Annotated in this window: 43 protein-coding genes, 1 tRNA gene, 1 pseudogene and 1 other annotated feature; of the genes and pseudogenes, 29 read left to right on the forward strand and 16 right to left on the reverse strand. The window is 58.7% G+C overall.

Going from position 1 to position 45,201, the window contains the following annotated elements; genetic code table 11:
* Positions 1 to 34 precede the first annotated feature (34 nt).
* A complete protein-coding gene (locus tag VL003_RS07010) occupies positions 35 to 934 on the reverse strand; it encodes an NAD kinase (protein ID WP_325440955.1) in 900 nt (299 codons plus the stop codon).
* Positions 935 to 1,056: 122 nt separating this feature from the next.
* Here VL003_RS07010 and hrcA point away from each other — a divergent pair, with 122 nt between their 5' ends.
* The 5 genes from hrcA (at position 1,057) to dnaJ (ending at position 7,175) form a co-directional block, all read left to right on the forward strand.
* Complete coding sequence (gene hrcA / locus VL003_RS07015; RefSeq protein ID WP_325440957.1) at positions 1,057 to 2,067, forward strand: heat-inducible transcriptional repressor HrcA; 1,011 nt, start codon at positions 1,057 to 1,059, stop codon at positions 2,065 to 2,067.
* A gap of 75 nt (positions 2,068 to 2,142) precedes the next feature.
* Entirely contained in the window at positions 2,143 to 3,204 is a 1,062-nt protein-coding gene (gene hemH, locus VL003_RS07020; protein WP_325440959.1) for a ferrochelatase, read from the forward strand.
* A 160-nt stretch (positions 3,205 to 3,364) separates the two neighbouring features.
* Positions 3,365 to 3,928 (forward strand): nucleotide exchange factor GrpE, encoded by a 564-nt coding sequence (grpE, locus tag VL003_RS07025; RefSeq protein WP_325440961.1) that lies wholly within the window; start codon positions 3,365 to 3,367, stop codon positions 3,926 to 3,928.
* 111 nt (positions 3,929 to 4,039) lie between these two features.
* Entirely contained in the window at positions 4,040 to 5,962 is a 1,923-nt protein-coding gene (gene dnaK / locus VL003_RS07030; RefSeq protein ID WP_325440963.1) for a molecular chaperone DnaK, read from the forward strand.
* A gap of 100 nt (positions 5,963 to 6,062) precedes the next feature.
* Complete coding sequence (gene dnaJ / locus VL003_RS07035) at positions 6,063 to 7,175, forward strand: molecular chaperone DnaJ (protein WP_325440964.1); 1,113 nt, start codon at positions 6,063 to 6,065, stop codon at positions 7,173 to 7,175.
* Here dnaJ and VL003_RS07040 read toward each other — a convergent pair.
* From VL003_RS07040 to VL003_RS07065, 6 genes are all read right to left on the reverse strand, one after another.
* Positions 7,168 to 7,965: an ABC transporter ATP-binding protein gene (locus tag VL003_RS07040; protein ID WP_325440965.1), complete on the reverse strand. Its 798-nt coding sequence runs from the start codon at positions 7,963 to 7,965 to the stop codon at positions 7,168 to 7,170. The two genes, dnaJ and VL003_RS07040, sit on opposite strands and share 8 nt — an antisense overlap.
* Before the next feature lie 4 nt (positions 7,966 to 7,969).
* Positions 7,970 to 8,989 carry a FecCD family ABC transporter permease gene (locus tag VL003_RS07045; RefSeq protein WP_325440966.1) on the reverse strand — a complete coding sequence of 340 codons (1,020 nt, stop codon included), beginning with the start codon at positions 8,987 to 8,989 and terminating at the stop codon, positions 7,970 to 7,972.
* A gap of 28 nt (positions 8,990 to 9,017) precedes the next feature.
* Complete coding sequence (locus VL003_RS07050) at positions 9,018 to 9,581, reverse strand: DUF2478 domain-containing protein (protein WP_325440967.1); 564 nt, start codon at positions 9,579 to 9,581, stop codon at positions 9,018 to 9,020.
* A gap of 13 nt (positions 9,582 to 9,594) precedes the next feature.
* Positions 9,595 to 12,342, reverse strand: a complete 2,748-nt coding sequence (locus tag VL003_RS07055; protein WP_325440969.1) for a M16 family metallopeptidase — start codon at positions 12,340 to 12,342, stop codon at positions 9,595 to 9,597.
* 111 nt (positions 12,343 to 12,453) lie between these two features.
* Positions 12,454 to 13,626 carry a vWA domain-containing protein gene (locus VL003_RS07060; RefSeq protein WP_325440971.1) on the reverse strand — a complete coding sequence of 391 codons (1,173 nt, stop codon included), beginning with the start codon at positions 13,624 to 13,626 and terminating at the stop codon, positions 12,454 to 12,456.
* A 45-nt stretch (positions 13,627 to 13,671) separates the two neighbouring features.
* Entirely contained in the window at positions 13,672 to 14,532 is an 861-nt protein-coding gene (locus tag VL003_RS07065) for an AAA family ATPase (RefSeq protein WP_325440973.1), read from the reverse strand.
* A 157-nt stretch (positions 14,533 to 14,689) separates the two neighbouring features.
* Here VL003_RS07065 and VL003_RS07070 point away from each other — a divergent pair, with 157 nt between their 5' ends.
* Positions 14,690 to 15,040 carry a c-type cytochrome gene (locus VL003_RS07070; protein WP_325440975.1) on the forward strand — a complete coding sequence of 117 codons (351 nt, stop codon included), beginning with the start codon at positions 14,690 to 14,692 and terminating at the stop codon, positions 15,038 to 15,040.
* 13 nt (positions 15,041 to 15,053) lie between these two features.
* Positions 15,054 to 15,416: a c-type cytochrome gene (locus tag VL003_RS07075; protein WP_325440977.1), complete on the forward strand. Its 363-nt coding sequence runs from the start codon at positions 15,054 to 15,056 to the stop codon at positions 15,414 to 15,416.
* Positions 15,417 to 15,540: 124 nt separating this feature from the next.
* Here VL003_RS07075 and VL003_RS07080 read toward each other — a convergent pair whose 3' ends face one another.
* A complete protein-coding gene (locus VL003_RS07080; RefSeq protein ID WP_325440979.1) occupies positions 15,541 to 15,969 on the reverse strand; it encodes a DUF1841 family protein in 429 nt (142 codons plus the stop codon).
* A gap of 265 nt (positions 15,970 to 16,234) precedes the next feature.
* On the opposite strand from VL003_RS07080, the gene icd reads away from it, so the two are divergent.
* Complete coding sequence (icd, locus tag VL003_RS07085; protein ID WP_325440981.1) at positions 16,235 to 17,491, forward strand: NADP-dependent isocitrate dehydrogenase; 1,257 nt, start codon at positions 16,235 to 16,237, stop codon at positions 17,489 to 17,491.
* Positions 17,492 to 17,569: 78 nt separating this feature from the next.
* Here the strand turns inward: icd and VL003_RS07090 are convergent, their stop codons facing one another.
* Positions 17,570 to 18,553 (reverse strand): MerR family transcriptional regulator, encoded by a 984-nt coding sequence (locus VL003_RS07090; protein WP_414708259.1) that lies wholly within the window; start codon positions 18,551 to 18,553, stop codon positions 17,570 to 17,572.
* A gap of 115 nt (positions 18,554 to 18,668) precedes the next feature.
* On the opposite strand from VL003_RS07090, the gene VL003_RS07095 reads away from it, so the two are divergent.
* The 11 genes from VL003_RS07095 (at position 18,669) to VL003_RS07145 (ending at position 29,050) form a co-directional block, all read left to right on the forward strand.
* The gene (locus VL003_RS07095) at positions 18,669 to 19,973 is read left to right on the forward strand and encodes an NAD(P)/FAD-dependent oxidoreductase (protein WP_325440983.1); all 1,305 of its coding nucleotides are present in this window, start codon (positions 18,669 to 18,671) and stop codon (positions 19,971 to 19,973) included.
* Positions 19,970 to 20,794 (forward strand): DUF1365 domain-containing protein, encoded by an 825-nt coding sequence (locus tag VL003_RS07100; protein ID WP_325440985.1) that lies wholly within the window; start codon positions 19,970 to 19,972, stop codon positions 20,792 to 20,794. Before VL003_RS07095 ends, VL003_RS07100 begins: the two co-directional genes overlap by 4 nt.
* Positions 20,795 to 20,796: 2 nt before the next feature.
* The gene (locus tag VL003_RS07105; RefSeq protein WP_325440987.1) at positions 20,797 to 22,020 is read left to right on the forward strand and encodes a cyclopropane-fatty-acyl-phospholipid synthase family protein; all 1,224 of its coding nucleotides are present in this window, start codon (positions 20,797 to 20,799) and stop codon (positions 22,018 to 22,020) included.
* A gap of 27 nt (positions 22,021 to 22,047) precedes the next feature.
* The gene (locus tag VL003_RS07110; RefSeq protein ID WP_325440989.1) at positions 22,048 to 22,638 is read left to right on the forward strand and encodes a chalcone isomerase family protein; all 591 of its coding nucleotides are present in this window, start codon (positions 22,048 to 22,050) and stop codon (positions 22,636 to 22,638) included.
* 2 nt (positions 22,639 to 22,640) lie between these two features.
* Positions 22,641 to 23,951 (forward strand): MFS transporter, encoded by a 1,311-nt coding sequence (locus tag VL003_RS07115; RefSeq protein WP_325441035.1) that lies wholly within the window; start codon positions 22,641 to 22,643, stop codon positions 23,949 to 23,951.
* The gene (locus VL003_RS07120; protein WP_325440991.1) at positions 23,948 to 24,484 is read left to right on the forward strand and encodes a DUF3833 domain-containing protein; all 537 of its coding nucleotides are present in this window, start codon (positions 23,948 to 23,950) and stop codon (positions 24,482 to 24,484) included. Before VL003_RS07115 ends, VL003_RS07120 begins: the two co-directional genes overlap by 4 nt.
* Positions 24,485 to 24,488: 4 nt before the next feature.
* Positions 24,489 to 25,271, forward strand: coding sequence for an SDR family NAD(P)-dependent oxidoreductase (locus VL003_RS07125; protein WP_325440993.1), 783 nt, complete (start codon positions 24,489 to 24,491; stop codon positions 25,269 to 25,271).
* A 2-nt stretch (positions 25,272 to 25,273) separates the two neighbouring features.
* A complete protein-coding gene (locus tag VL003_RS07130; RefSeq protein WP_325440995.1) occupies positions 25,274 to 25,771 on the forward strand; it encodes a nuclear transport factor 2 family protein in 498 nt (165 codons plus the stop codon).
* The gene (locus VL003_RS07135) at positions 25,749 to 27,236 is read left to right on the forward strand and encodes a cryptochrome/photolyase family protein (RefSeq protein WP_325440997.1); all 1,488 of its coding nucleotides are present in this window, start codon (positions 25,749 to 25,751) and stop codon (positions 27,234 to 27,236) included. The genes VL003_RS07130 and VL003_RS07135 overlap by 23 nt, the downstream gene beginning before the upstream one ends.
* Positions 27,237 to 27,339: 103 nt before the next feature.
* Positions 27,340 to 28,794, forward strand: a complete 1,455-nt coding sequence (locus tag VL003_RS07140; RefSeq protein ID WP_325440999.1) for a GGDEF domain-containing protein — start codon at positions 27,340 to 27,342, stop codon at positions 28,792 to 28,794.
* Between the two features lie 55 nt (positions 28,795 to 28,849).
* Complete coding sequence (locus VL003_RS07145; protein WP_325441001.1) at positions 28,850 to 29,050, forward strand: putative motility protein; 201 nt, start codon at positions 28,850 to 28,852, stop codon at positions 29,048 to 29,050.
* 90 nt (positions 29,051 to 29,140) lie between these two features.
* Here the strand turns inward: VL003_RS07145 and VL003_RS07150 are convergent, their stop codons facing one another.
* From VL003_RS07150 to VL003_RS07165, 4 genes are all read right to left on the reverse strand, one after another.
* Positions 29,141 to 29,485: an SMR family transporter gene (locus VL003_RS07150; RefSeq protein WP_325441003.1), complete on the reverse strand. Its 345-nt coding sequence runs from the start codon at positions 29,483 to 29,485 to the stop codon at positions 29,141 to 29,143.
* Positions 29,482 to 30,072, reverse strand: a complete 591-nt coding sequence (locus tag VL003_RS07155) for a DUF502 domain-containing protein (RefSeq protein ID WP_325441005.1) — start codon at positions 30,070 to 30,072, stop codon at positions 29,482 to 29,484. Before VL003_RS07155 ends, VL003_RS07150 begins: the two co-directional genes overlap by 4 nt.
* Complete coding sequence (locus VL003_RS07160) at positions 30,072 to 30,593, reverse strand: cytochrome b (protein ID WP_325441007.1); 522 nt, start codon at positions 30,591 to 30,593, stop codon at positions 30,072 to 30,074. Before VL003_RS07160 ends, VL003_RS07155 begins: the two co-directional genes overlap by 1 nt.
* Positions 30,594 to 30,808: 215 nt before the next feature.
* The gene (locus tag VL003_RS07165; protein WP_325441009.1) at positions 30,809 to 31,639 is read right to left on the reverse strand and encodes a DODA-type extradiol aromatic ring-opening family dioxygenase; all 831 of its coding nucleotides are present in this window, start codon (positions 31,637 to 31,639) and stop codon (positions 30,809 to 30,811) included.
* Between the two features lie 368 nt (positions 31,640 to 32,007).
* Here VL003_RS07165 and VL003_RS07170 point away from each other — a divergent pair, with 368 nt between their 5' ends.
* Positions 32,008 to 32,304, forward strand: coding sequence for an acylphosphatase (locus VL003_RS07170; protein ID WP_325441011.1), 297 nt, complete (start codon positions 32,008 to 32,010; stop codon positions 32,302 to 32,304).
* On the opposite strand, the gene VL003_RS07175 is transcribed toward VL003_RS07170, so the two are convergent.
* From VL003_RS07175 to trxB, 3 genes are all read right to left on the reverse strand, one after another.
* Positions 32,299 to 33,267, reverse strand: coding sequence for an alpha/beta hydrolase (locus tag VL003_RS07175; protein ID WP_325441014.1), 969 nt, complete (start codon positions 33,265 to 33,267; stop codon positions 32,299 to 32,301). The genes VL003_RS07170 and VL003_RS07175 overlap by 6 nt on opposite strands.
* Positions 33,268 to 33,623: 356 nt before the next feature.
* Complete coding sequence (locus VL003_RS07180; protein ID WP_325441016.1) at positions 33,624 to 34,418, reverse strand: Smr/MutS family protein; 795 nt, start codon at positions 34,416 to 34,418, stop codon at positions 33,624 to 33,626.
* Positions 34,405 to 35,364, reverse strand: coding sequence for a thioredoxin-disulfide reductase (gene trxB, locus VL003_RS07185; RefSeq protein WP_325441017.1), 960 nt, complete (start codon positions 35,362 to 35,364; stop codon positions 34,405 to 34,407). The genes VL003_RS07180 and trxB overlap by 14 nt, the downstream gene beginning before the upstream one ends.
* Positions 35,365 to 35,408: 44 nt before the next feature.
* On the opposite strand from trxB, the gene VL003_RS07190 reads away from it, so the two are divergent.
* The 9 genes and pseudogenes from VL003_RS07190 to VL003_RS07230 form a co-directional block, all read left to right on the forward strand.
* Complete coding sequence (locus tag VL003_RS07190) at positions 35,409 to 37,769, forward strand: DNA translocase FtsK (RefSeq protein WP_325441019.1); 2,361 nt, start codon at positions 35,409 to 35,411, stop codon at positions 37,767 to 37,769.
* Positions 37,759 to 38,379 (forward strand): outer membrane lipoprotein chaperone LolA, encoded by a 621-nt coding sequence (lolA, locus tag VL003_RS07195; protein WP_325441021.1) that lies wholly within the window; start codon positions 37,759 to 37,761, stop codon positions 38,377 to 38,379. The genes VL003_RS07190 and lolA overlap by 11 nt, the downstream gene beginning before the upstream one ends.
* A gap of 5 nt (positions 38,380 to 38,384) precedes the next feature.
* Positions 38,385 to 39,689: a replication-associated recombination protein A gene (locus VL003_RS07200; protein ID WP_325441023.1), complete on the forward strand. Its 1,305-nt coding sequence runs from the start codon at positions 38,385 to 38,387 to the stop codon at positions 39,687 to 39,689.
* A gap of 56 nt (positions 39,690 to 39,745) precedes the next feature.
* Positions 39,746 to 41,095, forward strand: a complete 1,350-nt coding sequence (gene serS / locus VL003_RS07205; protein WP_325441025.1) for a serine--tRNA ligase — start codon at positions 39,746 to 39,748, stop codon at positions 41,093 to 41,095.
* Positions 41,096 to 41,174: 79 nt separating this feature from the next.
* Positions 41,175 to 41,265: transfer RNA gene (locus tag VL003_RS07210), tRNA-Ser, on the forward strand.
* Positions 41,266 to 41,602: 337 nt separating this feature from the next.
* Positions 41,603 to 42,805 (forward strand): annotated as a pseudogene (locus tag VL003_RS07215) (IS3 family transposase).
* Positions 41,836 to 41,952: a sequence feature (AL1L pseudoknot), on the forward strand. Its footprint overlaps the pseudogene before it by 117 nt.
* Positions 42,806 to 43,486: 681 nt before the next feature.
* The gene (locus VL003_RS07220) at positions 43,487 to 43,849 is read left to right on the forward strand and encodes a DUF805 domain-containing protein (RefSeq protein ID WP_325441027.1); all 363 of its coding nucleotides are present in this window, start codon (positions 43,487 to 43,489) and stop codon (positions 43,847 to 43,849) included.
* Positions 43,850 to 43,931: 82 nt separating this feature from the next.
* Positions 43,932 to 44,714: a 3-hydroxybutyrate dehydrogenase gene (locus VL003_RS07225; RefSeq protein WP_325441029.1), complete on the forward strand. Its 783-nt coding sequence runs from the start codon at positions 43,932 to 43,934 to the stop codon at positions 44,712 to 44,714.
* Between the two features lie 150 nt (positions 44,715 to 44,864).
* A partial coding sequence (locus tag VL003_RS07230; protein ID WP_325441031.1) for a YaaA family protein occupies positions 44,865 to 45,201 on the forward strand: 337 nt, incomplete at its 3' end.

A 45,201-nucleotide genomic window follows, 5' to 3' on the forward strand; every position in this document is an offset into this window, starting at 1 on the left:
AAGTCATGGATGTGTAGGCTGCGCAGCATGGGGTTTACTCGATTTCGTCGGTAAGCTGAGGCATGAGGTTCCAGTGCAGTTTGCGCCGGAGCGTTGAAAATATGCTGTAGCCGGCCGGATGCACGAACTGTAACGTGTGACGGGCGAGGCGCACGTCGATGCGGTCGCCGGGCTGGCAGTCGGACCAGCTTTGCATGTCGAAATGAACGCTTGCGCCCGATTCGACCCGGCCCAGTGCGGTGATGGTCATGCTGAGCAGGCCGCTGTCGGGCAGCACGATGGGGCGGTTGGACAGCGTTTGCGGTGCCACCGGCACCAGCACCATGGCATTGAGTTGCGGATGCAGTATGGGCCCATTGGCCGAGAGCGCATAAGCCGTAGAGCCCGTGGGTGTGGAAATGATGAGACCGTCGGCGCGCTGGTTGTACATGAAGGTGCCATCGAGCTCGATGCGCAGTTCGATCATACCGCCCCGGCCGGCACGGTTGATGACCACGTCGTTCAGCGCCAGGCCCGAGAACATGACTTCGTCGCCCCGCACCACCCGGCCTTCGAGCAGAATGCGTTCTTCGATTTCAAAGTTGCCCTGCACGACGCTGGCCAAGACACTGGTGGCGTCTTGCAGCGGAATGTCGGTGATAAAGCCCAGGCGGCCATGGTTGATGCCGATTAGCGGCACTTTGTAGGGGGCCAGCAGGCGCCCGGCGCCCAGCATGGTGCCGTCGCCGCCCATGACGACGGCCAGATCGGCGGTTTCGCCGATTTGCTGATAGGTGGCCACAGGCTGGTCGGTAATGCCGGTGTTATGGGCGGTTTCGGCTTCGATCAGTACAGCGCAGCCCGCCGCCCGCAAGGTATCGGAAAGTTCGCGCAAGGGCCCGTCGAGCCCTGTATCTTGGTATCTTCCGATCAGCGCAACGGTTTTAAAATGCATGGGCGCAGCCTTGTGGTCTGGTTTTGTTGTGGTTATACATTAAGATACTTGGATTATAAGTTCCTGATGCGGTCGTGGCGCTGCGGAAAGCACGTATCAGCTGCAGCACGTAATATAAGCCTATGGATGATCGAGCCAAAGCCCTGTTGAAAGCCCTGATTGAGCGTTATATTGCCGACGGTCAACCGGTGGGTTCGCGAACCTTGTCCAAGATGTTCGATTTGTCTCCGGCCACCATACGCAATGTTATGGCCGACCTCGAAGAGCTTGGCCTTATACATAGCCCCCATACGTCGGCCGGGCGGGTGCCCACCCCCCGGGGGTACCGCATGTTTGTCGACCGCCTGCTGGCGGTACAGCGCTTCGAGGTATTGCAGCCCAGCGAAATCCGCGAAATGCTGCCTGCGGCCGAACCCACTCGCGCAGTTAACGCAGCGGCGGCGCTGTTGTCCAATCTAAGCCAGTTCGCGGGTGTCGTCCTGGCACCCAAGCGCGCCCAGGTGTTTCGTCAAATAGAATTCATTCGGCTTTCCGAGCGGCGGGTGCTGCTTATTATTGTCACTCCCGACGGCGACGTGCAAAACCGCATTCTGTTCGTGCAGCGCGACTACCTCGAGCAAGAGCTGATCGAAGCCAGCAACTTCTTTAATCATCATTTTGCAGGCATGTCGTTCGACGAAGTGCGCCTGGCCATCGCCGACGAACTCTCCTCTTTGCAGGCCGACATCTCGCGCCTGATGCAGGCAGCTGTCGAGGCCGGCACCACCAACAACGACAATGACGATTCCGTCGTTATTTCGGGTGAGCGTAAATTGCTCGAAGTCTCCGAACTGGCCTCCGACATGGACCGCCTGCGCCGCATGTTTTCTTTGTTCGAGAAAAAGACCGACCTGCTGCAATTGCTCGATGTGTCCAGCCGGGCGCAGGGGGTACAGATTTATATCGGCGGCGATTCCCAACTGGTGCCCATGGAAGATGTCTCGGTCATTACCGCGCCATACGGTGTCGATGGCAAGGTCGTGGGCACATTGGGGGTCATCGGGCCCACCCGCATGGCCTACGAGCGCGTCATTCCCATTGTCGACATTACCGCTCGCCTGTTGTCCAACGCGCTCAGTCATAATCATTCCTGAAGTCCTGGCTGTAAAAAGGCTATTCTTGCGACACTGACCGCTCCTGAGTCGTCGTTCCCTCCTTCATGGCCGTCTATGTCTGTTTTTTCTCCGCCCGTTTATTTGCCCGAGCCTGCCGACGAGCAGGCGTTTTCCGATCACCCCAGCCCTCGCGAGCCCGGGCCGGTAGGTGTCCTGATGATCAACCTAGGAACGCCGGATGCCCCCGAAGCGGGGGCCATACGCCGTTATCTGTCAGAGTTCTTGTCTGACCCGCGTGTCATCGAACTGCCCTCGTTGTTGTGGCAGCCCATACTGAAGGGCGCCATTTTGCCGCTGCGACCGCGCAAGCTTGCGCCGCGGTATGCTGCCGTCTGGCACGAGCAGGGCTCGCCGCTGCTGGTCTGGAGCCAGGCCCAGGCCGAAGCCGTGGGACGCGCCTTGCAGGCGTTGCAGGTGCCGGCCCGTGTTGAGCTGGCCATGCGGTACGGTCGGCCGGCGCTGGGCGACGCCATTCAGAAGCTGCGTGCCCAGGGTTGCGAGCGTTTGCTGGTACTGCCCATGTACCCGCAATATTCTGCATCCACCACGGCCACAGCGGTCGATGCGGTCAGTAAATACATATCGACCCTGCGCGACCAGCCCGAACTGCGCTTTATCAAACGCTTTTATGCCGAGCCCGAATATATCGATGCGTTGGCCGCACAGGTCGAGCGTCATTGGCAGCAGCATGGTGTGCCCCAGAAGCTGCTGCTGAGCTTTCACGGCCTGCCGCGCGCCATGGTCGAAAAGGGCGACCCCTATCGGCGCGACTGCATGGAAACAGCCGACTTGCTGACGCGGCGTCTGGGGGAGCATGGCGGACTGGTGCACGTGGCCTTTCAAAGCCGCTTCGGCGCGCAACAGTGGCTTGAGCCCTATACCGAACCCACCTTGCGGGCCTGGGCGCGCCAGGGAGTCACCCAGGTCGATGTCATGTGCCCGGGCTTTCTGGCCGATTGCATCGAAACCCTTGAAGAGATACAGGTCGAGTGCCGCGATGCCTTCATTTCCGAGGGCGGAAAGCGTTTCGGCTTTATTCCATGCCTGAACGACGATCCGCAATGGGGACAGGGTCTGGCCGCTATTGTTCAGCGCCGGCTCCAGGGCTGGTGCTAGGCGCTGAATCTGCTCCGCGCCGGGGTCTGCATGGCCCTGAATGGCCCCATTGGCGGGGCTTGCGGTTATTTCAACTATTTTCAGGTGGTGCAGGCCTTGAAATAGGGCAGGGCGCCCCCATTTTGTTGGAATCGCATAATTAGCAACTGGAGAGTCGTTTATGTCGGCAACGAATCAGCCCCTTGATCCCAACGAAGAAAATCAACCCGTTGATGCTTCGGGGCAAGATAACGTCGGCCAGCAGCAACCTGCTTCCGAAGACGATCTGGCGGTACTGCTTGAGCAGGCCCAAGGCCAGGTCGCTCAGTACTACGATGAGCTTTTAAGGGCCAAGGCCGAGGTCGAGAACGTACGGCGCCGGGCCCAGGAAGACGTGGCCAAAGCTCGAAAATTCGGTACCGAATCGTTTGCCGAAAGCCTGGTTCCGGTGCGTGACAGCCTTGAAGCAGCGCTGGCAGCCGTCGACCAGACCACCGATTCCTGGCGAGAGGGCGTCGAGGTGACGCTGCGCCAGCTTACCGCCGCCTTCGAGCGCAATCTGCTGAAAGAGGTTGCGCCCGAGCCGGGCGAAAAGTTCGACCCCAACCTGCACCAGGCCATATCCACCGTGCCCTCCGAGTTTGCCGAGGGTTGTGTCGTAATGCGCTTGCAAAAGGGCTACACCATTGCAGAGCGGGTGCTGCGTCCTGCACTGGTTACGGTCTCGTCGGGCCAGACCGCCTAGATCAACGGGTTCCGGGGCTTGAAAAGGGGGCGATTGCCCCAATATTGAAAGCATCCAAGTTTCAACGCCCCAGATTCAATTCTCAGGGTTCTATATTTTCAGGGTTAGATTATGAGCAAAATTATTGGTATCGACCTTGGTACGACCAACAGTTGTGTGGCCGTACTCGACGGCGGCAAGGTTCGCATTATTGAAAACGCCGAGGGCACCCGTACCACGCCTTCTATCGTCGCTTACCTGCAAGACGGCGAAATCCTTGTGGGCGCTGCGGCAAAGCGCCAGGCCGTCACCAACCCGACCAACACCCTGTACGCCGTCAAGCGTCTGATTGGTCGCAAGTTCGACGAAAAGGCCGTACAAAAAGACATCGACCTGATGCCGTACAAAATTATCAAGGCCGAGAACGGCGACGCCTGGGTCGAGGCGCAAGGCAAGCAACTGGCACCACCGCAGGTGTCGGCCGACGTGCTGCGCAAAATGAAAAAAACCGCCGAAGACTATCTCGGCGAAGAAGTGACCGAGGCCGTTATTACCGTGCCCGCGTACTTCAACGACAGCCAGCGTCAGGCCACCAAAGACGCAGGCCGCATTGCCGGTCTTGACGTCAAGCGCATTATCAACGAGCCCACCGCTGCGGCCTTGGCCTTTGGCATGGACAAAACCGAAAAGGGCGACCGCAAAATCGCCGTCTATGACCTGGGCGGTGGTACGTTCGACGTTTCCATTATTGAAATTGCCGACGTCGACGGCGAGAAGCAATTCGAGGTACTGTCCACCAACGGCGATACCTTCCTGGGCGGCGAAGACTTCGACCAGCGCATTATCGAATACATCATCACCGAGTTCCAGAAAGAAAGCGGTGTCGATCTGTCCAAAGACGTACTGGCCCTGCAGCGCCTGAAAGAATCCGCTGAAAAGGCCAAGATCGAGCTCTCGTCTGCGCAACAGACCGAGATCAACCTGCCTTACATCACGGCCGATGCATCGGGCCCCAAGCACCTTAATCTCAAGATTACGCGCGCCAAGCTCGAAGCTTTGGTCGAAGAACTGATCGAGCGCACCATCGAGCCTTGCCGCATTGCGATCAAGGACGCCGGCATCAAAACCAGCGAGATCGACGATGTGATCCTGGTCGGCGGCATGACCCGCATGCCCAAGGTGCAAGAAAAGGTCAAAGAGTTCTTCGGTCGCGAACCGCGCAAGGACGTCAACCCTGACGAAGCCGTTGCCGCCGGTGCCGCCATTCAAGGTTCCGTGCTGTCGGGCGACCGCAAAGACGTCCTGCTGCTCGACGTCACGCCGCTGTCGCTGGGTATTGAAACCCTGGGCGGGGTCATGACCAAAATGATCCAAAAGAACACCACCATTCCTACGCGTTTCTCGCAAGTGTTCTCTACCGCCGACGACAACCAGCCCGCCGTTACCATCAAGGTGTTCCAGGGCGAGCGCGAAATTGCCGCAGGCAACAAGGCGCTGGGCGAGTTCAACCTCGAGGGCATCCCGCCCGCAGCACGCGGCTTGCCGCAAATCGAGGTTACCTTCGACATCGACGCCAACGGTATCTTGCACGTTTCGGCCAAAGATAAGGGCACGGGCAAAGAAAACAAGATCACCATCAAGGCCAACTCCGGCCTGACCGATGAAGAGATCGAGCGCATGGTCAAAGACGCCGAGGCCAACGCCGAGGACGACCACCGAGTGGCCGAGCTGGCAATGGCCCGCAACCAGGCCGACGCCTTGCTGCACTCCACGCGCAAGTCGCTGGAAGAGTACGGCGACAAGCTCGAGGCGGCCGAAAAGGAAGCCATTGAAAACTCCCTGAAAGAGCTCGAAGAGACTCTTAAAGAGGGCGACAAGGCGGCCATCGATGCCAAGGTCGAGGCAGTGGCCACCGCTTCGCAAAAGTTGGGCGAAAAGATGTACGCCGACATGCAGGCCCAGGCGCAGCCGGGTGCTGAAGACGGGGCCCAGGCCAAGCCTGCAGACGACGACGTGGTTGATGCTGACTTCAAAGAAGTCAAGCGCGATCAGTAATCGCCGGCTTTAGTGGTTCAAAGCCCGGTCGTCTGGCCTTCAGCCAGAGGCCGGGCATTGTTGTTATTTGATAAGAGGCGCCCAAAGCGCAACGGTCCTTATGTCTAAACGCGATTATTACGAAGTGCTGGGCGTTGGAAAAAACGCGTCCGACGACGAACTTAAAAAAGCTTACCGCAAGCTCGCGATGAAATATCATCCCGACCGAAATCCTGGCAACAAAGAGGCGGAAGAGCGTTTCAAAGAAGTCAAGGAAGCCTACGAAATTCTTAGCGAGCAGGAAAAACGCGCGGCCTACGACCGTTTCGGTCACGCGGGTGTCGACCCCAATGCGGCCGGCGGCATGGGCGGGGCGGGCTTTGCCGATGCATTCGGCGACATCTTTGGCGAGATCTTCGGCGGCGGCCGTCGTGGCGGCGGCCCGCAAGTGTATCGTGGCGCCGACCTTAAATACTCTCTGGATATCAGCCTTGAACAGGCGGCCAGCGGTTTTGATACCGAAATTCGCGTGCCAAGCTGGGAAAACTGCGAAACCTGCCATGGGTCCGGCGCCAAGCCAGGCACCCAGCCGCAAACCTGTCGCACCTGCGGCGGCAACGGGGCGGTACGCATGCAGCAGGGCTTTTTCAGCGTGCAGCAAACCTGCCCCACCTGCCATGGTTCAGGCAAAGAAATTACCGAGCCCTGCGTGTCGTGCGACGGCGTGGGGCGCATTCGCAAGAATAAGACCTTGCAGGTAAAAATACCTGCGGGCATCGACGACGGCATGCGCATACGTTCGTCAGGCAATGGCGAGCCGGGCGTAAACGGCGGCCCTCCGGGTGATCTATACGTTGAAATTCACCTCAAGCAGCACGCAATCTTTCAGCGCGACGGCGAAGACCTGCACTGCGAATTGACCATTCCGTTCACAAAAGCGGCGCTGGGCGGTGAAATCGAGGTTCCGACCCTGAACGGAAAGGGCGAGATCACCATTCCCGAAGGCACTCAAACCGGCAAGACATTCCGTCTGCGCGGCAAGGGTGTCAAAGGTGTGCGTTCCAGCTACCCCGGCGATCTTTACTGCCACATTGCGGTCGAGACGCCCGTGCGGCTTACCGACGAACAAAAGAAACTGCTGCAGCAATTCGAGGCCTCGCTGACCCAGGGCGGCGAAAAGCACTCGCCCAAAAGCGAGTCGTGGACCGATCGGGTAAAAAACTTCTTTAGTTAAGGCCTGGATCGGGCAGTTTCGGTATCTGGCCTGGCTGCAGGTCGTACAGCCAGGCCAGGCGCTCGGGCAGCATGGTCTGGCGGGGGGGGCCGCAGTGTTGAATGGCGCCGTCTCGAAACAGCGCGACGCGGTCGGCCGCTTGCATGGCGTGTTCGGGCTGATGCGTGCTTAGCAAAACAGCCATGCCTGCACGCTTGAGTTGTCGAATATGCTCTAGCACCCGAATCTGGTTGCCGAAGTCGAGGCTGGCCGTGGGCTCATCCATGATCAGCACCTGCGGCTCTTGAGCCAGGGCGCGCGCGATAAGCGTCAGTTGCCTTTCGCCGCCGCTGATTTCGTTATAGGGCTTGTCTTGCAACGGCGTAATGTTAAGGCGCTGCAGGCATTGTTCGGCCACTTCGTGGTCGACCCGGCCGGGTACAGAATAGCGTCCAATGTGCATGCTGCGGCCCATTAGCACCACTTCTTTTACCGTGAACGGAAACACGCCGTCGTGCGCCTGCGGTACATAACCCACGTGCTGCGCAAACGCGCGCCTTGACCATTTTTCCACCGGCTTGTTATTGATGCGCAGCCGGCCGGCGAGCGCAGGAATCAAGCCCATCAAGGTCTTGAACAGCGTTGTCTTGCCGCTGCCGTTGGGCCCCAGCAGGCATAGTATTGTGTCGGCTTCAAGCTGCAGATCAAGCGGCCCGCCAATGGCTTTGCCGGCGTAGCCAATAACCAGCCCCTCGGCTTCAATGGCGTAACGTTGGCCGGGCGCGGCAGTTGGTTCATTAAGGCTTTGCATGGCGTTACCGGCTGCCGCGTACCAAGAGCATCAGGAAAAAAGGCGCACCCACCAAAGCCGTAAGTATGCCCAACGGCAGCTCGATGCCGATCAGGCTGCGCGCCAGCGTGTCGGTAAATATCAGGAACACAGCCCCCAGCAAGACCGACGCCGGCAGTAGTCGTGAAAAATCGGGGCCCACCAAAATGCGGGCAATGTGCGGAATAACCAGGCCCACCCAGCCGATAATGCCGGTAAAAGCCACGGCGCCCGAAGTCATAAGCGTGGCCGCCACGATAAACACAACGCGCGTTCGGCCCGTGTTTACGCCCAAAGATTGTGCTTCTTCGTCGCTAAGACTTAACAGGTTTACCCGCCAGCGCATCATTACCATGGGTATCAGCCCGATAACCAGGCACGGCACAATAAATGGAATATCGGCTCGCGTTACCGTGTTTAGCCCGCCCAACAGCCAGAAGGTTATCGAGGGCAGCTGCGTGTATGGGTCGGCCAGAATCTTGAGCAAGGAAATGCCCGCGCCCAATAGCGTTCCGACGGCCACGCCGGCCAGTATCAACACCAGTACGGCATCATGTCGACGCACGGCCAAGGAAATGACGTACACGATCGCTACGGCCGCCAGCCCGCCTGCAAACGCCAAAAGCTGAACCATGACCATGGACGCACCCATGAAGATTCCCGCGGCAGCCCCCAGCCCCGCCCCGGCTGAAACGCCAAGAATATCGGGCGACACCAGCGGGTTGCGAAACATGCCCTGATACGCCGCGCCGGCGGCCGCCAACGAGGCACCGACCAGGGCGCCCACCACGATGCGCGGTACTCGCAAGTTCCAGATGACGGCGTCCAGCGTCGCGGTGTTCTCGCCATGTTGTTCAGTCAGGCCCAGCCCGCGCAGGAATGTTTTGGCAATGTCGGGCAGCGACATGGGATACTGGCCCGCCACAAGGCCGGTTGCGGCGGCGGCAAGCAGCAGTATCAGCAAGGGCGTCCATATGATCCGAAGACGCAACGATTGCAGCATCATGGTTTATTCGAGTCGCTTGAGTGTCCGATCACGGGTGTGGCATGCCATCTGCGCAGAGGGCGCCTGATCTTGAAGCGAGCACCCGCTCGAACCAGTCGTTGATGGCTTCCGGTTCGGGCGGTAACTCGGCTGCCAGCCCACCGGTGAATGTGCGCCATGCTTCCAGATGCGGCTCGGACACGACGGTCAGTAACGGGAACCCTTTGCTCATCAGTTCGAGCATTTCGGCACTGAAGCCATCTCCTTCGGCCTCGAGTACGCCAAATCGATTCACAACGATTAGGTCGGCCTTGGCTTGAGCGGCTCGACGCAGCACGACTCCCGCTTCGAGTAGCGCCCCGGCATCCAGACTGCAGGCAGCCGATTGCTTGCCCAGAGCCTGACTGATGGGGTAGACGGTACCGTGCTCGAGGTCGAGCACGGTACGTGTGGTGGAGCCGTTAACCTTGCCTGGCAAGCCCGGCACCAGCCCACGTAGGGTGTAACCCCGCGTTTGAGCCTGATTCACGAACTCAAGCAGCGGCCCGTCGGCAACACCTTTTCCGGGGTGTACGATGGCCGCGACGGCGATGGTCTCTTCAGTGGCGTGCATCGATGGTCTCCTGCTATTTTTTCTTGAAGTCTCCGGCCGTTGCCGTGCTGAAGTTTTCTGGTTTAAGCACCGAACGCATGGCTTCGTTCACCTGGTCTGCGGTGAGCGCGGCCAGGGCTTCGTCCATTTTCGCCGACCACTCAAAACTGCGATCCAGCTGCAGGTAATTGATCCAGGCGGAAGCCAGCACCCCATCGCGGGTGCGTGCCAGGCGTCGAAGCTTCAAAACGGCTTCGATGCCTTCTTTGACTTCTTGCTCGGTAAAGCCTTCGGCCAGCACCTTGGTAAAAACTTCGTCCATGGCCGCCAGCAGGCGGTCTTTGCTTTCGGGGGCGAAAATGGCATAGGCACCCCAGCTGCCCGAAGGCTCATACGACGATGCATCGAACTGGCTGCGTACGGTGTACGACAGACCGTCTTGTACCCGTACCCGGTTCCACAGGCGCGAGGTTTCTGATGCGCCCAACAAATAATTGGCCAAGTACAGCGCGGGGTAGCGTGGGTCGGTGTCTTGCAGTTTCAGGGGCAGGGACGCCAGATAAAACGCGTTGGCCTTGTCGGGTGTTTCGATGGTGAAATGCTCGGCCGGAATCGGGTGGTAGGGGTCGTTGACACGGGCGTAGGCCGGTGCGGTTTGCCAGCCGCTTAGCCCCTTGGTAATTGCCTCGCGCACCGCAGCAGGCTCGAAAGCCCCCACGGCGGCAAAGCGGATGGTGCCTGCGCCGTAGAACTCTTTGTGAAAACGCACCAGATCGGGCCGGCTAATGGCCGTAATGTTTTCAAGGCGTTCTTCGAAGGTGGGAACGTAACGCACGTCGTCGCGCGGCCAGGGGTTGCCGTGGCGGGCCAGCGCCAGCGAAGCCAGCGAGGAAGGGTCGTCCATGCTGCTTTGTATTGAGGCCGAAGCCTGCCGCTGATACTCGGCTAATTGGTCTGCCGGAAAGTTGGCGTGGCGAATGACATCGAGCACGGCCTGCACGACGGCGGGCAGATTCTTGCCGATAGTGGTTATGTGAACCGCCAGGTTGCCGGCACCGCCGCCGAAACTCACGTCGGCCTGCAAGGCGTTGAAGCGATCTTCGATTTCAAGGCGCGAAAGCTCGTCCGTACCGCGGTCGAGCATGTCGGCCGTAATTTGTGCAATGGCGCGATTGCCCTTAAGCATGTCGGCATCGCCGAACTGGATCAGCAGTGTGGCCTGTACCTGGTCACCGCGGGTTGCCTTGGGCAGCAGCGCCATCTGAACCTTGCCGTTGGGCAGGCTTAAGGGTTCGCGCAGCGTGGCGGCATTAATTGCAGCGGGGGTTGAATCAAACGCTTCGGCAGTTTCGGGCGTGGCTTTGCCCGCATAGTCTTGCAGCAGGGCTGAAAGATCCAGTGGCGTGCTTTGAGGCGCGCGCTCGGGGGTGGGTGTGGGCAGATACATGCCGTCGGTACGATTGCTGGGCACCAGGTAGTTCTGGGTGGCGGTTTGTACGGCTTGGAGCGACGCCTGTTCAACCTGGTCGCGCTGCCAGAAAAACAGTCGCCAGTCTCCGGCGCCGACAGCGTTTGACAGGGCGTCGGTCAGGCTGACCGGGTCGGCATAGATCTGGTTCCAACCGGTCATCCATTTATTCTTGATGCGCTGCAGTTGCTCTTCGGTAAAGGGCTGTTTTTTCAGCGTGTTGATCGAGTCGCCCAAGGCGTCGAGCGCCTTGCGGGCGTCCATGCCGGGTTCTAGCTGGGCGCCGAACATGGCGTAGCCTGGTTGCGCCATGGCTCGGGCAAAGCCAAATACGTTGGCGCTTAGCTTTTGGGTGACCAAAGCCTGATACAGGCGACCCGAAGGGGTGTCGCTTAGCATGTCTACCCCCAAGTCCAACAGAGGGTAGTCGGGGTCGCCCACGGCCGGAATGTGAAATATCGAGGCCACGAACGGGCTGCCGCCCTGACGGCGCAAAACGACCAGGCGCTCTCCGTCTTGGACGGGTTCAGCCGTGTATTCGCGCGGCAGCGTTCGCTCGGGCCTTGGAATGTTTTTGAAGGCTTCAGCCACGACACCCAGGACCTCGTTCGGGTCGAACTGGCCGGACACAATCAGCACGGCGTTGTCGGGCTGATAATACAGTTTGTAGAACTGGCGTAGCTGCTTGATGTCGACCTGTTCAACATCGCTGCGGGCCCCGATGACGCTTTTCCCATAACTGTGCCATTGGTAGGCGGTGGACTGCATCTTCTGCATCAGCACCTGAAACGGGTTGTTCTCGCCGCTTTCCATTTCGTTGCGCACCACGGTCATTTCGGCGTCAAGGTCTTCTTGCGAAATGGTGGCGTTGATCATGGCGTCGGCCTGCCACTCTATGTACCAACGAACGGTGTCGGGGTCGGCGGCAAAGCTGGCGTAGTAATTGGTGCGATCAGAGCTGGTCGAGCCGTTGGCGCGCAGCCCGCGACGCGAAAACTCGCCCAGGGCATTTGGTAAAGAGGGCGTGCCGCGAAACAACATGTGTTCCAGCAGATGGGCCATGCCCGTTTGGCCGTAATTTTCGTGACGCGAGCCCACCAGGTAGGTCATGTTGACCGTAACATTGGGCTTGGAAGGATCCGGCGTAAGCAATACGCGCAAGCCGTTTTCCAGGGTGTACTGGGTGGTGCCCTCGACCGAAGGGCCCTGTACAATGCCGGCCGGCAAGGTGGCTGGTGCGGGGGCCGCGGTGGTCGGCAAAAAGCCGGCGGCCAGCAGGCAAAAAAGAAAAAAACGCGAAAAATAACGACCCATATGCTTATACGCCCCGTGAAACAAAGTTGATGCGCCCGTGCCAGAACAGCGCCGGCCACTTGTGTTTGAACCCGATAGCGCCCACAGGTTCACGCCGGCTGTATGCGCCGCTTATTTTGATAAGTTGCGCATCGCTTGCTCCAGCCCGCTTACTGTCACACTGTACATGCGATCTTGCATAATATTTTTGATGATGGCGATAGACTGCCGGTAGGGCCAATAGCCTTCGGGCTCGGGGTTCAGCCAGGCGGCGCGCGGCCAATTTTCAAGCAGGCGCTGCAGCCAGGCCGCACCGGTTTCGGCATTATGGTGTTCAACCGAACCGCCCGGATGCAGGATTTCGTAGGGGCTCATGGTGGCATCGCCCACGATGATCAGGCGCCAGTCTTCGTTGTAGGTACGCAGAATGTCCCAGGTGTCGAAGCGTTCGGCGTTGCGCCTATGGTTGTTGCGCCATAGCGATTCATACGGGCAATTATGAAAATAAAACACCTCAAGGTGCCGGAACTCGCTGCGTGCGGCTGAAAATAGCTCTTCAACACGCCCGATGTGGTCGTCCATGCTGCCGCCGACATCCAGCAGCATCAGCACTTTGACCGTATTGTGGCGCTCGGGAACCATCTGCAGGTCAAGAAAGCCGGCGTTACGGGCCGTGCTGCGTATGGTGTCGTCAAGATCCAGCTCAAGCTCGGCACCTTCGCGGGCAAAGCGGCGCAGTCGCCGCAGGGCCATCTTGAAGTTGCGCGTACCCAGTTCCTGCTGGTCGTCGTAATCGCGGAACTCGCGCTTTTCCCAGACCTTTACCGCAGTGCGATTGCCGGCCGAGGGCCCGCCCACGCGTATGCCTTCGGGATGATAACCGCCATGACCAAAGGCCGAGGTGCCGCCGGTGCCTATCCATTTATTCCCGCCCGAATGGCGTTCTTGCTGCTCTTCAAGCCGTTTCTTGAACAGCTCCATCAGCTTGTCCCAGCCGTGCTTTTGAATGGCGGCCTTTTCTTCGGGGCTCAGGTTCTTCTCGAAATCCTTGAGCAGCCAGTCAAGGGGTATTTCTTTGCCGGGTGGCAGCGAGGCCTCGAGCTGGCGGTAAAACTCGCCGAAGGCCTGGTCGTACCGGTCGAAGAGGGTTTCGTCCTTGACCAGCGTCATGCGGGCCACATGGTAGAAGTCGTCGAGAGTGGGCGGCATGACCCCGGCTCGCAGCGTTTCAAGCAGGGTCAAATACTCTTGCACCGACACGGGTAGCTTGTGTGCGCGCAGGTGATAGAAGAAGTTGGTCAGCATGGCGCAGAAACCCTTGATGCAACGTGGTTCGGCATAAGGTGCATGTTACCGGCGGCTGGCACGGCTAATGGCGGCCAGGCGTTGCAACAGTGTCAGGTCTTGCTCGTTCTTAAGCAAGGCGCCGGCCATGACGGGCAGGTCTGACGGGCTGGCAATTTGCGCGGCATCGACCGATTCGGCCATAAGCAGGCGCAGCCAGTCCAGAAACTCAGAGGTAGAGGGTTTTTTCTTTAGCCCCGGCGCATCGCGCAAGGCAAAAAAGGTGTCCAGCGCTGCCGACAATACCTCTTGCTTGATGTCTGGGAAGTGCACCGACACGATGTCTTTCATGGCATCTTGGTCGGGGAAGTTGATGTAGTGGAAAAAACACCGGCGTAAAAAGGCGTCGGGCAGGTCTTTTTCGTTGTTCGACGTAATAATGATGAGCGGTCGGTGTGCGGCCTGGATGGTCTGGCGGGTTTCATAAACATGGAACTCCATGCGGTCCAGCTCGCGCAGCAGGTCGTTCGGAAACTCAATATCGGCTTTGTCGATTTCATCGATCAGCACCACCACGGGCTCGGGCGATTCAAATGCGCGCCACAGCACACCCTTGACGATGTAATTGCCAATATCGCGTACTTTTTCGTCGCCCAATTGCGAATCTCGCAGCCGGGAAACCGCGTCGTATTCATACAGGCCCTGGTTGGCCTTGGTGGTCGACTTAATGTGCCACTGCAATAAGGGGCGGCCGAGTGCAGCGGCCACTTCTTCGGCCAGCATGGTTTTGCCGGTACCGGGTTCACCCTTGACCAGCAAGGGGCGCTGCAGCGAAAGGGCGGCGTTTACGGCCAGTTTCAGGTCGTCTCCGGCGACGTAGCGTTCGGTTCCTTCAAAACGGGGAGATGCATAGTGTGTCTGTGTCATGGGGTAGTTTGTGTTTCTGGGGACGGCCGCTATACGAACCGCCGCACCTGGTTAATCGACTAGCATGGCAGGCTTGGCTTCAATTATCGTACAATCCTACGGATTCGTCGGTCGAGGAGGTTGGGGCCGACATTTATCTACCGCTAAAAGAGCTAATATGAAGTTGCGAAAAAATTTAAAGCACACAGTATTTGCGCTGGCCGTGACGGCTTTCTGTGGAATCGCGGGCACGGCGTCGGCCGCCGACGCGCCCGTGGGCGATGCGAAAGCGGCGATCGATAAAGTGTCCATGTGTATCGGCTGCCACGGCATCAAAGGATACAAAGCCAGTTTTCCCGAGGTTTATCATGTTCCCATGATAGCCGGGCAAAACGCCGACTACATTGTTTCGGCCCTGCAAAAGTATGCCAGCGGCGAACGCACGTTCCCGACCATGGAAGCCATCGCCCGCACGCTTAGTGCACAAGACATGGCCGACCTTGCCGCCTACTACTCCAGCCTCAAGTAAACCCGGAGCCGACATGAAAAAACTTAGTCTCGCCGTCGCGGCTTCTTTGTTTGCGGTGGTTGGTGCTTCTGCCCACGCCGCCGACCTTGCTGCCGGCCAAGCCGCCTTCCAGAAGTACACCTGCGCCACCTGTCACGGTGCTGATGCAAAAACATCCACGCTGCCCAACTACCCCATTTTGGCCGGCCAACATGCCGACTACCTGGCTCATGCGTTGCGTACCTACAAGCGTGGCGCCGCAGGTGCACCTGCCACGGCCAATGTGCGTAAAGACGCGGTTATGGGCGCCATGGTGCAGCAGCTTAACGAAACCGACATCAAGAATATTTCGGCCTGGCTGGCATCGCTGCCCTCGCCCCTGTCGGTCGCCAAGTAAGCCAGTATGCCTAGCCCGGCGCTGATGTGTCGGGTTATGCAGTTTAGAAGCCCGAATCCGGTTGTTGCCGGGCTCGGGCTTTTTCAATGGCATTTGAGCGGGGGCAGATTCAATGCGGGCCGCTTCAGTTGCGTGAAATGCGTCGGCGAATCAGATCAAGGTAAGCGTCGTTGCTAAGCGGCGTGCCCAGACGCTGGGCCTCCCACACAACCTCTCCCAGGCACTCCATGATTTCATGTGCGGCGTCATGCGGGTTGCGGGTGGCGACCAGTTGTTCGTAGGCGGCCTTGATTCCCGGGGGCTGGTCAATCGATAACTGCTCGCTAATGGCCAGGTGCATCGACAGGTGCAAAAATGGGTTGGTTTGTCCGCCCTCGACCGTAAAGTCGGCGTCAAGCGTCTCTGGGTCTTCAAGCACAGCGTGATATTCAGGGTGCTGATTGATCCAGTCGACAGCCATGGCTTCCAACGGTGTCAGCACACCCGCTTGCCGATGTTTGAGCCAGGCTTCGGAAAAGAACCTGCGCACTTGGTCGCGGGAGGGGTTGAACATTAAGTAAGGCTCACGAGAACGGTAGGTGTTGGGGTAAACAACCATTTTACCTGCGCCCCTGGCTGGGGGCGTTTGCTGTGAGACAGGGCCGGGCAACTCCAGGTGCAAAACAACCCGGCAGACGTATAAAATTAAAGATTGCCTGGTACTTGGTCCTTAAGATGTTTTCACAAGCTTTAGCTTGGATTTCAGTCTTATATAAGACCTGGTTTATAATGCCAGGGTTTTACTGAATTTCCCCTTTGCGGAGCAAACTGGAGCGTCCATGTCTTATCAGCACATCAAGGTCCCCGAGTCGGGTCAAAAAATTACGGTTAACGCCGATTTTTCGCTTAACGTCCCCGACGAGCCCATTATTCCTTACATTGAAGGTGATGGTACTGGTGCCGATATTACCCCCGTCATGCTCAAGGTCGTCGACGCTGCCGTACAAAAAGCGTACGGCGGCAAGCGCAAGATCCACTGGATGGAAGTCTACGCCGGCGAAAAATCCACCAAGGTTTATGGCCCCGACGTCTGGCTGCCCGAAGAAACCCTCGACGCCGTCAAAGACTACGTCGTGTCGATCAAAGGCCCCCTGACCACACCAGTTGGCGGCGGTATCCGCTCGCTTAACGTGGCTCTGCGTCAGCAACTCGACCTGTATGTCTGCCTGCGCCCCATTCAGTATTTCAAAGGTGTTCCGTCGCCGGTTAAAGAGCCCGAAAAAACCAATATGGTTATCTTCCGTGAAAACTCGGAAGACATCTACGCAGGTATCGAGTTCGAAGCCGAAAGCGCCGACGCCAAAAAACTGATCGCTTTCTTGCAGAACGAGTTGGGCGTCAATAAAATCCGCTTCCCCGAAACCTCGGGTATTGGCGTCAAGCCGGTTTCGCGCGAAGGCACGCAGCGCCTGGTTCGCAAGGCCATTCAGTACGCCATCGACAACGACAAGCCTTCAGTTACCCTGGTCCACAAGGGCAACATCATGAAGTTCACCGAAGGCGGCTTCCGCGACTGGGGCTACGAGCTGGCGCAAAAAGAATTTGGTGCCGAGCTGATCGACGGCGGCCCATGGTGCAAGTTCAAAAACCCTAAAACCGGCCGCGAAATCATCGTTAAAGATTCCATCGCCGACGCCTTCCTGCAGCAGATCTTGCTGCGTCCCGCCGAGTACGACGTTATTGCCACGCTTAACCTTAACGGCGACTATGTTTCCGACGCTCTGGCAGCGCAAGTGGGTGGCATCGGCATTGCTCCGGGCGCCAACCTGTCTGACTCGGTCGCCATGTTCGAAGCCACGCACGGTACGGCTCCCAAGTACGCAGGCAAAGACTACGTCAACCCCGGTTCTGAAATTCTTTCGGCCGAAATGATGCTGCGCCACATGGGCTGGACCGAAGCCGCCGACCTGATCATCAGCAGCATGGAAAAATCCATTCTGTCCAAAAAGGTCACCTACGACTTCGCCCGCCTGATGGAAGGCGCGACCCAGGTGTCGTGCTCGGGCTTTGGTCAGGTCATGATCGAAAACATGTAAGTTAGTCTGCCACGTGATGTGGCGGTCCATGAAACCCGCTTGTCCTAAGGCTTGCGGGTTTTTTTGCGTTTGATCGGATCAGCGCTGCTGTTCCAGGCTGCGCCACTGAGACACAAGCGGGTGCAGGCCGGACAAATGCCGGACGGTGCTGACCCCTTCCAGAGGCCTTGAATAAAGCGCGGTGCACGCACCGCCCGCCCACAGGGCTGTCTGCGGCGGTAGTTGGGTACGCAGCTCGCGAAGGCTCGCCTGCACCGTCGATGCTTTTTGAATATTGCTGAAACTGAGCGCCACGACGTCAACCTCGTGCGCCAGTGCTGCCTGAACGATATCGGTCACAGGTGTTTGGGTTCCCAGCGAAACGCAGGCGCAGCCTTCAAGCACCAGAAGTGCCTCAACCATCAACAGGCCTAGACCGTGCAGCTCTTGCGGCAGGGTGGTCAGCAGTACCTTTGGGCGTCGTGAAAGCGGCTGCGGTGTCAGTGAGGCGATGGCGCCGCGCAGGACGCCGGTAAGCACCTCTGTGTATAGGTGCTCTTCAAAAATCTCGAAGCGACCCTGAGCCCAGGCATCACCCACCGCCGATGTCAGGGGCGCTACCAGGTCCGTGACGAAAGACGACAGACCCATGCGCATTTGGGCGTGGCTGAGCCCATGCCGCAGCGCCTCTGGGTCATGGGTGCTGATGGCTTCAAGCAAGGTGTCGAGCGTGGACGCCACAGCGTGTTCCGCATTTTTTGTCCTGGACAAAGTTTGTTTCGGATCTGGGCTGTGCTGAGTCTGAAGGGCCTGGAGCTGAAGCGTGTCCAGCCCCACTATCTTCCCGGGGCGCATGCCTGCATCCAGCAGTCTTCGGATCAGCTTCAGTTGCTGCACCTGTGCCGGGCTGTACAGCCTGTCCCCCGCAGAGTCACGCGTTGGCGTCGGAAATCCATAGCGTCTTTCCCAGACACGCAAGGTGTCTTTGCCCAGCCCGGTCTCACGCTCAACGGCGGCAATAGACAGATCGGGGGTGGCGGTGTCAGACGATTCCATGGAAGGAGAAAGGGGCTGTGAAGTCATGGCAAGGTTGTTCTGTACAGTTATTGTCCTAGACAAGAATATTGTTTGTCTAGTACATTACACCACAGGGGGAAGCGTTTGGCCCCAACCGGAATCTCCTGCATTGGAAAAGATCATGAAAGTCGCAGTCATCGGAACAGGCATTTCAGGCTTGGCGGCCGCTCACCGGTTACGTCGGCAGGCCCGCGTCACCCTGTTCGAGGCAGGGAGCTATTTTGGCGGTCACACCCACACAGTGGACGTCACACTGCCTGACGCGCATGGCCATGGTGTGACGCATGGGGTTGACACTGGGTTTCTGGTGCTTAACGAACGCACGTACCCCGGCCTGATTGCTTTGTTCGACGAGCTACAGGTACCGACCGTGCCATCTGACATGTCGTTTTCTGTTCAGGTTCCGGGGGGCGGCGTGCTGGGTGCAAAGGCGCTGGAGTGGAGCGGCACGAGCCTGGTGACGGTTTTTGCGCAGCGGCGTAATTTGCTGCGCCCGCGTTTCTTGGGAATGCTCGCCGAGCTGCTGCGCTTTAACCGCCTGTGCACGAACCTGGCACAAAGCGGAACAGACGAATCGCTGCAACAGCCTTTGGGGGAGTTTCTGGATCAGCATCGCTTTGGCGCGGCGTTTCGTCACTGGTATTTCCTGCCCATGCTGGGGTGTATCTGGAGTTGCCCGACTGATCAGATGCTGCGCTTTCCGGTGGCCACCATGGTGCGCTTTTGCCACAATCACGGCCTGATCCAAGTACAGAACCGGCCACAGTGGTTCACGGTGGAAGGCGGGGCGCGCCAATATGTAGACAAGCTGCTGAACGGGCTCGATGCGCGCTTGGCGACGCCTGTGCGGAACATCGAGCGCAACGCTGCGGGAGTACGCATTTGTACCGACGGGGGCACTGAGCATTTTGATGCCGTGGTGCTGGCGGTGCATAGTGACCAAGCCTTGCGCCTCTTGGCCAGGCCCAGCGCAGCCGAGCAGCAAGTGCTGGGTGCCATCCGCTACCAGCCAAATCGTGCCGTTCTGCATACCGACACTCGTGTCATGCCCAAGCGTCGCGCCGCCTGGGCAGCGTGGAACTACGAGCGTGCCGCCGACGGTGCGCAGGAATCGGCCCGCGTCTGCCTGCACTATTGGATCAACCGCTTGCAACCGCTGCCGTTCGCGCAGCCGGTACTGGTGTCGCTCAACCCGGTCAGCCGCATCGATCCGCAGTTAGTGCTCGGGGAGTTCGATTACGAGCATCCGGTGTTCGACCTGGAAGCACTGGCGGCGCAAAAGCATGTGTCGACGCTGCAGGGTGTGCAACACACCTGGTTTGCCGGCGCCTGGACAGGCTACGGATTTCATGAAGACGGCCTTCAGTCGGGCTACCGCGCCGCCGACGCATTGCTGGCGCAATTGCGCCGTCTGGAGGCCGCATGAACCATGCTCTCAACCGCTTCAGTTTTCAGCGTAACGTGCCTCATATCGGCTTTGGTCACGTGTGGCATACGCGGCTGCGCCCGAAATTGCATCGTTTTGCCGTTCCGACGTTTTTCCTCATGCTGCCCATGCGTACGCTGCGTGAGCATCCCAAGGCGGCGGGCGTACTGGCACTGAACCGCGCCGGCGCGCTTTCATTTCACGATGCCGATCACGGCGGCGGCAATGGTCCCATGCAGGGCGGCGCACTGAATTGGCTGGAGGAGATGCTGCATGCCGAAGACATTACCGATGCCCAAGGAGAAATCTGGCTGCAGTGTTACCCGCGTGTGTGGGGGTACAGTTTCAAGCCAGTGAGCTTCTGGTACTGCCATCGTACCGACGGGAGTCTGCGCGCGATCGTGGCCGAGGTGAACAACACCTTTGGCGAGCGTCATGCGTATTTGCTCGATAACCCAAGCTATGGCCAGGAATTACAGGCGCGCAAGATGTTCCATGTCTCGCCGTTCTGCCCTGTCGATGGTCACTACCGCTTCGAGTTTTGCCGGGACGGCGCAGAGGGTCTGGGGTCGGCACGAGTACGAATTGACTATCACGACGCCGAGGGACCGTTGTTACTGACGGGCATGAGTGGGCGACTCGAACCGCTTAACGCCGCCAGCCGTCGCCGCGCCGTGTGGCGTTACCCGCTGCTCACACTGGGGGTGATGGCCCGCATTATCTGGAATGCGTGGTTGCTATGGCTCAAGCGGGTGCCCATCCACACCAAACCTCAGGCGCCCTCCGTGCCTGTGTCTCGCACTTCTGCTGCTAAACGTTGATCATGAACACAACCAGTTCCACACGTCTCTCATTACCGTTGCCCGCGGGACTGCCCAGTGCGGCGCGCCATGGCCTGCGCCTGCTCCAGCGTCTGCAGCATGGCACGCTGCATCTGGAATTACCCGACGGCAGCACCCTCCAGTTTGGCCCTGGTGGCCCACCGCACGCCAGTCTGCACCTGCACGACTGGCGGGTGTTTGGCGCGGTGATGCGCTCGGGCGACATCGGTCTGGCCGAGGGCTATATCGCCCAGGACTGGAGTACGCCGCAGCTGACCGATCTGCTGCTTTTGCTGATGGCCAACCGCCAGGAGTTGGAGTCGCTGGTCTACGGTACCTGGTGGGGGAGGCTGGCTTACCGGCTGCGGCACCTGCTTAACCGCAATACGCGCAGCGGCAGCCAGCGCAACATCCACGCCCATTACGACCTGGGCAACGATTTCTACCAATTATGGCTCGACCCCAGCATGAACTACTCGTCTGCGTGGTTCCAGGGCGATCTGACGGGCGATTTGACCGAGGCTCAGCACGCCAAGACGCGCCGGGCCTTGCGCAGCGCCGGGGTGCAGCCTGGCAGCCGCTTGCTGGAGATCGGCTGTGGCTGGGGTGCGCTTGCCGAGATGGCGGCGGGTGAATTCGGTGCCCGGGTTACAGGCGTGACGCTGTCCACCGAGCAACTGGATTTTGCCCTGACGAGGATGCGGGTGGCCGGCCTGACGCAGCTCGCCGACCTTCGCCTGCAAGATTATCGAGATATCCAGGACGAGCCGTTCGATGCTATCTGCTCGATTGAAATGGTCGAGGCCGTTGGTCAAGCCTATTGGCCCAGTTACTTCGGCACGCTGGCGCGGCTGCTCAAACCAGGTGGCCGCGCCTGTGTGCAGAGCATCGTCATTCATGACGCGCTGTTCGAACGCTACGTGAAGGGCACGGACTTCATCCAGCAGTATGTTTTTCCGGGCGGCTGTCTGCCCAGCCCCTCGCGCTTTCGTGCAGCGGCTCGGGAGGAGGGGCTCCGCGTTGTCGAGGAGCTTGCCTTCGGAGCCGATTACGCCGAAACGCTGCGCCGCTGGCACCGCCACTTCACGCAGCAGCGTGCCTTGGTGCGGGCGCAGGGCTTCGATGCGAAGTTCATGCGCGTCTGGGAGTTCTACCTTGCGTACTGCGAGGCGGCCTTCGACAGCGGAAATATCGACGTGGTGCAGTACACGTTGGTGAAAGATTAAACCCATAACCACAGGCGCCCGACAAACATGTATCGCATTTCGCTGTCATCGTTGAAACGATTGACCCTTGCCGGCATGCTCGCTGTGCTCAATTCCGGCGCACTTGCCGTCTCTGGCGCAGTAGCCGAACAAGCGACAGCCCCTCCCGCTTTCGTGCATCAGGCGCTCGACGGAGCGGCCCTCTCGGGCCGGGGGCAGTTGCGCTTTTTTGGGCTGCGCATCTACGACGCTCAGCTGTGGGTAGGAACGCAATTCAAGGCGTCAGATTTCGGTGCCTATCCGATGGCGTTGGAACTGACCTATTACCGCGCCTTCATAGGCGCGGCTATCGCCCAACGCTCTGTCGAGGAGATAGAGCGCGAGGGTGAGCTGACGCCCGAGCTGGCCCTGCGTTGGCAAAATGCTTTGGCCGCAGTACTACCGGACGTCGAGCCTGGCGACCGCCTGACCGGTGTATATGAGCCCGGGTTGGGAATGCGTCTATGGCGGGGCGACCTGGCGCTGGGGATGATCGAAGACGCCGAACTGGCGCGCCGCTTCTTTGGCATTTGGCTGGGGCCGAATACGTCCGAGCCAAGTCTGCGCCGTGCTTTGCTGGCGCGAGAATCGGGAAGTTAATGATGACCAGAACGATGCCATGGGGTTCGGCTCGGGTGCTGCCGTTTCGGGCAGGTTTGGCGTACGGGCTGTTGGGTCTGCCACTGGCATTTGCAGCGCTGCCGCTGTACGTGGTGCTGCCGCACTATTACGCGAGTGATCTCGGTTTGCCGCTGGCCACCGTTGGAGCGCTGCTGATGCTGGTGCGGCTCCTTGACGCAGGAGCCGAACCGCTGCTGGGGCGTATGAGCGACCTTTTGTATCACCGCAGCGTGTCTGCCGTGCTCTGGGTGGCGGGTGCTGCGGCATTACTAATATGGGCGGGAATGGCCGGTCTGTTTTTTCCCTTGGTGCAGGGCTCTGCCGCTCTGGCGGCGTGGATGGTGGTAGGGCTCTTGTTCACCTGTCTGGCCCACAGTCTGCTGACCATTGCCCATCAGGCCTGGGGCGTGCGCCTGGGGGGCGATGCACTGCAGCGCAGCCGTATCGTGGCTTGGCGCGAGGGGCCGGGTCTGATTGGTGTGGTCACTGCCAGCGCGCTGTCGGTGGCATGGGGGGGCGGCACGATGTTGGGCGCGTTTGCACTGTTGCTGCTGGCCGGCTGGTTGATGCTGTGGCGTGCGCCGCGCCCGCCGCTTGCGGACGCGCCCTGCGAGGGACGGCGGGCCGCCCAATCCCGACTCTGGCAGCCGCTGGCAGAGCCGGAGTTTCGCCGCCTTTTGGCGGTCTTTCTGTGCAACGGCATCGCCAGCGCCATTCCCGCCGCTCTCATGCTGTTCTTTGCTCAGGACCGGCTGCAGGCTAGCCAGCCTCAAATCGCGCTGTTTCTGGTGCTGTATTTCGTCAGTGGCGCACTGTCCATGCCATTGTGGGTTCGGGCCGTGCGCCGCTTCGGCCTGGAGCGAGCGTGGCTGGCCGGCATGCTGCTGGCGGTGGCTTGCTTCGGCTGGGCGGCCGTTCTAGAGGGCGGGCAGGTGGCGGCCTTTGTCGTGATCTGCGTGCTGTCGGGCGCGGCGCTGGGCGCTGATTTGGCCGTGCCCGGCGCGCTACTCGCCTTGCTGATCGAGCGCCACGGGGCGCAGGGCGTCAATGAAGGCGCGTACCTGGGCTGGTGGAATCTGGCTACCAAGCTCAATCTGGCGCTGGCCGCCGGTGCCACGCTGCCGTTGTTGCAATGGCTGGGTTACACGCCTGGCAGTGAGGATCCGCAGGCCTTGCAACGCTTGGCCTGGACCTACGCGCTGTTGCCCTGCGCCCTCAAGCTGACGGCGGCCGGTTTATTGCACCGACTGTTGATTGTTCCTCGTAACTCATTCCAAGGAGTGACCTCATGATCTCTCGCCGCCGAAGTTTGTTGGCCTTGTTGGCAGGAGCCGCCGTGCTTGTTGGTTGCGCCGGCCCCAAGGTCAGCGACTATGCTCAGCAGCGACCTCTGTTGGAGCTCGATCGCTATTTCAATGGACGCATCCATGCCCACGGCATCTTCCAAAAGCGTGGAGGCGAGGTGGTGCGTCGCTTTGTCGTCGTCATGGACTGCCGTTGGGAAGGCAACCAGGGCGTGCTGGACGAAGCCTTTACCTATTCGGACGGCAGCACCGAGCGGCGCATCTGGCGTCTGACCAAACACGCAGACGGGCGCTACACCGGCCGTGCCGATGATGTCGTGGGCGAGGCGCAGGGCCAGACCGCAGGCAACGCCTTTCGCTGGAACTACACGCTGCGCCTGCCGGTGGACGGCAAAGAGTACGAGGTGCAGTTCGATGACTGGATGTTCCTGGTTGATGAGCGTGTGCTGCTCAATCGCGCCACCATGAGCAAGTTCGGCATCACCCTGGGTGAAGTGCTGCTTTCATTCACCAAGGAGTAAGGCCGTGCCGCTCAACTCTCCTATTCTTGATTGGCACGGTAAACGTGTGTGGGTGATTGGCGCGTCCAGCGGCATCGGGCGTGCAGTCGCGGCACTGCTGCATGCACGGGGCGCACTGGTCTATGTGTCGGCGCGCAATCGGCAGCTGCTTGAGACTTTCGTGCAGGAGCACCCCGGCAGTCAGGCATTGACGCTGGACGTGACCGGCGCACAAGAGGTCGCGTGCGCCGCACAACAAATTTTGCAGGACGGCCCGCTCGACCTGGTGTGCTATTGCGCCGGCCACTACCGTCCGATGCAAGCAGACATGCTGGATCTGCCTGAACTCCTGCAGCATCAGCGCGTGAACGTCGTGGGTGCACTGCACGTGCTGGCCGCCGTGTTGCCCGCCTTGCTGCAGGCGGCCCAGGCAGGGCGAACACCGCACCTGAGCCTGGTGGCCAGCGTTGCAGGGTGGCGCGGCCTGCCACAAAGTCTGGCTTACGGGCCCACCAAGGCGGCGCTGATCAATCTGGCAGAAAACCTGTTTCTCGACTTGCGCCCCAAGGGCGTGGGAGTCAGCCTGATCAACCCCGGCTTCGTCGACACCCCATTGACTGCGCAAAACACGTTTTCCATGCCTGCCTTGATGGCGCCCGAGGAGGCAGCTGTCGCCATGGTGCGCGGGTGGGAGCGCGGGAGCTTCGAGGTGCAGTTCCCCAAGCGGTTCACGGCTGTACTCAAGGTCGCGCGCTGCCTGCCGTACCGCTGGTATTTCCCCCTTGTCCATCGCTTCACAGGGCTGTGAGCATGCCTGGTTTTTCTGCTCTTGACGATCAAGACGTGCACGGCGCCGTCCGGCGCCTGGTGGCGTTGTACGAGCAACTTTCGCCTGCTCAGCTGTCCAGCCTGGATACTTTCTACGCTCCTGATGCACACTTTAGGGATCCCTTCAATGATGTGCGAGGCGTGCCAGCCATTGCGCATATTTTTGCCCACATGTTTGCCACGCTGGATCAACCGCGCTTTGTCGTCACACAGCACATCGTGCAGGGAGACCAAGCGTTCTTGTGCTGGGAATTCCACTTTCGCATGCGGCGTTGGCGGCGCCATGTCGACCAATGCGTTCATGGAGCCACCTTGCTGCGCTTTAATGCGAAGGGGAGAGTGATACTGCACCGCGACTATTGGGACGCCGCCGAAGAGCTCTACGAAAAAATCCCGCTGCTGGGGGTACTGATGCGCTGGCTTCGCAAGGCAGCTTCCGCCACAACCAAGGATTCCAATGCCCACCATCCACGATCTTGAGGCTTCCATCAAAGCACCGAGCGCCCTGGTGTGGCTGCGTCGAGACTTGCGCTGTGATGATCATGCCGCCCTTTATTACGCGCTACGCAGGTATTCGCGGGTGTATTGCGCGTTTGTGTTCGACAGCGATATTTTGAACGCTCTGCCCAGCCGCCAAGACCGGCGCGTCGAGTTCATCCATGCCAGTATCCTGGGACTGCACACGGACTTGCAGCGGCTGGCCGCACAAAATGGTGCGCCCGGCGGCGGACTCATCGTGCGCCATGGTCCGGCACAGGAGTGCATTGTTCGGCTGGCGCTTGAGCTCGGCGTTCAGGAGGTGCTGGTCAATCGCGACTATGAACCCCAGGCCATTGCTCGCGATCAACGTGTTTCCCGGGCTTTGGACCAGGTGGGTATCGCGTTCAGCGACTACAAGGATCAGGTTCTTCTCGACCGTGACGAGGTGCTGACGCAACAAGGAAGCCCCTATAGCGTATTCACCCCATACAAGCGCGCCTGGCTCCAGCGCTTGGACGCCTATCAGCTTAAACCTTACCCCGTGGCACGCTACGCCCACCATCTCGCTGCACCGCCCACGAACGAGCCCCTGCCGTCCTTGTCGGACCTGGGGTTTTCTCGCAGCAATCTGCTCGAATTGCCCGTGCCCACGGGGACTCGGGGCGCACAGCAGTTGCTGAGGGATTTTATGCCGCGTATGGCGGCCTACCAGGAAGTACGCGACTATCCCGGTCGAAAGGGCGTGTCCTACCTGTCAGTGCATCTACGCTTCGGTACGGTTTCCATCCGCCAACTGGCGGCACTCGCAGTAGCGCAGGCGGCCCAGGGTTGCGCGGGTGCGCAGACCTGGTTGTCGGAACTGGCATGGCGCGATTTCTACTTCATGATCCTTTGGCATCACCCTCGGGTGGTGACGCAGTCGTTCAAGTCCGATTATGACCATGTGCAATGGGACGAGGCGCCCGAGCTGTGGCTGGCCTGGTGCGAAGCGAGAACTGGATACCCATTGGTTGATGCGGCAATGCGCCAGTTGCGGCAAACGGGCTATATGCATAACCGCCTGCGCATGGTGGTGGCCAGTTTTCTGACCAAGGATCTGGGCATCGACTGGCGGCGGGGTGAACGTTTCTTTGCCGATCACCTGAATGACTACGATCTGGCTGCCAACAATGGCGGCTGGCAGTGGGCTGCTTCAACTGGCTGCGACGCCCAGCCCTGGTTTCGCATCTTCAACCCGGTCACGCAATCGAAGCGTTTTGACCCGGAGGGCGCGTTCATACGTCGTTACTTGCCCGAGCTGGCGCGGGTGCCGGATACCCACATTCATTTTCCCGCCGCCATGAAGCCCCACGCATTGGCGGCCTGTAGCCTGCGTCTGGGTGTGGACTACCCACTACCTGTCGTAGATCACGCACGTGCACGAACGCGCACGCTGTTGAGGTTCTCGGCTCCGGCTTCTGGTTAATGTAGGTTTAAATATCGCAAAGGCGTCGGCCGCGCGTGTTTCGCGCTACGTCTGTCTGCGTCTGGTTGTAAACTGGAAGGTTTATTGCTTCGAATTGTCGTTTATGGATCAAACCCTTGCTGCGCGTTCGGCAATAGGATGTCGTCGCGCGGGTGTATATGCGTTGGTGTTTGCCGTCGTTTGGTTTCTTGTGGTCGTCGCGCAGGCAACTGAGCCTCTGTTCGCTTCAGTATGGCTTTGGCCGCTCGACGCCGTGCTGGCGGGACTGTTGGTGCGCTACAGGTTGGCTATCCAACCCGTGCTTTGCTGGCTGCTCATTGGTGCAGCGTTAGTTCTGGGTGCGTACTCGTGGGACGGCTCTTTGAACGAGGCCGCTACATTTGCGATGGGGCATGGCTTGCCAATTTGGGTAGCGTGGTCGGTGTTGGTGCGCGCCGACGTTCTCGATGGGCTTCGTAAACCAGAATCAACCGTTCGAGTACTGATTGCGGGCCTGGTTGCGGCGCTTGTCGGCGTTGTGGTGGCCCTGATGCTGAACCCGTCGCAATGGGGTATGGACCCACTGGGCCGTGGAACGTTCAATGCGTTTCTGGGTCAGTGGCTGGGTTACTGTACTTTGCTTCCCGTCATTTTGCTGCTCCCTGGGTCCCGAGACCGGCGGCTAAGCTCTCGATTTGTCCTGCCCACCCTGTCCAGGGCAGGGGCGTTACTCATGCCGGTTTTGGTGCTGTTTCTCGGCTTGGTTTTGTATTTCACGCTTCGAGGTCCGGGCGGGGTGGCGTTTCTAATTCCGGGCCTTATTTACGGGGTGTTCGTCTATCAGTTAACCACCACCGTTCGGATGAGCTTGATCGCCGTCATGGTCGCGATTCTGGGCCCAGGCCGTTTGGGCTTATTCGTTGACGGCACTTGGCCGCTGGGCTGGGAGGGAAGTTGGCCGATGGCGTCGTTGCAGATCGGCTTGTTGCTGTCCGTCGTCATGCCGTTGCTGCTATCCAGCTTGCTGGCAGCTCGAAATGACCTGATTGCCGCGCTGAACGTCGCGCTGGATCACGACGACCTCACCGACGCGCTTTCGCGCAGCGCCTTCGTGCGCGGCACGCAAGAGTATCTTCAGCAGCTGCCGGCAGCCAAGCACGGTAATGCGCTCATGATGCTCGATATCGACCACTTCAAAGCATTGAACGACAACCACGGACATGCGGCGGGCGACATCGTGTTGCGTGAATTCGCACGCGTCATCAAGGCGACAATTCGGCCGGGAGACTTGTTCGGCCGTCTCGGGGGCGAGGAGTTCGGCGTTGTACTGCCCAATACGTCCGTTCAAGACTCTCTGGTGGCCGCCGAGCGGTTGCGCCGCGCAGTCGAATCGATTCGACTGTATTACGATAGCGACGAACCATTGCAAATTTCCGTTAGCATTGGCGCCGTCCATACATCGCAGGCGCCGCGCGCCACCCTGGATGAACTGATCGAAATTGCCGATGAAGCCATGTATGAAGCCAAGCGTGGCGGGCGCAACAGGGTGTGTCTATCTCAGGGCCGGTTGCGCAGCTGACTTTGCCAATAGTAGAATGGGCTCGATCCAAGCCCTCAACCCGCAAAGGAAACCCATGAGTATGTCTGTTGAAGCCACTGTTGGCGCTGCCGTTGCTCTGCAAAATTTCAATGTGCACCAAGAGGCGCAAGCGAATCTGCTTCGCAAAACGCTCGATATCAAGACGCAGCTTGTCACCGACGTGTTGGCGTCCATGCCTTCCACCACGCTGGCCACCAGTGGCTCATTGGGAACCAACATCAATACCTACGCCTAAGCGCCTGTAATACTTAGGTAGCAAAAAGCCCGCATTGCGGGCTTTTTGCTTTGTGTCGGCGCGGGTGCCGATTCAGCTCCACGCGACACTTTAATGGTGAATCGTCTTTGAAAACAGATTTACGATCAGTACGCCCAGAATGATGAAGCCCAGGCCGATCAGGGCGGGCAAGTCTAGCTTTTGACCAAAAAGCAGGTAACCGACCAGCGAGATCAATACGACCCCCAGGCCGCTCCAGATGGCATAGGCCAAACCTACCGGCATGGTTTTGAGTACGATCGATAAAAAGTAGAAGGCGGACAAATAGCACGCTGCCATGGTCAGCGTCGGTGCAAACTTCGTAAATTGCGCCGACTTCTGCAGCATGGTTGTGCCGATTACCTCGAGCACAATGGCCATGCCCAGGGCGCCGTAGGCCGTAATGATCGATTTCATGGCTGGCCGGTGCGCGACATCCAGGCAATCAACGACGAGCGCATCACTTCTTCTACCGACATGTCGATGGGCTGAACCCATTCGACGGGCACAAAAATAGTGTAACCACCGATCATGTAACCCATGGGCAAATACACGCCGACGCGGTTCTCTTTCGTGAAGCCTTCGGGCAGGTCGTCGAGATTCTTTCGCGTAACCAGGCCCACCATTTCGATAGGCTGACCCGGAACGCGCAAAACAACCACCTGCTGTGCGCCTTGCGAGCCACCCGGAGAAAAATAGTCGGCAAAGCTTTTGACCGATGCGTAAATGCTTTTGACGACCGGAATATTGTTGAAGGGCAGCTCGATGATGGTCACCATGCCGCGTATGCGCCGATGGGAAAGCAGATAGCCCACCAAGATAATGAATATTACGGCGCTGACCAGCCCCATGCCTGGTATGTAGATGTCGCCCAGCAGGCCGCCTACGAGCGTATAGGCCAGTGTTTCGCTCCAGGCCAAAAACACGTACAGCAGGTATACGGTAAGGGCCACCGGCAAGATGGCTATTAGCCCCCGTATGAAATACTTGGATAGTTTTTTCATCACAGCATGCGTTGCAGCACCCCGTCTTTTTTGACCAGGCCGTGATACAGCGCAATGGCAATATGCCCCACAACAAGCGCCAGCAGGATCCAGGCGATGGGTGAATGCAATTCGCCCAGGCTTGCCAGCCAGGGTACTTCTGGGCCTTTTGCCACCAACTGAATGCCAAAGGGGGCGAGGCCGTGGCCATTACCAACCATATACGTCATGCCTGTGATCGGCATCAGCACAATGCCGGCGTACATCAGGCCGTGCCCAAGCTTGACCACGAATGCGGTCGCCGGATCCTGTTCCGGACGGTTTCCCCTTTGCTTGCGCGCCCAGATAAGCCTGAGTATGACCGTGAGAAATATCAACGCGCCAATGGAAATGTGCCAGGGCACAAGCGTCTGGCCGATCCAGTGCTCGCCTTCGTTGATGCGGTCGAAGAACTTCATGCCTTGCCAGACCAGCAAAATGACCATGGCCCAGTGGAAGAATCGCGAGACACTGCCGTAGCGTTGCTTCGAATCGTCGATCATGGGTGGGCGCTCCTTGTTGTTCGAAGGGGAATTGCAGTCGCCGTATATTGGCATATACGGCGTCAGTTATCTACCCTGTTTCTGTGGCTAGGCGATACTTTCTACGATGCCGCCTTCTACCCTTGGTGCTGCACAGGTCGAGCCGATGACGCTACGGCGGTGCTTCTTGGAAGGTGAATAATAATTAAATTTTTCTGGGGTCACGCATGTAAGGGTCAGCCGAACCGGAAGGCTGAAAGTGTGGTTTTCATGATCACTTCTGAATAGACCTTGCGGCCGGGCGACGTGTCGGCGGCACCAGCGGCTACCAGAAGCGGAATCAGATGTTCTTCTCCGCCGGGTGGGTGGCAGTGCCGGGCATAAGGGGCCTGTGTCCAATCTTGCAGCAGGGCCGTGCGTTGTTCTGGTGGGCTTTCCACCGCGGTGGTAAGCCATTCGTCGAACTCGGCCGAAACGGGCGTGTAGCGAGGGTCGCCGTAGCCGCGCATATTGTGAAAGCTCATGCCGCTGCCAATAATCAACACGTTCTGGTCGCGCAGCTTTGCAAGCGCTTGGCCTGCAGCCAAATGAGCGGCGGGGTCCATGTCCTGGCGCAGCGACAACTGAACTACCGGTATGTCGGCAGAGGGAAACACCAGTTTCAGCGGAATGAATACGCCGTGATCAAAGCCGCGCCCAGCATCCACCCCTGCCTGCAGGCCTTGTTCATTCAGTAGCTGTGCTGCTTGTTTGGCCAGGATGGGGTCTCCGGGGGCCGGGTAGGCAATTTCGTAGGTGTGCGCCGGAAAGCCGTAATAGTCGTAAATGAGCGATGGCCGTGCATGGCCGGTAAGACTGAAATGGGGTTCAAGCCAGTGGCCCGACACCAGCACGATGGCGGAAGGCCGAGAAGGCAAGGTGCTTTCAATCTGCTTAAGGAAGCCGGCCATGTTGTCCCAGGTGTCGGCGGGGTTCCAGTCCATGAAGAAACAGGGGCCGGCGCCGTGGGGAATAAAAAATACGGGCATGCGGCCGTTTTTTGCACCCGGGCTTCCAGGGTTGTTCATGGCGAAAACCTCAATGAATATAAGATGAGATTAGTATCGCACGCGTTTGCTGCGCATGAGCGTACCGCTTATTTCGCCATCCGATTCATTGCCCCGCTTGGTCCCGGGCCTTCGCAAAGACGCTGCCATAAAAAAACGGGCCTTGCGGCCCGCTGAAGGTACTACCAGAGCATATGAAAGGGCTTTGCCTGTCCGTTTTTTGCGTCCAGGCAAGTTCACTATAACTAGAAGCAACTTCCGAGTTTTTGCGTTCGGTCAAACAACTGGCGTTTTAGCGGCACAACGCAAGCCTGTAAAGGCGATTCTCATTCTCATGAAAGCGAGTACATCTTGGCACCCCGCCATAAAGTATTGGTTAAAATTCCGGCATGAAAAAGTTAGGTATCAAGCACGATATTGAAACACTCGACGTTCGGATTACCGGACGCGTGCAGGGCGTGGGTTTCAGGGCGGCCACTGTCAGACAAGCCCATTCGCTGGGCGTAACGGGCTGGGTTCGCAATGCGTCCGACGGTTCTGTGGAAGCGTTAATACAGGGTGAGCCCGAACAAGTCGACCAAATGCTGTCGTGGCTGCATCGCGGCCCCGTTCAGGCGCTGGTGCGCGAGGTCGCACACCAGCCCAACCACACCGAACGGCACTACGAAAACTTTCAGCAGCTATAGGCCCATTTGCTTCAGGGCGGGCAGGCCGGCGATTCCGTATGGGTTGGCCAGGGTTTCGGCGATTTCAAAATGGTTGTAGCCTGCCCCTTCGATCAGCTCCACCTGTTTACCGGCTTTTTCAACGGCCGCCGCAAAGTCTTTGCTTTGCCGAATAAACTCGGGGGTTTCAAGGTCGCCATACACCAGGATTAGCGGGGTGTTTAGTTGGTCGAGGTGTCGCTGGGGGCTAAGTTTATGCTCGATCTCGTCGGTAAAAGCGACGTAATTGCTGCGCGACGACAGGCGCACCGGCTTCAGGTCGAACATGCCGCTAATTAATACGGCGCCCTTGATGACGTCGGGCGGAAGGTCAAATTTTTTCCAGTCGGTGGTAACCATGACCCCGGCAAGATGGCCGCCCGACGAATGCCCCGAAAGATAAATACGGCTACTGTCACCCCCGAATGACTCCGCATTTTTGTAAACCCAAGCGATCGAGCGCTGTATCTGTTCGCTCATCGGTATCAGGCTGCCATCGTTTTCCAGGACATTGGTAAAGTCTGGAATGACAAAGTGGGCACCCCTGCCAACAAAAGGTTCAGCAAGAAAGCCGTATCCATTGGCGTCTCCGGCACGCCAGGCGCCGCCATGCAGAAATATGTGTATCGGAGCATTTGGCTCGGTAGTTGCGTACAGGTCCAGTGCTTCAATTTCGGCATCACCGTACGAAAGGCGTTTGGGCTTTCCCAGTCGTTCGCGTGTCAGGTTGCTATTGCTGCCATAGCGGGCAATGACCGTTTTGATGTTTGGTGCGTAGTTCGACTGGTTGTACACCTTGTCGAGCGTTTTCTGGTCATAGTCCAGCCAGACCTTGCCGGTCGCTGCCGAAGCCGAACCGCCCAATGCCAGGGCGGTGGCGGCCAGCCCGGTGCCGATCATGTGGCGACGTCCAAGGTTGATATCGTGACGAAAAAACTGGGGCATGGCGAGTCTCCTTTGCTTTTTGCAGTATTGATATTCTTCAGGTGGTACTGTGTGAATATAAATCGTTTGCCTGCTAAAAGCCGTAAGAAGGTCTTCAACACACCGTATTTGCACTAACTAGGTGCATTCCCTAAGTGTGTCATGTAAAAGAATGGTGCAAAATGCCGTCCATGCAGGTGAGGAGACAAAGCCCTGCATGGGCACGCCGGAATTACCGGCGCACAATAATAGGCAACACCCAAAAAAAATATAAAACTCACCAAAACCGGCGATTTATCGCCGGTTTTGGTGTTTTGGCAGGTGCGAAAAGCCAGAGCGCGCGTCTCGCGCTACGCCGCCGCCCCGTCCACATTTGCTCAACTGTCGTTTGCACGAAGCAACACCAGTACGGCTCCTGCGCCGCCATCGCGCTCCGCGCATTCCACGTAGGCCATCACGTCTGCAATTTGAGTTAGCCAGCGTCTTACGGTTTCTTTCAACACCGGCGTGTTGTCTTTCGACCCATAGCCCTTGCCATGTACGACGCGTACGCAGCGTATTTGGTGCTCGATGCATGAGCGCAAGAATGCGTCGAATCTTGCACGGGCTTCGTCCAGCGTCGCGCCGTGCAGATCCAGGCTGGCGCCTATGGGCCATTTGCCTTTAGCCAGGTTCTTGACCAGGTCCGGTCCGTGGTTTGCCTGCACGAAGCAGGTCGGGTCGCCGACGAGCTTGGGCGAGGTGTAATGGTCAGAGACTTGAGGCAGTGCAGCCGGCTCGTTGCCCGAGGCGCGCTCGCGCCGTTGTATAAGCACTTGTTTGGGCGCGACGGGTACGGGGGGTAGCAATGCCCGATTGGGAGCCGGCAATCGTTGCACTGACTTGACCACTTGCCTGAACAAGACCCGGTCGGCGGGGTCAAGCAGCTCTGCCGGGTCGGTGGCCAAGAGGTTGCCGGTGTGCGGATTGCTGCCGGCCGGGGTAAGCACCGTGTCAGCGACGGGTGCGGGACCGCCCGGCGGGGGACCGCCCGGCGGCATGAAGCCACGTTTTTTTCGTTTGTTATTGGTGGCCGGCTTGGCGGCGGCCTTGTTCTGGGCGGGCTTGGCGGCCTCAAGGGTTTGCTTGCGCAACTGCTTGAGGTCGGCCAGGCCCGGCTTATTCGCTCGCATTCTCCAGCCAGCGCTGGGCGTCAAGGGCCGCCATGCAGCCCGTGCCGGCACTGGTAATGGCTTGGCGATAGACGTGGTCTTGCACGTCGCCGGCGGCAAACACGCCCGGCACCGAAGTTTGCGTGGCCATGCCTTGCAAGCCGCTGCGGGTAATGATGTAGCCGTCTTGCATGTCGAGCTGGCCTTCGAATATGCCGGTATTGGGTTTGTGCCCGATAGCGATGAACACACCGGTAACGGCCATGTCGGTGGATTCGCCCGTTTGATTGTTACGCAGACGAGCGCCGGTTACGCCGGAATCGTCGCCCAAAACCTCTTCGAGTTCGTGGAACAGCTTGAGCTTCATGTTGCCGTTGGCAACCTTGTCCATCAGTTTGTCGACCAGTATGGGCTCGGCGCGGAACTTGTCGCGACGATGAACCAAGGTAACGGTGGCGCAGATATTCGACAGGTAAAGGGCTTCTTCGACAGCCGTATTGCCGCCGCCAACCACAATAACATCTTGTTTTTTATAGAAAAATCCGTCGCAGGTGGCGCAGCCCGACACGCCACGGCCCATAAAGGCTTGCTCAGAGGGCAGCCCAAGATACTGGGCTGATGCACCGGTGGCAATAATAAGGGCGTCGCAGGTATAGACGGCGCCGGTGTCGCCGATAAGGGTAAAGGGCCGCTTTGACACGTCGACACTGGAGATGTGGTCGTGAATAAGCTCGGTGTCGAAGCGTTCAGCGTGAGCCTGAAAACGCTGCATCAGATCGGGCCCTTGCACGCCTTGGGCGTCGGCGGGCCAGTTATCCACGTCGGTGGTGGTCATAAGCTGACCACCTTGTTCGAGGCCGGTAATAAGGGCGGGCTTCAGGTTGGCGCGCGCGGCATATACAGCGGCGCTGTAGCCTGCCGGCCCCGAGCCCAGGATCAGAACTTTGACGTGTTTGGGTGTGGTCATTGCAGAAAATCCTAAAAAGACATCCAGCCAATTATAATGAGTCCATGGCTAGATTACCTGCTGCTTCTTCCCGCTCTTCCCGCAACGTACGCAACGGTCCATCGCCGTTGCAATCCCGTCTCTCAGGGCTGGCGCGCGAGGCGCGCTGGATCCTCTTCGCCGCGATGGCAGCCTGGCTCGGTCTGGTTCTGGCTACCTGGTCGTCCAGCGACCCGGCCTGGTCCCATTCCGTTCAAGCGTCAACCATTGCCAATGGGGGCGGCGTTCTGGGCGCTTACGTCTCCGATCTGTTGCTGTTCTTGTTTGGCTATGCGGCCTGGTTATGGGTGGTGCTGCTGGCTCAGCGGGTTGCGGTCGGGTTTTACCGGCTTACGGGCGTATTGCTGCCCGACTCCAAGGCCGCGTTAGTGCTTCCTCGCGTACGCTGGGAGGTCGCCCTGGGTTTTTTCCTGCTTCTTATAGGAGCCATGGGGCTTGAATCCATGCAGCTTACCTCTCTCGGGGCACACTTGCCGGGCGGGGCGGGCGGCGAGCTTGGCAAACTGCTGGCCGGCGGAATGGTGCAGGCATTCGGTGCTACCGGCTGCACTTTGTTGTTGCTGGTGTTCATGGCGGTGGGGGCCAGCCTGTTTTTTGGGTTTTCCTGGCTGCACGTGGCCGAGCGCCTAGGCCGGGGTATTGAAAAAACCCTACGCCGTCTGCTCGAGTTCAAGGCGGCCCGCGAAGACCGCCGCGTGGGCGTGGCAAAAAAGGCCGAGCGCGACGAAAGTGTGGTGGCAAAGCAAGAGCAGCTGGTTCACGAACAACCGGTTCGCATCGAACCCGCCATTGTTTCGGTGCCCAAGTCGGTACGGGTCGAAAAAGAAAAGCAAAAAACCTTGTTCGCAGCGCCTCAGGCCCCCCACGGCGGCGGCGATCTGCCCGCCATCAGCCTGCTTGACCCGGTTACTGAACAGGTTGAAACGGTTTCGCCGGAAACCATCGAATTCACCTCGCGCCTCATCGAAAAAAAGCTTTCCGACTTTGGCGTGAAGGTGGTGGTTGTGGCAGCCCAGGCAGGCCCTGTCATTACCCGCTACGAAATCGAGCCTGCCACGGGCGTCAAGGGCAGCCAGATCGTCAATCTGGCCAAAGACCTGGCGCGCGCTTTAAGCCTGGTCAGCATCCGGGTGGTCGAAACCATACCCGGCAAGAATCTGATGGGTCTCGAACTACCCAATCCCCGCCGCCAAATGGTCAAGCTGTCTGAAATCGTGGGGTCGCAAACCTATTATGCGGCTTCGTCGCAGCTGACCATCGCGCTGGGCAAAGACATTGCCGGCAACCCCGTCGTGGCCGACCTGGCCAAAATGCCCCATTTGCTGGTGGCGGGTACCACCGGTTCGGGTAAATCGGTGGGTATCAACGCCATGATCCTGTCGCTGCTGTACAAGGCCGACGCCTCGCAGACCCGCTTGATACTGATTGACCCAAAAATGCTCGAAATGAGCGTCTACGAAGGCATCCCCCATTTGCTGGCGCCTGTGGTCACCGACATGCGCCATGCTGCCAATGCACTTAACTGGTGCGTGGGCGAAATGGAAAAACGCTATCGCCTCATGAGCAAAATGGGTGTCCGTAATCTGGCCGGCTATAACGCCAAGATCCGCGAGGCCCAAAAGCGCGAAGAGCCTATTCCCAACCCGTTCTCGCTTACCCCCGACGCGCCCGAGCCGCTCGAGACCCTGCCTACTATTGTGGTGGTTATTGACGAGCTCGCCGACCTGATGATGGTGGTGGGCAAGAAGATTGAAGAGCTCATTGCCCGGCTGGCCCAGAAGGCGCGCGCCGCGGGCATTCATCTTATTCTGGCTACTCAGCGTCCCAGTGTCGACGTCATTACAGGCTTGATCAAGGCCAATATTCCTACGCGCATTGCCTTTCAGGTGTCGTCCAAAATCGATTCCCGCACAATTCTGGATCAAATGGGGGCTGAAACCCTGCTTGGTCAGGGCGACATGCTGTACATGCCGCCGGGCACCGGCCTGCCCACCCGGGTTCATGGTGCCTTCGTGCACGACGACGAAGTGCACCGTGTTGTTGATTACCTGAAAGAGCAGGGCGAACCCAACTATGTCGAGGGCCTGCTTGAAGGCGCACTCGAGGGCGAAACCGGCGACGGCGTGGGCAGCGTTACCGGCTTTACCGACACCGAGTCCGACCCTTTGTATGACCAGGCGGTAGCCATTGTGCTTAAAAACCGCCGCGCGTCGATTTCGTCGGTGCAAAGGCATTTGCGCATCGGTTACAACCGGGCCGCGCGCCTGCTCGAGCAGATGGAGCAGGCGGGCATGGTCTCGGCCATGCAGGCCAACGGCAACCGCGAAATCCTCGTTCCGGCCGGAGAAACCACCAATGCCGATTAAACATTTTTTGGCCGCTGCCGCCTTGGCGCTGGCTCCTGTTGCGGCTTTCGCCGCCGATGCACCTGCGCAGCTTAGCAAGTTCGTTGGTAATGTGGCATCAGCTACCGGCGACTTCACCCAACAGACCAGTGGCCAGGCGCAGTCAAGGCCCGAGCAGTCGGGACAGTTTTCTTTTCAGCGGCCGGGCAAGTTTCGCTGGCATGTCAAGCACCCGTACGAGCAGCTTATTGTGTCCGACGGGCAAATGGTGCTGCAGTACGACCCCGATCTTGCGCAGGTAACCCAGCGTTCGGTCGATCAGTCCATTGGCACGTCGCCGGCTGCCATTTTGTTCGGCTCGGGTTCGCTCGAAGATTCATTCGACGTGAAGCCGCTGGCCGATGACGACGGTCTGCAGTGGCTCAGGGCCGTGCCTCGGGGGGCGGATGCGGGCTTTACTCATGTTGATATCGGGTTTCGCAACGACCTGCCCGCCCGCCTGCTGTTGCTCGATGCGTTCGGGCAAACCACCCGTATTGACCTATCCAATATTCAGGCCAACCCCAAGCTGCCTGAGTCCCAGTTCCGGTTCACGCCGCCCGACGACGTCGATGTCGTGAACATGCGGTAGGGCGCATGGCCGATCTTTTTTCACACGAGCCGGTCGCTCCGCTTGCCGAGGCCTTGCGACCCCAGACGCTTGACCAGGTTATTGGGCAGTCGCACTTGCTGGGCCCGGGCAAGCCGCTACGGCTGGCGTTTCAGTCGGGCAAACCGCACTCCATGATTCTGTGGGGTCCGCCGGGCGTCGGAAAAACCACGCTGGCACGCCTTACTGCCAAAGCTTTCGATTGTGAATTTATCGCCTTGTCGGCCGTGTTCTCGGGCGTAAAAGACATTCGTGCCGCCATGGAGCAGGCCCAGCACAACTTGTCGCTCGGCAAGCAAACCATATTGTTCGTTGACGAGATCCACCGTTTCAATAAGTCGCAGCAAGACGCCTTGCTGCCTTACGCTGAATCGGGTCTGGTCACTTTTATCGGCGCAACCACCGAAAACCCTTCGTTTGAAGTGAACTCCGCCCTGTTGTCGCGGGCACAGGTGTATGTGCTGAAGTCGCTTACCGACGACGAGTTGCGCCAGCTCTTTGAAACGGCGGCGCAGTCGTCCACGCTCAGCTCGCTTGGTTTCGAGACGTTGGCGGTTGATACCCTTATCGGTTATGCCGACGGTGATGCCAGGCGCTTTCTGAATTTGCTCGAGCAATGCAGCACGGCCGCCCAGGCGGCAGGCGTCAGCCATATCGATGCAGCGTTCATCGAGAACGCGCTTACCCTGAATGCCAGACGTTTCGACAAGGGCGGCGACAGCTTTTACGATCAGATCTCGGCCTTGCATAAATCGGTACGAGGCTCTGACCCCGATGCCTCGCTTTACTGGCTGTGCCGCATGCTCGACGGCGGGGCCGACCCGCGCTATTTGTCACGCCGCATTATTCGCATGGCCTGGGAAGACATCGGCTTGGCCGACCCCCGCGCCCTGCAGATTGCCAACGATGCGGCGCTAACCTACGAGCGGCTGGGTTCGCCCGAGGGCGAACTGGCGCTGGCGCAGGCGGTTATTTATCTGGCCGTGGCGGCAAAGAGCAACGCAGGCTACATGGCGTACAACCAGGCGCGTGCTTTCATCAAGAAAGACAAAAGCCGCGAAGTGCCTGTGCATTTACGCAATGCGCCCACCAAGCTCATGAAAGAGCTGGGTCATGGGCGCGAGTACCGTTACGCGCACGACGAACCGCATGGCTATGCCGCAGGCGAAACCTATCTGCCCGAAGGCATGCCGGCCCCCGGCTGGTATCGGCCTGTTGCGCGGGGCCTGGAAACCAAGATCGCCGACAAGCTGGCTTTTCTTAAAAGCCTTGACGACGAAGCCCGCAAGTAGGCCTCCGGGTAAAATCAGCCCAATTTTTCTTATTTTTAAAGTAAACATCGACCAAAATGCTAGACCCCAATCAGCTTCGCAAAGATATGCCCTCCGTCGTCAGCGCGCTTCAGCGTCGCGGCCTCGCCTTTGACGTCGAGCGGTTCAATGCGCTTGAGGCCCGCCGCAAGGCCGTGCAGGTCGAAACCGAAACATTGCAAGCGCGCCGCAACGCCGTCTCCAAGCTGATTGGTCAACTTAAGTCCAAGGGCCAGGACGCCACCGCCGAAATGGCCGAGTCGCAAGCCATACCCGCCCGCCTGAAAGACCTCGAAAATGACCTGGCCCAAGTGCAGGAAGAGCTTCACGACTGGTTGTCGACACTGCCCAACCTGCCGCACGAAAGCGTGCCTGCCGGCGAGTCAGAGGCCGACAACGTTGAGGTTCGGCGCTGGCTGCCAGGCGAGCCCGGAAGCGACGGCAACCCCGCGCCACTGGGTTTCGAGCCTCAAGATCACGTCAGCCTGGGCGAGCCGCTGGGCCTTGATTTTGAAGCCGCCCGAAAATTGTCAGGTGCGCGCTTCATGATGCTGCGTGGGCCCATTGCCCGCTTGCATCGCGCTCTGGCGCAGTTCATGCTTGACCTGCAAACGGGCGAGCACGGCTATCAAGAGTGCTACACACCCTATATTGTGAACAGCTCCACCTTGTTCGGAACCGGCCAGTTACCCAAGTTCAAGGACGACATGTTCTGGGTAACCAAAGGGGGCGCCGACCACGACTCTGCCGAAGGGCAAGACGCTGACGAACGCGAAGACCTCTACCTAATTTCCACCTCTGAGATCACGCTGACCGGCTCGGTGCGCGATTCCATTGTGCCGCTGGCCGACTTGCCCATGCGGCTTACCGCCCACACCCCGTGCTTTCGTTCCGAAGCCGGCAGCGGCGGACGCGACATGCGCGGCATGATCCGTCAGCACCAGTTCGACAAGGTCGAGATGGTGCAGATTGTGCATCCCGATAGTTCTTATGACGCTTTGGAAGGCATGGTGGGGCATGCCGAGGCCGTGTTGCAGCGCTTGGGCCTGCCGTATCGCGTCGTGCTGCTGTGCGGCGGCGATATGGGCTTTGGCGCGGCTAAAACCTACGACCTCGAGGTATGGCTGCCTGCCCAGAACACCTGGCGCGAAATTTCATCGGTCTCCAATTGCGAGGCTTTTCAGGCGCGCCGCATGCAGGCCCGCTACCGTCCCGAAAAAGGCAAGCCCGAATACCTGCATACATTGAACGGTTCCGGCTTGGCCGTGGGGCGTGCCTTGGTCGCTGTGCTGGAAAACCACCAGCAACAAGACGGCAGCGTCATTGTGCCCGAGGCCTTGCGCCCATACATGGGTGGGCTCGAGCGTTTGGCGGCCGCCAATTCCTAGCTAAAAAATTTAGCACTGCGGCCCAAACAAAAGCCAATTTTTCTATGCTAGAATGCTTGGCTTGACCGCAGTCATACCAGGAGAGGTGGCAGAGTGGTCGAATGTACCTGACTCGAAATCAGGCGTACGGTAACCCCGTACCGTGGGTTCGAATCCCACCCTCTCCGCCAAACGCTCTAAGTCCTTGTTGTTAAAGGATTTATAGCAGAAACGGCTTCAAGAAGGTATACCAAAAGGTGTATCAATCTTGAAGCCTTTTCTATTTTCTATAGCGTCAACGTCATTACGTGCGCTTCTTTGTTCCTACTGCGCTTCAGGAACATTTCGGCAAAAAATACCTGTTTTTCCCATTGGGAACCGGAGCAGGTCATGAGGTGAGGCTCAGGGCCCACCAGATTGCCTACAACCTCACAAACACTTGTAATGAATTGCTGGAAAATCTGGCAATGAACAAGCCACGCCTACAGCAAGCACAACAAGTTTTCCCCTGAAGTACGTGAACGCGCGGTGCGCCTGGTGCAGGAGCATCGTGACGAATATCGGTCGTTGTGGGCGGCTGTCGAGTCGATTGCGCCGAAGATCGGCTGCACGCCCACCACGTTATTGGACTGGATTAAACGAGCAGAGATCGATGGGGGTGCGCGCCCCGGTGTGACGACAGAGGAGCGCGAGCGACTCAAGGCGTTAGAGAAGGAGAACCGCGAATTGCGGCGAGCCAACGAGATTTTGAAGTCGGCCAGCGCTTTTTTCGCCCAGGCGGCGCTCGACCGCGAACTGAAGAAGTAAACGCCTATATCGATCAGCATCGGGACCTGTACGGGGTCGAGCCGATCTGCAAGGTTTTGCAGGTCGCCCCGTCAGCCTACAGGCGGTATGCCGCCCGGTGTCGCAATCCCCAGCGGCGCAGTAATCGCGCCCAGAAGGACGAACAGTTAAAGCCGCAGATTCATCGAGTCTGGGAGCAGAACTTTCGAGTCTATGGTGCTCGCAAAGTCTGGAAGCAGTTGAATCGCGAGAGCATTCGCGTGGCGCGATGTACGGTCGAACGCCTGATGGGCGAGCTGGGGATCTAAGGGGTGCGTCGTGGCAAGCGGGTTCGCACCAGGGTGCCCGATAGCGCGGCAGCCTGTACGCAAGATCTGGTACGGCGCCACTTCGAGGCGGATCGTCCGGCTCTGGGTAGCGGATTTCACGTACGTTTCTACTTGGCAGGGGTGGCTATATGTCGCCTTTATCATCGACGCATATGCCAAACGCATAGTCGGCTGGCGCGCTTCCAGCAGCATACGACGGATGTCGTTTTAGATGCGCTTGAGCAAGCTGTGTACGACCGGCAGCCAACGCAATCGGATGAGTTAGTCCACCATTCCGATCGCGGATCGCAAGGTGGATTCAAGTGGTCGTTGCAACATCTCAGGAAAAGAGGTGTTATATGGGACGACCTAAAGGTTGGGTAACTGGGCAATACCGGAAGTGCCTTACGATAATGCATTGGCCGAGACCATTAACGGCCTGTACAAGACAGAAATGATTCACCGCCGGGCGCCCTGGAAGACCAAGGCTGCGGTGGAGCTGGCCACGCTGGAATGGGTGTCGTGGTTCAACCACCAACGCCTATTGGGATCTATCGGCGACATTCCGCCAGCCGAAGCCGAAGAGCGTTACTATCGAGAACTCGCAGCACCGGCTGCGGAACCTGTTTTACTTTAACCAAACAGCCTCCGCGATTTCCGGGTTGATTCAAACACCGTCCTGGGCGAATCTCCCACATCGATAACAAGGCGAGTTTTCATTATTGATTTTCCGTGCAATAGTGTTTTGTTTAAGGACACCCGGGACTTCATATTGGGCGTAGTAGTGTAAAAACTGTCGTTTTGTTGTCTGCTTTGCGCTGCTCATGGCTATGACTGCACATGGCCGAACACGGTCCTTCACAGCAATCTCAAGTCGGTATCAAATCCGACAGGTATTGCCCAATTAAGTCTGGGTTTCTACAGGTAAGTCTACGCTGGCCGTCGCCAGAACGTGTCGGGCGATGGCGGCTTCGTCATCAAGATACTTTTGAACTGGCCGCAACATCGATCTCAACGCAACTTCCGCCAAGAACACGCAAAAATGCCCCTTTCGGGGCGCTTTTGCTTTCTACGCAATAGGTCGCTGTCGGGTGGGACGGAATTGATGAATTGTCGGCGCTGATGCTTGCCTGGCGGAGTCGTGGAGGAAGACCGCACTGGGCTCATATTGTTTGGCACGACAGCGAATTTTCCCATTGTCGTAACTGAAAATTTTATGTACATTTGGTAATGTTTTGTTGTTAATGACGGCCTGGAGTTACCCAGCCGAAATAACGCCCTTGCTCTACTTCCATTTACCTTATTAAGGCAATAGCTAATGAACTTCAGCACCGCGATTTCTACATGCTTGTCAAAATATGCCACATTCAGTGGCAGGGCGACCCGGAGCGAATTCTGGTGGTTCTATCTATTCACAGTATTGATCAGCTGGGGTGCCAACATCGTGGGCGTTATTACGTTCGGGTCAGGCGGAGAGCTGTTCGGTACGTTCGTCTCGTTGCTGTTCTGTATTCCGGCTATCGCTGCAGGAAGCCGTCGTTTGCATGACATCGGACGAACCGGATGGTGGCAGCTTTTGATGCTGACAGGTATAGGCGTCATTTTGTTGATTATTTGGTGGGCCAGTGATTCGAAGCCGGAATCCAATAAGTACGGTGGTTACGTAGCCGTCAGCGCTTAACCTGAATGCGTCGTGTGCTAGGTTTAAACTAGCACTGGCCGCCGGCCTGCGCCGGCATGAACGACGCACATGGGGATAAAGCATGCTTGACGGTAAACGCGCAGTAATTACGGGCTCGACCAGTGGAATCGGGTTGGGCATCGCCCGCGAACTGGCTTCCAATGGGGCCGACGTGGTCATCAATGGTTTTGGCGACCCCCGGGCGATTGAAAAAGAACGGGTCAATATCGAGCTTGAATTCGCTGTAAAGGCGCATTACATCAATGCCGATCTGAGCCGTGGCGATGCCACCCGTGCATTCATCGATGAAGCCGCCAGTGTTTTGGGCGGCATCGATATTCTCGTGAATAACGCCGGTGTGCAACATACCGACCTTATCGAAGATTTTCCCATCGAACGCTGGGACGCCATTATTGCCTTGAATCTTTCTGCCGTGTTTCATGGCACGGCCGCAGTGTTGCCCTATATGAAGAAGCAGGGCTGGGGGCGCATTATTAATATTGCTTCGGCTCATGGGCTGGTCGCTTCGCCGGCCAAGTCGGCTTATGTGGCGGCCAAACACGGGGTGGTTGGGCTTACCAAGGTAACCGCGCTTGAAAATGCGGGTAACGGCATTACGGTAAACGCCATTTGCCCCGGCTGGGTACGCACACCGCTGGTCGAAAAACAGATCGAAGCCATCGCCAAAGAGCAGGGCATCGACCTTGATGCCGCGGCGCGGCGATTGTTGGGTGAAAAACAGCCTTCGCTGCAGTTTGTCACGCCCAAGCAGCTAGGAGGCGCGGCGGTGTTCCTGGCCTCGGAGGCGGCCGAGCAAATGACGGGCTCGGCCATGTCGATTGACGGAGGCTGGACGGCTCGCTAAGGGCTACGCACCATTGCCTTTTGGCGCCGCAGGGATCGCGTATAGTGTAGGCCGATAAAGGCGTACCAACCCATGGGTGCGGGCATGTTTGCACGCGGGGCTGCCCAAGGTAATACGCCGCGGTCACATGGATGAAAACAGGTAAACGAAATGCTCTTGCTATTGTCTCCCGCGAAAAAACTTGATTACGACTCTTCTGTACGCAGCACGCTGCACACCCAGCCGCTGTTTGTCCAACAGGCTGCCGCGCTGATCGGCGTGCTAAAAGAAAAATCGGCCAGCGAAGTTGCGGCACTGATGAAACTTAGCGATGCGTTGGCGCAGCTTAATGTCGAACGCTACGCGGCCTGGACGCCCAAGTTCACCCAGACAAATTCGCGCCAGGCCGTATTGGCCTTCAACGGCGATGTCTACGAAGGCCTGGACGCGCCTTCGTTGTCTGACGAGCAACTGCAGTGGGCGCAAGAGCACGTGGCGATACTTAGTG

Origin of the sequence: Pusillimonas sp. (assembly GCF_035515275.1) — a bacterium.
Taxonomy (GTDB): domain Bacteria; phylum Pseudomonadota; class Gammaproteobacteria; order Burkholderiales; family Burkholderiaceae_B; genus Pusillimonas.

Coding starts and splice junctions, on each gene's coding strand:
- VL003_RS07055 (WP_325440969.1), bottom strand. CDS start 12,342: ATGGGTCGTTATTTTTCGCGTTTTTTTCTTTTTTGCCTGCTGGCCGCC.
- VL003_RS07145 (WP_325441001.1), top strand. CDS start 28,850: ATGAGTATGTCTGTTGAAGCCACTGTTGGCGCTGCCGTTGCTCTGCAA.
- grpE (WP_325440961.1), top strand. CDS start 3,365: ATGTCGGCAACGAATCAGCCCCTTGATCCCAACGAAGAAAATCAACCC.
- VL003_RS07115 (WP_325441035.1), top strand. CDS start 22,641: ATGACCAGAACGATGCCATGGGGTTCGGCTCGGGTGCTGCCGTTTCGG.
- VL003_RS07225 (WP_325441029.1), top strand. CDS start 43,932: ATGCTTGACGGTAAACGCGCAGTAATTACGGGCTCGACCAGTGGAATC.
- VL003_RS07150 (WP_325441003.1), bottom strand. CDS start 29,485: ATGAAATCGATCATTACGGCCTACGGCGCCCTGGGCATGGCCATTGTG.
- VL003_RS07090 (WP_414708259.1), bottom strand. CDS start 18,553: ATGACTTCACAGCCCCTTTCTCCTTCCATGGAATCGTCTGACACCGCC.
- icd (WP_325440981.1), top strand. CDS start 16,235: ATGTCTTATCAGCACATCAAGGTCCCCGAGTCGGGTCAAAAAATTACG.
- VL003_RS07160 (WP_325441007.1), bottom strand. CDS start 30,593: ATGATCGACGATTCGAAGCAACGCTACGGCAGTGTCTCGCGATTCTTC.
- lolA (WP_325441021.1), top strand. CDS start 37,759: ATGCCGATTAAACATTTTTTGGCCGCTGCCGCCTTGGCGCTGGCTCCT.
- VL003_RS07100 (WP_325440985.1), top strand. CDS start 19,970: ATGAACCATGCTCTCAACCGCTTCAGTTTTCAGCGTAACGTGCCTCAT.
- VL003_RS07010 (WP_325440955.1), bottom strand. CDS start 934: ATGCATTTTAAAACCGTTGCGCTGATCGGAAGATACCAAGATACAGGG.
- VL003_RS07095 (WP_325440983.1), top strand. CDS start 18,669: ATGAAAGTCGCAGTCATCGGAACAGGCATTTCAGGCTTGGCGGCCGCT.
- VL003_RS07105 (WP_325440987.1), top strand. CDS start 20,797: ATGAACACAACCAGTTCCACACGTCTCTCATTACCGTTGCCCGCGGGA.
- VL003_RS07130 (WP_325440995.1), top strand. CDS start 25,274: ATGCCTGGTTTTTCTGCTCTTGACGATCAAGACGTGCACGGCGCCGTC.
- VL003_RS07080 (WP_325440979.1), bottom strand. CDS start 15,969: ATGTTCAACCCCTCCCGCGACCAAGTGCGCAGGTTCTTTTCCGAAGCC.
- VL003_RS07110 (WP_325440989.1), top strand. CDS start 22,048: ATGTATCGCATTTCGCTGTCATCGTTGAAACGATTGACCCTTGCCGGC.
- VL003_RS07175 (WP_325441014.1), bottom strand. CDS start 33,267: ATGCCCCAGTTTTTTCGTCACGATATCAACCTTGGACGTCGCCACATG.
- serS (WP_325441025.1), top strand. CDS start 39,746: ATGCTAGACCCCAATCAGCTTCGCAAAGATATGCCCTCCGTCGTCAGC.
- VL003_RS07165 (WP_325441009.1), bottom strand. CDS start 31,639: ATGAACAACCCTGGAAGCCCGGGTGCAAAAAACGGCCGCATGCCCGTA.
- VL003_RS07075 (WP_325440977.1), top strand. CDS start 15,054: ATGAAAAAACTTAGTCTCGCCGTCGCGGCTTCTTTGTTTGCGGTGGTT.
- VL003_RS07155 (WP_325441005.1), bottom strand. CDS start 30,072: ATGAAAAAACTATCCAAGTATTTCATACGGGGGCTAATAGCCATCTTG.
- VL003_RS07070 (WP_325440975.1), top strand. CDS start 14,690: ATGAAGTTGCGAAAAAATTTAAAGCACACAGTATTTGCGCTGGCCGTG.
- VL003_RS07140 (WP_325440999.1), top strand. CDS start 27,340: ATGGATCAAACCCTTGCTGCGCGTTCGGCAATAGGATGTCGTCGCGCG.
- VL003_RS07220 (WP_325441027.1), top strand. CDS start 43,487: ATGAACTTCAGCACCGCGATTTCTACATGCTTGTCAAAATATGCCACA.
- VL003_RS07135 (WP_325440997.1), top strand. CDS start 25,749: ATGCCCACCATCCACGATCTTGAGGCTTCCATCAAAGCACCGAGCGCC.
- VL003_RS07180 (WP_325441016.1), bottom strand. CDS start 34,418: ATGCGAGCGAATAAGCCGGGCCTGGCCGACCTCAAGCAGTTGCGCAAG.
- hemH (WP_325440959.1), top strand. CDS start 2,143: ATGTCTGTTTTTTCTCCGCCCGTTTATTTGCCCGAGCCTGCCGACGAG.
- VL003_RS07190 (WP_325441019.1), top strand. CDS start 35,409: ATGGCTAGATTACCTGCTGCTTCTTCCCGCTCTTCCCGCAACGTACGC.
- VL003_RS07120 (WP_325440991.1), top strand. CDS start 23,948: ATGATCTCTCGCCGCCGAAGTTTGTTGGCCTTGTTGGCAGGAGCCGCC.
- VL003_RS07040 (WP_325440965.1), bottom strand. CDS start 7,965: ATGCAAAGCCTTAATGAACCAACTGCCGCGCCCGGCCAACGTTACGCC.
- VL003_RS07065 (WP_325440973.1), bottom strand. CDS start 14,532: ATGACACAGACACACTATGCATCTCCCCGTTTTGAAGGAACCGAACGC.
- VL003_RS07045 (WP_325440966.1), bottom strand. CDS start 8,989: ATGATGCTGCAATCGTTGCGTCTTCGGATCATATGGACGCCCTTGCTG.
- dnaK (WP_325440963.1), top strand. CDS start 4,040: ATGAGCAAAATTATTGGTATCGACCTTGGTACGACCAACAGTTGTGTG.
- VL003_RS07050 (WP_325440967.1), bottom strand. CDS start 9,581: ATGCACGCCACTGAAGAGACCATCGCCGTCGCGGCCATCGTACACCCC.
- hrcA (WP_325440957.1), top strand. CDS start 1,057: ATGGATGATCGAGCCAAAGCCCTGTTGAAAGCCCTGATTGAGCGTTAT.
- trxB (WP_325441017.1), bottom strand. CDS start 35,364: ATGACCACACCCAAACACGTCAAAGTTCTGATCCTGGGCTCGGGGCCG.
- VL003_RS07170 (WP_325441011.1), top strand. CDS start 32,008: ATGAAAAAGTTAGGTATCAAGCACGATATTGAAACACTCGACGTTCGG.
- VL003_RS07060 (WP_325440971.1), bottom strand. CDS start 13,626: ATGCTGACCAACTTCTTCTATCACCTGCGCGCACACAAGCTACCCGTG.
- VL003_RS07200 (WP_325441023.1), top strand. CDS start 38,385: ATGGCCGATCTTTTTTCACACGAGCCGGTCGCTCCGCTTGCCGAGGCC.
- dnaJ (WP_325440964.1), top strand. CDS start 6,063: ATGTCTAAACGCGATTATTACGAAGTGCTGGGCGTTGGAAAAAACGCG.